This is a genomic window from Staphylococcus sp. HMSC34G04 (assembly GCF_001838765.1).
Classification (GTDB): domain Bacteria; phylum Bacillota; class Bacilli; order Staphylococcales; family Staphylococcaceae; genus Staphylococcus; species Staphylococcus epidermidis.
This window is the reverse complement of sequence record NZ_KV838739.1, coordinates 127,752-185,422: the sequence shown is the minus strand read 5'-3', so window position 1 is coordinate 185,422 and position 57,671 is coordinate 127,752. Positions and strand designations below refer to the sequence as shown.

Genomic DNA, 57,671 nt, shown 5'->3' with positions numbered 1-57,671 from the left:
CAACCGAAAAGTGTATCTTTTTTAAGTCTTCAATTTTTCGTTCAATAGATTCCTTTAATCTTTCTTTTGTTCTATCAGAAAATAAGTTACTTGCGATAATATATAATTCATCTTTATAATGATCAAAAACAAATACATCTTCCACTAGATAAAATTGGACATCATGAGTTTGATGATCTTATAATTTAATATCTTGTAATTTTTTAAATTCATGTCGTACTAAATCAAAGCTACAAGTCCCTATAAAGCCGGAAATAAAAGGCAAATCTTTTAAATATTTATCTTTTATTTCAAAATAATATTTATCTACTAATTCCTTAAGTCGTTGATACGGTTGATTCTTAATTATTTCACAATGGTTGTCTAGCTTAATTAAAAGTTGAGAATTATCTAATGTAATTTTGCCATAATGATCGAATATTACTATCGAGTACCTACCTTTAAGTTGCTGTTGATTGGTACTTTCAAAAATAATCTTTTTTTGTTTTAATTTTGCTAAAGCCTCTGGCGTAATTTGAGCATTCACTTTTTTGTATACAATATCCATTGATTTCCTCCTTTTCCAAAAAAAATCAGCCTCCTTCGTTATAAGGACGCTGACGCGTGGTACCACCTTTATTAGCAGAATATAATATATTCATAGCTCACTTGTTCAATTTATTTTAAGTTGTTCCACAAAACCCAATTTCACTAAAGACGGTGTTAGTTCTCATCTACCACTAACTTTCTGGTGCTACCTCAACTTTAGATACTTCATTTTGCTTCAAAAAAACCACAATAACGCTATCATTCTATAAGGACGCGTTACCGTGGTGCCACCTTAGTTAACAAATATGTTCACTTTAATGATTAAGTTAAAATTTGAAAGCCCATTTCATCTATTATCATGTGCTAATTTACATCTACCATTAGCTTTCTGCTTGCTACAAAATATAATGATTACTCTATCAATCAAATTATCTGATTTTTCTAATTATTTAATATAATACTCATCTTTCTCTAATTTGTCAACTGACTTTAAAATTAAATTGAAAAATTTGTTGAGTTTATCTTTATGTCCTATACAAAAACGTACTGAAATTAAACTATAAATTCTTCTTTATTTAATAACTTAAAATCATACATAAGTTATATTTGTTATTGAATACTTGAAATGACTCATATACAATATTGTTATTCTGAAAATTCTGAAACAAGGAGGCGCTCTATGCGAAATATTTTATTTGTAGGGTTAGGCCTTATTGGCGGTAGCTTGGCGAGTAATTTAAAATATCATTACAGTAATTTCAATATTCTTGCATACGATTCAGACTACACACAACTTGATAAAGCCCTTTCTATAGGTATTATTGATCAAAAAGTTAATGATTATGCTGCTGCTGTTGAGATAGCAGATATAATCATTTTTGCCACTCCTGTTGAGCAAACAATTAAGTATCTATCTGAACTTACAAATTACAATACAAAAACTCATTTGATTGTAACAGACACAGGTAGTACCAAACTTACTATACAATCATTTGAAAAAGAATTATTAAAACATGATATTCATTTAATTAGTGGTCATCCTATGGCAGGAAGTCATAAATCTGGTGTTTTAAACGCGAAAAAACATTTATTTGAAAATGCTTATTACATTCTTGTATTTAATGAAATGGAAAACAATGAATCCGCGACATATTTAAAAAAATTACTTAAACCTACTTTAGCAAAATTTATCGTTACCCATGCAAATGAACATGATTTCGTAACCGGTATAGTGAGTCATGTTCCACATATCATCGCTTCAATTTTAGTTCATCTAAGTGCTAATCATGTCAAAGACCATTCTTTAATCGAAAAATTAGCAGCCGGTGGCTTTAGAGATATAACTCGTATAGCAAGTAGTAATGCTCAGATGTGGAAGGACATCACTTTAAATAATCCAAATCATATTTTATCTTTACTTAACGAGATTAAGGAACAAATTACTGGTATTGAACATTTGATACAAGAACAAAATAGTAATAGTATTTACGATTTCTTCGTTAAAGCTAAAGATTATCGTGATCAACTTCCTGTTAAACAACACGGTGCAATATCTACTGCGTATGATCTTTATGTTGATATCCCTGATAAACCGGGTATGATAAGTCAAATTACAAACATCATAAGTTCACATAATATTTCTATTATAAACTTGAAGATTTTAGAAGTACGTGAAGATATTTATGGTGCTTTACAAATCAGTTTTAAAAATCCCGAAGATCGAGAGAATGCTATAAAAGCCCTCGCAAATTTTGATACTTATTATTAAATAAATCCTCCTTCCAGTCGTTATCTTTTCGCTTCTATATGTTGCACGACGAGGGGGAACTCTCTTTGTATATCTACATTTTATGACCAGCCATTAGTCCTAATCGACCATGCTTTGTACCAGCTTCGGTGTATGAAGTCGCTTTTGACACAATTCCTTTTCCATATTTTAAATGTAAGTGATCAATGGTTTTAGCAAGTTTTTCATCTTTCTTACGTTCATATTCATCAATGAATAAGTTAAGTTGTCGATCGCTTTCTTTAATAAACTGAGTTAACGATACACTTAACGTTCTATACAATGCTTTTTTGTCACACAGACGATTTGCAAAATAATTAATGACTTTGAATATATCTCTTTCTAAATTTGTAGGATCCTCCAAGGTGTATTGCTTATGTATGCCGCCACCTTCTGCATAACCAAAAGAAAAATGAATTGTTCGCGCAAGCTTCTTTTCTGCTCTTAAACGACTTGCTACATCTTCTATCAATTCTTGCATGACAACTTTGGATTCTTCAAATTGATAGTCTCGCATTAAAATCTGACTTTTACATATTGAAGGATTTGTTACTTTATATTTTTCTCTTACTTTACTTTGATCAATACCGTTTGCATGTAGATGCATATCTATACCTAAAACTCCAAAATCTCTTTTTAAATAATGATATGGATACTTTGCTAAATCTCCTATTGTAAATATTCCTCTTTTATTCAATTTCTTTTCTGTACGCTTATTAATCCCCCAAAAATCTCTAAGTGGTTGAATTGGCCATAATTTTTCAGGTACATCTTGATAACGCCATTCAGCTATACCGTTTTCCGTATGCTTAGCTTCAATATCCATTGCAACCTTGCTCAATAGCATATTCGAGCCTATTCCAATGGTACAGTGAATACCTGTTTCTTCTAATATTTCATTTTGAAATCTTTTACAAAAAGCAAAAACTGTTGAATTAAATCTATGGTAACTATCCGTTACATCCATGAAAAATTCATCAATACTATACTGATGTAAATCTTCAGGTGGAACGTACCGCAGTGCAATCTTTGAAATTGCAACAGATACATTTAAATACTTTCTCATACTTGGATTAATAATATAAATGTCATTACGATGCGGTATCTCAAAAAGTCTTGATCCCGTTTTAATACCTAATTCTTTTAACTTTGGAGTTGCTGCTAGAACAACCGAACCTTGCCTTTTCGTATCTGCTACAACTGCTAGCTTAGTTGTTAATGGGTCCAATCCTTTTTCCATACATGATACACTCGCAAAAAAACTTTTTTGGTCTATGCAGAGTACATCCCTATCTTCTAATAAATTGTAATCATACATAACTGATCCTCCCTTACAAAATCATTATATAGGAACACTTGTTCTATTTCAATGCTAATAAGAACATTTGTTCTTATTCATTCTTCTCATTTTCATGCTATACTAAAAGAACCAATGTTATATAGCAAAGGAGAATGTTGATTATGCCAATCATTAATGTGAAATTATTAGAAGGCCGTTCTGATGAACAACTTAAGGATTTGGTTACGGAAGTCACTCATGCTGTAGAAAAAACTACAGGTGCAAATAAAGAAGCGATTCACGTGGTCATTGAAGAAATGAGAAAAGATCATTATGCTGTCGGTGGCGTAAGAAAATCTGATCAGTAAACATAAAATCCCTGAAAGTAAAACAATTATTATTAATTGTCTTACTTTCAGGGATTCATTTTTTAATTATCTTCAAAGAAATTTTTAATTGCTTGCTTATTTTTCTCAGAGTCTATTTGAAGCGCACTACCGTCATTATTTGTATTAATATCTTGGTAGCTTCCTTTAATAGGAACTGTCAAAGATTGCACATCTTTATCTCCACGAATTCCAAAACTTATACCTGTTTGAAAAATCGCAGAGTTAGGCATGTTTGTGTTAACATAACCTCTTAAAATACCAGCAACTTTTGGTAGTTTCGCAACTGTATTGAAATTAACTAACTCTTGTTTTAATGTTTGCATCACTTGTTGCTGTCTTCTCACACGACCAAAATCTCCTTCCGGATCATGACGAAATCTAGCATAACCAAGTAATTCTTTACCATTTAACTTATGGTGTCCTTTTTTCAAAGACACACCTATATTTTCAGACATGTCTTTTTCCACATCAATTGGGACACCATTAGGCTGTAGTTCATCTATCATTTTTTCAAATCCCGTAAAATCTACTACAGCGTAATACTCAGGATTAATACCTAAATTTTTGTTAAGTGATTTTCTTAACAATTCCGGGCCTCCAAGTGAATATGCGGCATTAATTTTATATTTATCATAACCAGGAATATGAGCATAAATATCTCTCATGACAGACATCATTTTCATTTTTTTATGTACGTAATCATATTGAACAATCATAATCGAGTCAGTACGTGATTTGCCACCTTGAGCCTTATCTGCACCAAGGACAAGAACTGAAATCTTCCCATCATTTTTCATATTCCCATTAAATTTATGCACTTTCACATCCTTAGCATGTTCTTTAGCATACTTCATACCACTGTTATACTGATGAGTAATATACACAATGATAGAAATTAAAATAATAAGAATGATTAAAATGATAAAAGGTAACTTCCGCATTCTTTTTTTATTTCTTCGCCTAGAAGGTGTCGAAGTTGTTCCTTTCTGTCGTCGATACTCTGTTTCTTTAATATCCTTCTGTTCAGTCATATTTACCTACCTTATACCTTCAAAATTACATATCTATATACTATAATTAATATGTATTAACGTTATAGAAAAAGTATTCAAATTGCAAGAGTTTTTTAATAAATGGTACTAAGGTCCAATGAGAGGATGGCATAAATGAATATCAATACTGCATACTTTGCTGGTGGCTGTTTTTGGTGTATGACTAAACCTTTTGATACATTTGATGGTATCGAAAAAGTCACATCGGGATATATGGGAGGACACTTAGTTAATCCTTCTTATGAAGAAGTAAAAACTGGATCTACTGGGCATTATGAAGTGGTTAAAATTGAGTATGATGTTGCTCTATTTTCATATCATAAATTATTAGAAATTTTCTTTTCAGTTATCGATCCTTTGGATGATGGTGGTCAATTTCAAGATAGAGGTTCTCAATATAAGACCGCTATTTTCTATTCAAATGAACATCAAAGACAGTTAGCTGAACAATATATATGTGAACTCCAAGATAGTTTTAACGCTGATAAAGCAATTGCAACAAAAATTTTACCGGCATCAACTTTTTATGAAGCGGAAGCATACCATCAAGATTTTTACAAAAAGAACCCTGAACGTTATAAACAAGAACAACAAGACCGTGCTAATTATATCAAAGATAATCATATGTAAATAATAGATTGGACCGTGATTCATTTTGAATATATCACTCCATCTTGAGAATAAAAATATGAATGTAGATTTTTGATAAAAAGATTTTTTCAATTTAGTCAACAACTACCTTACATTAAAAATGCCTGGAACAACAATTGATGTTCCAGGCTATATTTAGAGATATTTAGAGATATTTAGAGATAAATGTTTAAAACACTCATTATTTATGGCGTATGACTCTCATCACTTTAAGCATACTCTCCCACAGAGAATAATGCTTTTGATAAACTAAAAATCTAGGTTCCCAATTGGGGCTATATTTTTCTTTATAACGTCTTAATCCTTGAAAACGGTATAAACCATTGAAATGTTCAAATACACGCCCCGCCATTCTCTCTCTTAAATAAGAATAATGCAATTGACCTACATTGGAGAGTGTCGCCATTCCCATATTAAATGCTTTATACCCCTTTTCTTTACTCCATAACAACATATGAAGATATAATCCATCCATTAAAGGTAAATCCAATTCAGGCAGCCATCTAATTAAATCAACAGATATTGCATTATTAGAATAAGTAGGCATCAAACTACAAAATGCAATCATCTTGCCAGAATGATCTCTCATTACTCCAATAGGTGCTTTCGATAAATAAGTTTGAGTAAATTGACCTACAGAAAAATGCATCTCACTTCTTCCATCCAACCATTTATCACTCACAAATTTAAGTTCATCAAAGAAATCTTGAGTGAATGGTGGTTCAATAATTTCAAAATTGATATTTAAATCATCAAACTTATTAAGCGTCGCTCTAAAACCACGTCGTTTTTTACCAGATGTTGTAAACGTTGTTAAATCAATAATAGCTTCTTCACCTAATTTAAAGAATTGATTACCAAAATTATGATATAAAGGCATATATTGATCACTTATTTGATAAAAAATAATTTCATAACCTTGATACTCAGCAAACTGATAAAATGCTTCTAATAATGACTCAAATGATTTAGTATTGCCAATTGGATCACCCAAAACGACAAGGGCATTGGACTTATATCGATACATAATAAAAGAATCTTTATTTTCATTAAAGAAACAATCTTTGTCACCACTATAAACCAGGTGACTTAAATAATTACCACCGTATTTTTGAATAATTTCATCGCAAAGTGTTAAATCAACACTATGATGAGAACGTTTATACTTATAATCAAAAAGCCAAGCAATAACGCCAACGAGTAGCATAATAATAATAATGGTCATCCAAAAGTAATATCGTAATAAAGACGTATCAATCTCAATATGATAAACATCTAATGCATATAAAGTTCCTGATATTAAAATATGATTTAAATAAAGAATAAAGATACTAAGAAGTAGCATAAACGCCAACTTTTTAAAGCGTAATGGTCGTTTAAGTACTTGAGCACGTTGATAAGCTAAAATCAGTAACACAAATATGATAATGAGCCATGACAATAATAAAAATGACGCATAAGTATATATAGTCACACTAGCAATTAAAATAATAGAAATAAAGGCATAAATTATTGCTCGACGACTGCCTTTATAAATACCTCTTACATTTAGAATAAGTAACAAACAAGCACCCGTTTGTATAGCTAAGGCAATATAATAGGCAAAATGATTTCCGTCATACAATCCATCGTAGACAATAGTTAAATTGTTAATAAAGAAAATAATACTAGTTAAAAATATTAAAATTGCTAACGAAAATGAAGGTATTTTAGCTAAAATATCTTTCTGATAAGATCTCAAAAATGAAGTGAAGTCTTTTACAGGTATAAAGTACTTCGAATTGTCGAGATATTTTTTAGCAGTATTTCCAAATTCAAATGAAGATAATATAAGTGCAATCATCACTGGCACAAAATAATAAGCAAATCGATATAAAACTAATGCTAGAAGTATCTTTTCTTCAGAAATACCAAGTGATTTCAGTCCTAGTAACACGACTAAATCAAACGCGCCAAAACCACCTGGAATAAAACTAACTAAACCAGATAAAGCTGCAATAACAAATATACCTACAAAAGTCATAAATGAGATATGTATATCGACAATCAGTGCAGCAAAATATAATACAGTAGCTGCTGCCATCCACTCAACACATGATACAACTGTACAATACACACCCATAAAACGATTATTTCTATCTACAGGTCGTGCCACGGTATAGAAAATAAAGATAGGTAAAAATAATGCAACAATATATAAAATCCAACGTACCCATGAAATTTCATCAATCATGTGAGAAGCGTTAAATATACGCAGAACAACTAAGATAGATAATAAACTTAATCCCGTAAGCATAGATACTAAAATAATAGAAATATATTGCACAAGCTTTTTCGTGTCATTAGTATAATTTTTATATACAAAAGCTCTTACACCTGCACCTATAAACCCTCCAAAACCAATTATAGAATTTAGGGCGTTGATAATATAACTCACTCTAAAGACTCTAATCATCGGCATTTTAAGTTTAAGAGATTTTACTAAAATAATATCGTACAGTGATAATAAAATGAGTGACAGTCCCCCACCAGCAAATAGTAGTACGAGCCATAATCTATTAATTTTGCCAAACTGTATGAATGTCTCTTTAAAATTGATATGTGATAATTCTCTATAGAGTGTAAAAATTACAAAGATAAATAAAGCAGTGGCGAAAATAAGTTTTAAAAAAGAAAGTAATTTACTTTTTAATTCTTGTGTCATGTTTTCACTTCGATTCTAATTCAATATGATATATATCAAAATATATCATAAAGCTATGTCATATAGAATATCAATAAGCAAGATGAACCTTACATTATTGTAATACAATTTTCACATCATCCGAGGGATTAATTTGAATAAAATCATTTAACATATGATTACTAAGCATATCATGATTGTAAATGTATGTGATTTAAAATAAAAAAGACTGGAACATTGTTTTTGTTGTTCCAGTCTAAATTAATATATTATTGTTTAATTCCTTTTTCTTCTTCAGTGATAGTGTACTCACCAGCATCATTTCCATAGTAGCGATTGTATCTTCGTTTAAATAACATAAATATGTGTGAAACCAATACCTTAAGTACAGCGTATAGAGGAATACCAATAATCACTCCAACAATGCCCATTAAATTTCCTGCACATAATAAAATGAAAATAATTGTTAAAGGATGAATTTTCAATGTTTTACCCATAACGTTAGGAGAGATAAAGTGGCCTTCAAAGAATTGGACAAGCGTCCATACAACAGCTAACTTTAATAACATCAAAGGTGAAGTAATAATCGCGATAACAATCGCAGGCGATATTGCTATTGTCGGTCCTAAATAAGGAACTACACTAGTGACTGCAGCAATACTTGCTAAAACCAAGGCGTACTTAAGACCAATAATTAAATAGCCAATAAATAGTAATAATCCAATACAAAATGACACAATAATTTGACCTTGAATGTACGAACCAACTTGTACACTCATCTTTTCTAACAAGTCATGAAAATCTTTTCTAAATTTAGGTGGCATAATTTTTGTAGTATAATCTTTAAATTTATGACCATCTTTTAACATAAAGAACAACACAAAAGGTGTAGTCCCAATAACAATACCGATATTCGCGACTGCTTCAGCAAAAGTTGCAAGTTTAGATCCAAATCCATCTGAGTAATCTGAAACCATAGATGGTATCTTTTTCTGAGCAGATTCTAACCATTCGTTCACTTGTCCCATATAACCAGATAAAATTGTATTATTATTAAGTTTATCAAGTGATCGCGTAATTTTATGTAAATAATTAGGTGTATTTTTGATAAAACTTTCTATCTGTGATCCAATAATTGGAATAAGTAAATTAACTATTAATGTAATAATACCAACAATTGCAACATAAATAATTGTTATACCTAATAGTCTTGGAATACGATACCTCTCCATCATATTTACAATAGGATTGAATAAATAAAATAGTACTAACGAAACAATAATAGGTGCTGCTATTGTATTAAATACAATAATAAATGGTTGAAAGACATATGAAATTTTATCAAAGATAAAAATGACAATACCTAAAAGAACCAATGCAATTAAAGCATAAATAAGGTCATTTCCGCCTAAAAACCTCATAAATCTAGACTCTGACAAACTAAAAAAATGGCTTTTCTTTCCATTTATTTCTTTTTCATTTTTCATTAAATTCACCACGCCTTAAAAATACATCTATTTACTTTTTAATTTTATTGTAAAAATAAGCTTAAAAACACAATATTTATCTTACCACAAATAACAATATTCTAATCATTAAGGTCACTTTTCTTATTAAAAGAATATTTTAAGATTTATTTACTACTAATTTGAACTTCAAAATGATTGATATGTAGTGTTAAATAAACTATTTCCGCTTCGTATACATACACACTAAATTCACGTTGAATCATTTTTAATATTTTATAAGCCGTATTAAAACTACGTGGATACATAGTTTTTATCATCGATATAAAATTCTCTTGTGCTTCTAAATACTCACCTTTAGTTAATCGATATATTAAAAATTGTATGTGCCTTATAAAACGCTGATATTGTATTGTTTGTTTATCAATTGAATGTTGTAAATCAGTTTCAATAATTGTAATACTCTTATTGATTAACTTGTTTATTACTGAAATATCGTGAATTGATAATTTTTCAGAGTTGGATGCAATATGTAATGCGATGAATCCAATTTCATCTTCTGGAAAATGTACGTCTAAGGTTTTATTTAATTTATCGATTACCTTTCGAGCAACATTGTACGCATTACTATAAAGATGTTTTGTTTCAATCACAAATGGATTTGTAATCATTTGATGTTGCTTAAGTCTTTTATAGGCATAAATGATGTGATCTGTAAGTGCAACAACCAAATTTTTATCATCTGTAATTAGACCAGATTCATTGATAATATTAACTGAGTCTATCACCGCTTGAACAACATGATCTTCTCCGAGCTCCAAAAGTGTTTTGTAGTGTTCTTGTTGCTCTTGTTGTTCTAATTTATAAATTTTTTCTATCGAAGCATTCTCTTGAACTGTCATACCAACCTTTTTATTAAAACCAATACCTTTACCAATTAAAACAACCTCTTGATGATTTTTTGTGCATATGATGACATTATTATTGAGTGTTTTCGTTATTACATACTTGCTCATCATAATCACCTTTCTAATATCATTATTAAAATTATAATGCTTAATACCTAAATTGAAAAGGAATCTATTTTGAAAGTTTTTACTGTTATATAGAGATTGAATCAATGACATCAATACTTTAAATCTTGCCAAAAATAAAGCGACTTGATACATCAAGGGATATGTATCAAGCCGTTATTTTATTAATTTATTCACTATTTTTTTGGCATTTTTGCATGTTGTCCCCAAGTCTCAATGCCAAATAAATTTATTTCTAAGTTTTCGGGTTTAAACACAGGTCTCTTACCTTCTTTACGCTGTCTTTGATAATCTTTCATCACTGCAAACGCAATATTCGACAAACCTATAATTGATATGATATTTACTATTGCCATAAGACCCATAAATAAATCGGCAGTACTCCATACTGTTTCTGTTTTAGCAACAGCACCTACAAATACTAAAAGTACTACAAAACATCTAAAAATAAATAATATCATCTTATTGTTAGATAAAAATTCGATATTGGATTGACCATAGTAATAGTTACCTACAACAGATGAAAATGCAAATAAGGTAACTGCTACAGTTAGGAAAATACCTCCTGCTGAACCTAAATGTTCGTTCAACGCTGATTGTGTAACTGCTACACCTTGAGGCGCGCTATCACCAAATTGTAAACCAGAATATAATAAAATCATAATTGCTGTAGCTGTACAAACAAGCATAGTGTCAAAGAATACACCTAATGATTGAATTAAACCTTGTTTAACGGGATGAGGCACAGCAGCTGTAGCAGCAGCATTAGGTGCAGATCCCATACCAGCTTCGTTTGAGAATAAACCACGTTTAATACCTTGAAGAATAGCTGCTCCTACAGCACCACCAGTAACCTGCTGAACTCCGAATGCACTTTTGATAATAGTGCCAATCATAGGTACAATTTGATCTATATTGAGTAATAAAATGATTAAAACCATACCTATATAAACAATAGCCATAATAGGCACAATAAGTGAAGATAGTGTAGCTATGCTACGAACACCACCAAAAATGATAATACCTGTAATAACTGCAAGTACTATTCCAGTAATTACTGGGCTAATATTGTATTGAGTATTTAATGATTCAGCAATTGTATTTGCTTGAACAGTATTAAATACAAAAGCAAATGTAACTGTAATTAAAACAGCAAATACAATTCCAAGCCATTTTTGGTTAAGTCCTTTTGTTATGTAATAGGCTGGTCCGCCACGGAACCCACCTTCTTTGTCATGTACCTTATAAACTTGCGCAAGTGTTGCTTCCATAAATGCACTAGCTGCACCAATAAAAGCAATAACCCACATCCAAAAGACTGCACCGGGACCACCAAGAACAATAGCAGTTGCAACACCGGCAATATTTCCAGTTCCTACTCTTGACCCAGCACTAATCGCAAAAGCTTGAAATGGTGAAATACCCTTCTCACCACTACTTAAAGTTTCTGGCTTTTCAGTTAATGCTCTAAACATCTCTGGTAACATTCTGAGTTGAATAAATTTAGAACTAATTGTAAAGAAAAAACCTGCTGTTAATAATAATCCAATAAGATATTGAGACCAAATTAAGTCATTCCCGACTTGAACAAATGTTTTAAACCAGCCAGGAATTAAGTTATCGAAATCTTGCAAAACGAATCCCTCTCATCCACTTAAATTTATCGTTTTAAATACACCAAGAGATTTATGCTTTAATTTCATTAACAAAGATTAAACATTCATATTAACAATAAATGTATATTATCACTTTGATAGTTCAAATTAGACATAAATCCCTTGGGCTCATTTTAGTTGCTATTATTAATTTTTATTTTATCATTTTATTTTGTGATTGCATATACTTTTACTCTAGAATCATACTTTCTACTTCTCCAAAATCATCAGTATCAATAATAAATGATCCATTCGTATATTGTTCAGATAAGTGTACATCATCGATTTTACCATATTCTTCATGATGTTGAGAGAATACAACATATTTCGTGTGATTTTCTTTAACTACTGCACCCGCCACAATCCGATGCGGTTTTTTCTTTAATTCTTTTAGTAAAGTGATTCCACGTTGTGCGCGTTTAGCTTCTTGAAGAACATTAAAATCAATACGCTTCATAGCACCACGTTGTGTAACCATTATTATGGAATCTGAATCGTTCACATCTTCTGTCATAACAACATAGTCTTCATCTTTAAGATTAATTGATTTAACACCAGCTGCTCTTAAGCCTGTATCCGATAATTCATTAGTTGAATAAGTTAATGACATGCCTTTATGCGTTAGAACAGTAATTAACTGATCAGTCTCTAATCGAACGACATTAATAAGTTTATCATTGTCTTTAACCTTCATATTTATGAGTGGTTTATTAAAACGAGTAGTTTTAAATTGTGAAGCGCTACTTTTCTTAATCATGCCGTTTTTAGTAGCCATAATATAAAAGGCTTCATTTTTAAAATCTTTTTCGTTGTATACATTTACCACTTCTTCATCTTCATCTATTGGCACAATTTGTGATATGTGTTGACCAAGCTCTTTCCAACGGATATCGGCTAATTTATGAACAGGTATAAACAAATATCTACCTTTATTTGTAAATACAAGAACAGTATCTTGAGTATTCACGGCTTCATGTTTTAATAAGCGGTCACCGTCCTTCAAACCGATTTCAGTCACACCGCTTGCGTTAAAACTACGTGTAGATGTACGTTTTATATAGCCATGTTGTGTCAAACTTAAAATCACTTCTTCACTAGGCACCATAACTTCTTTATCAATTTTGATTTCGGAAATTTCAGCTTCGATTGTAGATAGTCGATCCACTTTAAATTTCTTTTTAATTTCATTTAGTTCATCTTTAATTACTGCTAAAAGCGCCTCATGATTATCTAAGATATTTCTTAATTCTTTTATTAAAGCTTCTAACTCTTCATGTTCTTTTTTCAAAGCTTCAATGTCAGTATTTGTTAATCTATATAGCTGTAACATGACAATAGCTTCTGCTTGAGCTTCAGTAAAGCCATATTCTGCAACTAAATTATCTTTGGCATCTTTTTTATTTTTAGAATTACGTATCAATGCAATAACTTCATCAAGTATAGATAAAGCTTTCATTAATCCTTCCACAATATGCATACGTTTTTCAGCTTGCTCTAAGTCATAGCGCGTTCTATTTGTAACCACTTCAATTTGATGATTTAAATAACTTTCTATAATTTCACGTAATCCCATCAACTTAGGGCGGCCTTCACTAATAGCAACCATATTAAAATTATATGAAATTTGTAAATCCGAATTCTTATATAAATAGTTTTTGATTGATTCGCTATTAGCATCTTTTTTTAATTCGATTGCAATTCGTAATCCAGTTCTATCAGTCTCATCTCGAACTTCTACAATACCATCAACCTTTTTATCAGCACGTAATTCGTCGATTCTTTTAACTAAACTACTTTTATTCACTTCATAAGGAATTTCAGTCACAATTAATTGTTTACGTCCACTTCTTAAAGGTTCTTCATCTACTCGTGAACGCACGACAACCCTTCCTTTACCAGTCTCATATGCTTTTTTTATACCTTCTATTCCTTGAATGATACCACCTGTAGGAAAGTCAGGCCCTTTGATATATTTCATCAGCTGATTAATTGTAATATCAGGTTGATCGATATACTTCAATGTACCTTGTATCACTTCGGCAAGGTTATGTGGCGGGATATCAGTAGCATATCCTGAAGAAATCCCCGTAGATCCATTAATTAATAAATTAGGAAATCTCGCTGGTAATACCATTGGTTCCAAAGTTGTGTCATCATAGTTTGGAATAAATGATACTGTTTCCTTATTAATATCCCTTAATAGTTCTTCTGATAATTGACTAAGTTTAGCTTCTGTGTAACGCATAGCAGCTGGAGGATCGTTATCGATACTACCATTATTCCCATGCATTTCAATTAGAACATGACGTAACTTCCAATCTTGACTTAAGCGCACCATAGCATCATATACTGAAGAGTCTCCATGAGGATGATACTGACCTATTACATCACCGACAGTTTTCGCACTTTTACGGAAATTTTTATCATACGTATTCCCACTAGAATACATTGCGAATAGTATACGTCGTTGTACTGGTTTTAAACCATCACGTACATCAGGTAATGCACGTTCTTGAATGATATATTTACTATAACGTCCAAATCGGTCACCAATAACATCTTCAAGTGACAAATCTTGAATTATCTCACTCAATTCGTTTCCTCCTCAATATATTTTTCATTCTCTAGTATTTGGACTTCTTTATTATCCAAAATACTTTGATCTTCTTGCATACCAAATTCAACGTGTTTTTCAATCCACTCTCTTCGTGGCGCAACCTTATCCCCCATCAAAGTAGTGACACGTTTTGATGAACGAACTTCATCTTCAACTTGAACTCTAATTAATGTCCGAGTTTCTGGATTCATGGTAGTTTCCCATAATTGTTCTGGATTCATTTCACCAAGACCTTTATAACGCTGTAATGTGAAACCTTTTCCTAATTGCTTTTGTAAATTTTCTAATTCTTCATCAGTCCAAGCGTACTCAACTTTTTTATTCTTACCTTTACCTTTTTCTAATTTGTATAAAGGCGGTAACGCAATAAAGACACGTCCAGCTTGAACAAGTGGTTTCATATATTTAAAGAAAAATGTAAGCAATAATACTTGAATATGTGCACCATCCGTATCAGCATCTGTCATGATAATAATTCTGTTGTAATTACTATCTTCAATTTTAAAGTCAGTACCAACACCAGCACCAATAGTATGAATAATCGTATTAATTTCTTCATTTTTAAAAATATCCTCTAAACGTGCCTTTTCTGTATTAATCACCTTTCCACGAAGAGGTAAAATAGCTTGGAATTTACGGTCGCGTCCTAATTTTGCAGAACCTCCCGCTGAATCACCCTCAACTAGATATAACTCGTTTTTATCAGTATTTTTACTTTGCGCAGGGGTTAACTTACCTGATAACAATGTATCTTTACGTTTATTTTTCTTTCCTGAGCGTGCATCTTCTCTAGCTTTACGAGCAGCCTCTCGTGCTTGTTGAGCTTTAATTGCTTTTTTAACTAATGATTTAGATAATTGGCCCTTTTCTTCTAAGTAATATGGTAATTTCTCTGAAACAACAGAGTCTACAGCACTCCTAGCTTCTGAAGTGCCAAGTTTTGATTTCGTTTGCCCTTCAAATTGAAGAAGTTCTTCTGGTATACGTACTGAAATAATCGCTGTTAAACCTTCACGAATATCATTACCGTCTAAATTTTTATCTTTATCTTTCAGTTCGTTTATACGACGTGCATATTCATTAAAAACACGAGTCATCGCTGTTTTGAAACCAACTTCATGAGTACCTCCATCCTTTGTACGAACATTATTTACAAAACTTAATATGCTCTCAGAGTACTGATCATTATATTGGAATGCTACGTCTACCTCTATTCCATTGGAATGCCCTGCAAATGTAGTGACATCATGTAATACTTCTTTACCTTCATTGACATAACTAACAAATTCTTTAATTCCTTCTTCGTAATGGTAGATTTCTTCTCGTTCTTTTCCACTACGTAAATCAGTAAGTGTAATTTTTAAATCTTTAAGTAAAAATGCAGATTCTTGTAAACGCTCACTTAAAATATCAAAATTAAAAGTCGTCGTTGACTTAAATATTTCTGGGTCTGGTTTAAATGTAACTTTAGTACCTGTTTTTTTTGTTTTTCCAGTTTTTACTAAGCCTGTCGCTGGAATACCACCATTTTTGAAATTTTGGGTGTAGATATTACCATCTCTATGAATTTCAACTTCAAGCCATTCACTAAGGGCATTTACAACAGAAGCACCTACCCCATGGAGACCTCCAGATGTTTTATAACCCCCTTGTCCAAACTTACCTCCAGCATGTAAAACAGTAAATATAACTTCTGCAGTAGGTTTGCCAGACGCATGTATACCTGTTGGCATACCTCGACCATTATCTTCTATAGAAATACTACCATCCTGATTAATTGTTACTGTAATTGCATCACCATAACCATTTAATACTTCATCGACGGAGTTATCGACAACTTCATATACAAGATGATGTAATCCTCGTTTATCAGTTGATCCAATGTACATACCAGGTCTCTTTCTAACAGCTTCTAGTCCTTCAAGTACCTGAATTGAATCATCTGAATAATTATTTTGTTTATTCATTGCCAATGATTTCGCCCTCCTACAAACGTACGTTCGTTATTAAAACTATACAATAGTTATTCTTATATAAATTCACCTAAATTGCAAGTGTCATTTAAATTACTAAGTTGTTTGAGTAACTTTATTGAATTAAATTAAATTAACAATGTTCTAATTAATATTGAGTGTGGTAGAATGAAGCTAAGTTTCTAAAGGATGTGTAAGTTTTTATGATGATCATCGTCATGTTAATCTTGAGTTATCTGATTGGTGCATTCCCAAGTGGGTTAATTATTGGTAAATTATTTTTTAAAAAAGATATAAGACAATACGGTAGTGGAAATACTGGAGCAACTAACAGTTTTCGTGTTCTTGGAAGACCAGCCGGATTTATAGTTACGTTTTTAGATATTTTCAAGGGATTTATTACAGTCTTTTTTCCACTATGGTTCCCAGTTCATGCGGATGGTGTTATAAGCACCTTCTTTACAAATGGTTTAATAGTAGGATTGTTTGCAATACTCGGTCACGTGTATCCAATATATCTGAAATTTAATGGCGGAAAAGCAGTAGCTACCAGTGCAGGAGTTGTATTAGGTGTCAATCCTATTTTACTTCTTATCTTGGCAATTATCTTTTTTAGTGTATTAAAAATCTTTAAATATGTTTCTTTATCAAGTATCATTGCAGCAATTAGTTGTGTGATCGGTTCAATTATCATTCATGATTATATTTTACTTGCTGTTAGCGGAATTGTTTCAATCATATTAATCATTCGACACAAATCTAATATAGTTAGAATTTTTAAAGGTGAAGAACCTAAAATTAAATGGATGTAACTCAAATTTCTAATTGTTTAGAGCCTGGGACTTCAAATCAATGTTCCAGGCATTATTAATATATTAGCGATTAATAACTTAATGGCCAAAATAAAATAAAAACTTAAAATTTTGAAAAGATTCATTATTTTCTATGAATTTATATTTACTCGATTACAATAAAAGAGCATATCAAATGTATTATGCTATCATGCCTTTAAAATTTAGATAAATAAAAATTAAAAAAAGTAAGGTGATAACACTATGAATATAAAATTAACTCAAAAGGCAGTAGAATGGTTTAAAAACGAATTGGATTTACCTATAAGCAATAAAGTTCTTCAGTTTTATGTAAAATATGGAGGAGAATTCCAATTAAAACAAGGATTTAGTCCAGCGTTCACCGTAGAAAATAAAGATGCTATTGAAATAGGTTTTGAACAAACATTCTTCGAAATAAATGTCGTTATTGCGGAAAAAGATTTATGGTATTTTCAAGATGAAACACTAAAAGTAGATGCAATCGATCATGAAGATGAGATCATCTACAAACGAAATTAATATAATTATACATATAAAAAAAGAAGCGATAAACCACTTCGCTTCTTTTTATAAATGATCAGTGCCAAACGTAACCTCAGCATCTTTACCTTCTTTATTTAACTGGTTAACCTTACTATAAGTCTCATGCCACTCAGGAAAATATCTATCCAGGCGTATGGGTTTAAATGTATCTGCTTTAATACAGATAAGCTCTGTTGAACCAGTCGTAGCTAATTCTCCATTTTCATTATAAACCTCATAACAATACGTTGAACGTAATCTAGAATATTTTTCTACCCATGTTTTTACTGTAACCTTTTCAGGATAGTAAATTGATTTTTTATATTGCACTTTTAAATCTACAACTGGTGAAATAACACCTTGTTCTTCCATAGAGGCATAACTGAAGCCAAGTTTTCTTATATAGTCAGTTCTCGCAACTTCAAACCATGTTGCGTAGTTACCATGATAGATAACCCCCATTTTATCCGTTTCTTGATATCTTGCTTCAATTTCAGTCAAACTGTATATCATTGGAGTAATCCTTCTTTCAACTTTAACTTATTCTTTCAATTAAGGATAACATAAAGCAGTCATACCAACACAATAGTTAGCATGACTGCTTTGAATTAAAAATGAGTCAAAATTATATTAAATTACTGCGCGAGTTTATTTCTTAATACCATTTGTAAAATACCACCATGACGATAATAGTCTAATTCTACTAGTGAATCAAAACGTACAATAGCTTTGAAATTAATGATTTCACCATTTTCTTTTTTAGCAGTCACATTTACAAGATCATGTGGTTGTACATCTTCATTAATGTCTACAGATATTTCTTCTTTACCATCAAGACCTAGTGTTTCTGCAGATTCTCCTTGTTGGAATTGAAGCGGTAATACCCCCATCATAACTAAGTTAGAGCGATGAATACGTTCATAACTTTGTGCTATGACAGTTTTAACTCCTAATAAATTCGTACCTTTTGCAGCCCAGTCACGAGAAGATCCCATTCCATAGTCATTACCAGCTAAGACAACTAAGCCAGTTCCATCTTCTTTATATTTTATTGCTGCATCATATATAGGCATTATTTCTCCGGTAGGCCAATATGTTGTAAATCCACCTTCAGTACCTGGAGCAAGTTGGTTTTTGATACGAATATTGGCAAATGTACCACGTACCATTACTTCGTGGTTACCACGACGGGAACCATAAGAGTTAAAGTTGCGAATTGCAACATCATGATCTAATAAATATTTACCTGCTGGTGTATCTTTGCCGATAGCACCTGCTGGAGAAATATGGTCTGTTGTAACAGAATCACCAAATTTACCCATAACTCTCAAACTTTTAAGCGGTTCAATTTTACCCGGCTCTTTAGATAATCCTTGGAAAAATGTTGGATTTTGAATATATGTTGAATTAGGATCAAAATCATATAATGGTTCATCGGTTACATCTATTTCATTCCACATTTCATTGTTATGATATACATTTTTATATTCTTCTAAGAATAGTTCAGGTGTAACAACTTTATCTACAGTATCAGAAACTTCTTGTATTGAAGGCCAAATGTCTTGTAAGTATACATCTTTACCATCTTTGCCTTTACCAATTGGTTCATTTTGTAAATCAATATCTACTGTACCAGCAAGCGCATAAGCTACAACAAGTTGTGGTGATGCTAAATAGTTTGCTTTCACTAATGGGTGGATTCGACCTTCAAAATTACGATTACCTGATAAGACTGAAGTTACTAATAAATCTTCATCTGCAACTGCCTTTTCAATTTCAGGCAATAGTGGCCCTGAGTTACCAATACATGTAGTACAACCATAACCAACAAGGTTGAAACCTAAATCATCTAAATATTGTTGTAATCCAGAATCTCTTAAATACCCTGTAACAACTTTTGAACCTGGAGCAAGTGACGTCTTAACGAACTCTGGTACTTTCAATCCTTTTTCTACAGCTTTTTTAGCAACTAAACCAGCACCTAACATAACATATGGGTTAGAAGTGTTAGTACATGAGGTAATAGCAGCAATTGCGATATCTCCTGTTTTCATAGTTGCTTTAGACCCATCATTAAAATTAATTTCTGCTTTTTTATCAAATTCACTTTGATCAAGTCCATGACCTTGATTACCAGCAGGAGCAGTTACTGATTTTTCAAATTCTTTTTTCATATCACTTAAGAAAATTAAGTCTTGTGGACGCTTTGGACCTGAAAGTGATGCCTCTACTGTAGATAAGTCTAAATCAATAACATCTGTATATTCAGGATCCTCTTTTTCAACATCAAAGAACATATGATTTTGTTGTAAATATTCTTTAACCAATTCAATATGTTCTTCGTCACGGCCAGTAAGTTTCATATATTTCAATGATTCTTCATCTACTGGGAAGAAACCACACGTTGCGCCATATTCTGGGGCCATGTTAGCAATTGTAGCTCTGTCTGCTAATGGTAAATGTTGAACACCTGGACCAAAGAATTCAACAAATTTTCCAACCACACCTTTTTTACGTAATTCTTCAGTCACACGTAAAGCCAAATCGGTAGCTGTTGAACCTTGTGGTAAAGAGTGAGTTAAACGCACTCCGATAACTTCAGGAATTGGGAAATATGACGGTTGTCCTAACATACCTGCTTCGGCTTCGATACCACCAACGCCCCAACCTAGAACACCAATACCATTTATCATTGTAGTATGTGAATCTGTACCAACTAAAGTGTCAGGAAATGCTGTTTTTTCACCATCAACATCTCTTACATGTACAACATTTGCTAAATACTCTAAGTTTACTTGATGGACAATACCTGTAGCAGGAGGTACTGCATTATAGTTATCAAAAGCTTTTGTTGCCCAGTTTAAGAATTGATAACGTTCATAGTTACGTTCAAATTCTAATTTCATATTACGTTCTAATGCTTCTGGATTAGCGTAACTATCAACTTGAACAGAATGGTCGATAACTAAATCCACAGGTACTTCTGGGTTGATTTTATTAATATCCCCACCAACATCATTCATAGCTTTACGCAATGAAGCCAAATCTACTACTGCTGGCACACCTGTAAAGTCTTGTAAAATAACACGAGAAGGTTTGAATGGAACTTCACCTTCGTTACCTTCATTACCGAATTCACTTAATGCTTTGATATGATCATCAGTTATAACAAAATCATCCTCTTGTCGTAACACAGATTCTAACAATACGCGAATTGAATATGGTAATTTAGAAATTTTAGTTAGCCCTTTTTCTTCTAATGTTTGTAAGTCATAGTAAGTATATGATTGACCATTTAATTCGAATTGTTTCTTTGCTTGTTCTTTAATATTAGAAGCCATTTTATATCCCCCTTGATATTTATATATATTTATATGCCGTTAATTAAATTGTATTATTATATGTTTATCAAAACAACTATGTACCTTTAGAAAACGCTTTATTTTCATTTCGCTTTTGTAATCAGTTTATATAAGAAAAACTTATCGTAAGATATTAGCGCAATAAGTAAATGTTATTAATTGAGAATGGTTATCAATAATGAACATCATTTTAAATATCAAACTACTATTCGGTTTCTTCATACAAATTGAATGACCACAAACTTATAAGCGTATGCGCTCAAAAATGAAATGATATCAATTTGATACTGTATCTATCAGCAGATATAATAATAAAATTTTAGTAGTGAGATATTAGTGATTTTTATAAAAAAACCTGAGACAATTTTGTTTGTCTCAGGTTTATAAAGCAATTACACTTTATTCTTCTTTTTCTTTATTTCTTCTAACTTCTCTTTTTTCAAGAATATCTGTTTCATAATCTTCTTGTTGATATTTAACATATTCTTGTAAACGATGTTTATTTGGTGTAAGTGTCAATCCAAGGAATTTACGTTCCTTATTTGCATCTTTGTAGAAACTTATCATCATCATTATGACGACGAATGAGAATGGGAAAGCACTTATAATGGCAGCACTTTGAATAGCATTCAAGGCTTTAGAGCCATCTCCTCCACCAGCTAATAATAGTACAAAGGCAATAAGTGCTTGCGCAACTCCCCAAGTTACTTTAACTAGACTACTTGGATTTAATGATCCAAATGTAGTTTGCATACCTAATACGAATGTTGCTGAGTCAGCTGAAGTAACAAAGAAAGAAGCAATAAGCAATAATGCAATGATAGATAAAACAATACCTAACGGAATATGGTTGAATACACCAAACAACTGCGTTTCAGGTGACATTTTAAAAAGATCCGAATGTTTTTTACCAGTTTCAATTCCTAATACGCCGAAAACACTGAACCATATAAAACTAACAATTGCCGGTACTAATAAAACACCTGAAATAAATTCCCTTATAGAACGACCTTTAGATACACGTGCGATGAATACACCAACGAATGGACTCCAACTTAGCCACCAACCCCAATAGTATAATGTCCACGTTGACATCCATTCACGCTTTTGACCGTTTAACGCAGCGGTATCAAAACTGTTAAATAAGAATGAATTTAATAAACTACCTGTAGAACTTGTCATCATATTTAAGATTAAAACAGTTGGTCCAACAATTAATGTAACAATCATTAATACCGTACCAAGACCTATATTTAAATTACTTAAATATTGAATTCCCTTGCTTAAACCTGACCAAGCACTAGCAATAAATAAAATTGTTACAACAACAATAATAATACCTTGAACAAAAGTGTTGTTCGGCACGTCAAATAAATAATGTAAGCCACCATTAATTTGAAGCGCGCCCATACCTAGAGATACAGCTACACCAACTAATGTAGCAAAAACAGATAATACATCAATTAAAGTACCTATTGGTCCTTCAACTTTATCTCCCAATAATGGACGTAAAGTTCTAGAAATTAATCCAGGTTCTCCTTTACGGAATTGAGAATAAGCTAAGGCTAAAGCTACCACACCATAAATTGCCCATGCGTGGAATCCCCAATGGAAAAATGTAGATCTTAAAGACTCAGTGTATGCTTTTGTCGTTTCAGGATCAGCTGTTGGTGGAGCTGCAAAATGTGCCATAGGTTCAGCTGCACCATAGAATACTAAACCAATACCCATACCAGCACTGAATAGCATTGCGAACCAAGAAATTGTATTAAATTCTGGTTTGTCATTAGGTTTCCCTAATTTAAGTTTCCCAATTGGACTGAATATCAAGAAAATACAGAAGAATACAATTACTGTTGTTAAAATAAGGTAATACCAACCCAAATTATTAGTAATCCACATCTTAGCTGTATTAGTAACGCTATCGAATTTCTCAGGCCAAACAGCACCGATGATCACTACTATAGCTGCAATAATTGAACTATAGATGAAAACCGAAGAAAACTTTTTATTTTTCTTCTCTTGTGAAGAAGAATTCATAATTAATTACTCCCTTCATTCGAATATTTAATTTTTCAAGGCAGTAAAATCAAAAAATTAAATTTTATTTTAAAATTTTTAACTTTACCAATACACTTTAATAGATTAACAAAGGTCTTCAACATTATCAAATTTACATAATTATAGTATTTGCTAAAATATTTATATATTGTATAATCAGAAATATATTTTAAAAGAAGGGATATGCTTTATGTTAAAAGAATTTAAAGAGTTTGCACTCAAGGGCAATGTTTTAGACTTAGCTATTGCTGTAGTTATGGGGGCAGCGTTTAATAAAATAGTTACATCCCTAGTCCAATACATTATCATGCCATTAATTGGTAAATTATTTGGTTCAGTTGATTTTGCTGAAGATTGGTCTTTTTGGGGTATCAAGTATGGACTTTTCATACAATCAATAATTGACTTCATTATAATTGCTTTTGCTTTATTTATCTTTGTTAAGATAGCTAATACAGTTATGAAAAAAGAAGAGAAAGAAGAAGAAGTGGAAGAAAATACTGTTTTATTAACAGAAATTAGAGACTTGCTTAAAAAATAATCAAATCACTATATTCAATTATAGAGACTTAAAGAAATTATGCATGTTTTTATTAAAGTATTGAAAAATCAATAGCTTTAAATTAGAGCATGTCACAAAATCTTAAGTCTCTATTTTTTTAATTTTTTTTAAATTGTGTATGGCTTTCGTATTGATTGCTTGTCACTTCTAAAATCAAAGGAATACGTTGCTTAAGCTCGCTTACATGTGAGATTATACCAACCATGCGCCCAGATGATTTTAAATTAATTAATGTATCTATCGCAGTTTCAAGTGTTTCTTGATCTAAAGTGCCAAATCCTTCATCTATAAACATAGAATCTAAAGTGATTCCACCTGATTCTTGCTGTACGACTTCACTTAATCCTAAAGCTAAAGCCAGTGATGCTTGAAATGTTTCTCCTCCTGAAAGTGAACTTATGTGTCTCGATTTATTTGAATGAAAATCAAACACGTCAATTTCCAATCCACTTAATCCTAAGGAAATGGCCTCTCTTCTAATCAGTTGATATCTATTACCACTCATAAATGAAAGTCGTTGATTCGCTTGAAAAATTATTTTTTCCAAGTAATAAATTAAAACATAATTTTCTAGTGTTAATTTATAATCATTTTTACCTGCTAATATTTCTGATAGCAAGAAAATTTCTTTTTGCACTTTTAATTCATCATCGAGGATCTGAATTATATTTTTTATGTTATTAAATTTGTTAGAGTTATTATCTATTTTATAGCTAATCGTAGCTATCTGTGAATTCGTTTCATCTAGTTTCAAGTTTGTTTTTTCTATAGATTGTCGTAAATCTTCTAAATTTAATAATTTTTTTCCTTTAACTAATTCATTGAGTCTGTTAATCTCTATTTCAAAACTTTGATAGTTCTTATTATAAATACTAATTTCTCTTTCTATTTCATCTTTTTGGGCACTTAAATCTGCAGCGCTTTTGACTTGATCATAAGACTCAAAACCAAGTTGTTGCATTTCTTTTTCCATTTTTAATTCTAAATTATTTATTTCTTTACTTGTTTGAGTTAAATTCTCAGTTAAATGTTTTTGATCATTCATTTCTATCTTTAACTTATTATTTAACTCGTTCAATTTATTTTTAGTTTTTTCTTTATCATACTCATAGTTCTCAACTTGTTTTTTAGCATGAGAATAATAAGCTTCAAAATCCTTTACTGATGAAAATTGTGAATGTCGTTCAAAATCATTAATTTGAATTTCCAGTTTTTCTTTTTGCGTGTTCTTTCTACTCAAATCTAAATCAAACTGATGTATTTTATTAACTATTTCTTTTTCTTGTTTCTCAAAATTTTCTACTAACTTATTTATGCTTTGTTGTTCATCTTTTAGTTGTTTCAAATGATTAAGTTGTTTTTGAAGCTCACTAATATCCTTCTTTTCTTGTTTCTCAAAATTTAATTCTTTTTCTCTATGATTTAATTCCTCAATTCGAGTTTCTATTTTGATTATTTCATCACGAATTTTTACCTTCTTACTTTCAAACTGTTTTATTTTATTATTTTTTTGAGCAATTAATTCAAAATCGATATGTTCTCCCAATGAATGTATTTCATTACCACAAATTGGACAAGTATCCCCTACTGACAAAGCGGACTTTATTTCATTTACAAAATCCTTTTTGTCATTCAAATCAATTAAAGTCGCATCTATATTAATTATTGATGATTCAATTTCATTTAACTGTTCTTTCTTCTCATTTAATTTACTAAGATAAGATGATTTATTTTGTTGTAATTTATCAAATAATTTCTCATCCTTTTTTTGTCTTTCATATTCATCTATAATCTTTTTCAGGTTATAAATCTCTTCAGTGTAATGATCAATAATTGCAAAATCTTTGTTTTTATCGTTCAATTCTTTCGTCAATTTTTCTTTTTTGGTTATTAAATCATTATATTCACTGTATAATCTTTTTATTTCTTCTTCAATTACCGGTTTTTGTTGATAACTACTAATAATCATATCTAATTGATTAAAGAAAACTTGGTTTTTTTCTAGATACTGATTAAATTGAGTTATTTCATTTTCTCGTGTTGATAAATGGTCGAGTTGTTTTTGAAAATCTTTAATTTCATTGCAATAGTTTGTTTCATTTAATTTTGATTGCTCATGAAGTGACTCTAATTCATCTTTACCTTTTTTTAAACTTTGCAGCCTAGTAAAATAAGTGATTAATACTTTAGATTCCTGAATCATTTTTAATTCTTGATTCAATTTATCAATATAGTTTTGTTCTTTTTTTAATTCGTCAAATTTGATTGTTTCCGCTTTTAATTTTTTAGTATTCTCACTTAATTCAACATTCACTTTATATTTATGATTTAAATCATCTAATTCTTTAGTTATTTTAATCTTAGCATCTTCAAATGACTTGAGAATTTTGTATCCATAATCATTAAATTGTGGGAATTTTTCAATCATTTTATCTGTCTGAGAACTCTCTAATTCTTTATATAAGGCCAATTCATCATTATTAAATGTATCTATATCATTCCATAAATTTTCAATTTGAGTGTATCTATTTTCAATTTGTACTTTTTCTTGCTTTACATTTTCTACAAGTAGATGTCTAATCTCATCAAATCGCTCACTATTAAAAAGTGTTCTAAGAATCGATTGTTTATCTTTACTATTTGACTGAAGAAACTTTTTAAATTCTCCTTGAGGCAAAATAAATAATTGACGAAATTGTTCAGCATTAACGCCTAATAATTGTACAATAAATTGATTACCTTGATTCACTTTACTTTCTCTTAATTCAAATTGATTATCAACTAATTCATATATATTTAACTTGGCTTGTGTTTTAGTTATATTCCCCTCTTTAATAAAAGGTGCTTCTCTATGAATTTTAAAGGTTTGATTATTAACTTTAAATTGATAAATTACTGACATTGGCGATTTACCATCTGCAAAATGACTTCTCAAATCTCCTTCTTTTCTAGTTTTGGTCGAAGCCATACCGTATAAAGCGTATACTATAGCATCAAATATCATTGTTTTACCAGATCCAGTTTTACCACTAATTAGAAAGAGTTGATCAGTTTCAACTTGCTCAAAATCAATAGTTTCTTTAATAAAAGGGCCAAAGTTCTCCATAACTATATGTAAAGGCTTCAAATCTTATCCCTCCCTATCCAATATAAAACTTAACAAGTGCTTTATTTTGTCTGATTGAACTTGACTCAGATGTTGATCCGTCATATTTTCATAAAAATTTTCTATAATTGTCTGATCATCTTGCTTTTTGATTTCGGCATGGCTAAAATTCTCACTATGCTCAAATGCTACATTCGATAGCGCTAATATATTGGGATAAATCTGTTTCAGTTTCGTCATTGGATCAGTAACATGAGAAACATTCGTTAACTTAAAATGAAAATAATTATTTTTATTTTTTACTTTTATTCTTTCTTGAATAATATCTTCATAATCACCTTCAATAACTTCTAATTCTCTTAGAGGTTTTAAAGGAACAAAAGTTTCATTTAATATTTGATTATTTTCAATATCAAGAACTCTATATCCTTTAGATTGAGTTACTTCAGAGAAAGAGTATTGCAATATCGAACCGCTATATTTGATAAAAGAGTTATTTATACTAAATGGATGATGTAGGTGCCCAAGCATTACATAATCAAACAACCGAAAAGAATGCATATCAACTGATTCTACTGTTCCAATAGTTAATGGTCTTTCCGAATCTGAAGTTTTACCGCCCTCTATAGTTAAATGACCAATTAGTATATTTACCTTATTATTATCTATGGAACTAGACATTTGCTCTAAGCATTCGTTTAATGCTTGTTGATATGTTTCTATTTGCTTATCCTTAAAATAATTTTGCATTTCACTCACAGTTGCGAAAGGTAAAGTGAAAAATTGAACACCACTCAATTCTATTGGATCATCAATATTTTCTAGTTGAGTTCTTATGTAAAGTTGATTATTCTCAAACCACTTAGCGCCATAATTCAATCTTTCCCTACCATCATGGTTACCGCTTATCATGATTATTGGAATTTCAAGTTCTATATTTAAGTATTCAATAGTCTCTTCTAGTAAACCTATCGCTTCTTTACTTGGATATGAGGTGTCATACAAATCACCTGCAATGACTATTAAATCTGGTTGTTCCTTCTCCATATGTTGTTTAAATTGAGTTAAAATATATTTTTGGTCTTCAAGCAATTGCTTTCCATTTAAAATTTTACCCAGATGCCAATCAGCGGTATGTACAATTTTCATAATTACCCTCCTGATAAGAACGTTTGTTCGTTTCAATTCTATATGCTTTTTTTACCTTTTTCAAGTAAAAAACCACCTATCAAAATAATGATAAGTGGTTAAACATATTACTTAATAAGATTCTTTTGCAATTTTTTATATTTATAAAGCATTGCACATCTCCAAGGTACTATCATACAAAATGCGAGTAAAAAAAACATACCAGCAATTTCACCTGGATCAATTTCGCTACTTATAAATATTTTAATAACTGTTCTTATTATTAATAATGATATTAAAATAATTGGAAATGCTTTAGACCGTTTCATATAAATATTATCATCTTTAACTTCAAATCTAGAAGTCCAGATTAAAACAGTAGAAAACAAAACACCTAATATCAAAGATTCTAACATTTCCATACCAGTTAATCTAAAATATGGTACCACATACATCAATGCACCGGTAGCCATGAAAAATGGTGGTAAGATAATTTTCTTTTCATTGACTGGAAACTGTTGTGCTTTCATTCTTATCACTATAACGACAGCACCCATTAGAAATGCAAACACAATGGAAAAGACTAAATAAGCCAAATTGACACCCTCTTTTGACATAAACTTATTCGCTTAAATAATCATCTGATAGTATATCACTATCACTATAAAATTGACACTTTAAATGTTCAAGTTTTAACATTTTAATACATATATAGTATTTAATTCATTACTAGAACATAAAATTAATATATTAATAATAAGTAAAAAAAGAGCGCTACAGTTATTTTGATAAGTTTCTGTAACACTCATTAATATAATGTCTATGAACCTTACATTTTTTGATTCATATTTTTATTCATCATTGTCATCATTTGATTGATTTTCTTTTGAGATGGTTTTTGTCCCATTTGCATCATCATCATACGTAGCATTTCCTCATTGATAGGTGGATTTTTCTTTAAGTAATCTTTCATATATTTTCTAGCTAATAAGAAACCACCAATTAAACCTGCAATAAGTGCTATAACGATCAGAATAATTGCTACCCAAATTGCCATTGTTTCACCCGCTTTCTGTATCCTTATGAATTTTACTAAATTCGTTCTGTTATTTCAAGACATTCTTGAATAATAACGATTAGTACTCCATTTATTATCATAACAAAGCCAAAGATATTATTAAATTCTATTTTAATATCTAAAAGGTTACTAACCAATTTTGATGGTTAGTAACCTAAAAAGTTCAACTAAATCATTGTCTAAATTTATAATGAACGGACTTGTTTTAAAATATTTTCTTTAGTGAATCCATACTTTTCAACTACTAAATCTCCAGGAGCACTAGCACCAAAACTATCTATACCAATAACTTTACCTTCAATACCAACATATTTATGCCAACCGAGTGGTGATGCCATTTCGATAGCTATACGTTTAGTAACATCAGAAGGTAAAATTGATTCTTTATATTCAGAAGATTGTTGTTCAAATGCGTACCAGTTTGGCATAGAAATAACTCGTACACCTTTACCTTGTTGCTCTAATTCTTTTGCAGCTTCTACAGCTAAATTAACTTCTGATCCTGATGCCAATAATAAATATTCAAGTTGTTGTTCTGTTTCAAAAACAATATACGCACCTTTTCTCACACCATTTTCAACTGTTTGTTTATCAACATCCAAAGTTGGTAAATTTTGACGAGTTAACACTAATGATGTTGGCGTTTGTTCTGATTCAAGTGCAACTTCCCAAGCTACACGTGTTTCATTACCATCAGCTGGACGAATAACATTCATATTAGGAATGGCACGAAGACCTGCTAATTGTTCTATAGGTTCGTGTGTGGGTCCATCTTCACCTACAGCAATTGAATCATGAGTAAAGATGAATGTTGAATTGAGCCCCATGATTGATGATAATCGTAAAGCTGGTTTTAGATAATCACTGAATACAAAGAATGTTGCTGCATACGGATGAAGTCCACCATGTGCTGCCATACCGTTTACTGCTGCTCCCATTGCAAATTCACGTACACCAAACCATACGTTTTTACCTTCTGGAGTATCTTTATTATAATCTTTAGCTTCTTTAACGTTAGATTTATTTGAACCTGCTAAGTCTGCTGATCCACCAAAGAATGAAGGAACAAATTCACTTAATTTTTGAATTATTTCTCCTGAATCAGCTCTAGAAGCACCACTGTGATTTAAATCATATTCTGGTAAGGCATTAGCGTAATGATTTGGTAACTTACCACTCATTGCTAATTTAAATTCCTCAGCTAATTCTGGATAGGCTTCACTATAATTTTTAAGCATATTATTCCAAGCCTCTTCATTTTCATTTGCACGTTTTAACATTGTTGATTTAAATATTTCGTATACATCTTCAGGAACATTAAAACGTTTTTCAGGATCTAATCCATATTCTTTAAATGTAAGTGCACGTTCTTCTTCACCAAGTGGGGCACCATGAACTCCATTTGAACCAGCTTTATTAGGAGAACCAAAACCAATAATAGTTTTAACTTCGATAATAGTAGGTCCTTGTTGTGATTTAGCTTGAGTGATTGCATTATCAATCTCATCTAAATCGTTACCATTTTCAACTAGAATATAGTTCCAACCATAGGCTTCAAAACGCTGTTTTGTGTCTTCAGAAAATGATTTATCTAAATCTCCATCTAAAGATATATCATTTGAATCATAAAGGACAATTAATTTATCTAACTGATTATGACCTGCAAAAGATGCAGCTTCATGTGAGATACCTTCCATTAAGTCACCATCTGACGCTAGTACATAAGTGTAATGATCAACTATATTAAATTGGTCCCTATTAAATTTACCTGCTAAATGACTTTCTGCTAACGCCATCCCTACAGACATGGCAAAACCTTGACCTAATGGACCAGTAGTAACTTCTACGCCATCAGTATGTCTATATTCTGGATGTCCAGGCGTCTTCGAACCCCATTGTCTAAATTGTTTAAGTTCTTCAAGTTCTAAACTACCAGAGACATGTAATAAGCTATACAATAAAGCCGAACCATGACCTGCTGATAGAATAAATCTATCTCTATTAAAAAAATCTTTAGATTGAGGGTTAAAATTAAGGTGGCGCGTCCATAAAGTATACGCCATAGGTGCCGCTCCCATAGGTAATCCAGGGTGTCCTGAATTTGCTTTTTCGATTGCATCAATGCTTAAAGCACGTATCGTATCTATAGCTAATTGATCTTTTTCATTAAACATCGTTGTGTCTTCCCTTCTACAATTAATATCTATTTTTAATTATAACTTATTTTATTTTAAAATGATAAAGAAAAATCAGATAAATTAGATCTAAGGATATAACTGGATTCAAACTATATACCTAGTTTAACTCCCTAAAAGTTAATTAAAAATAAATTATTTCTAAGTAAATCATCAATGACTACGAAAATTTTCAACTTATATATCAATGATGAGTCGAACTCTATTGTTTTATTTATTGTGATTCTCTTCTTGTATCTTTTTTAACTTTTCAGGTGTCACATCATTTCCTTCAGGATCAATGACCTTAGTATTTTCTATCTGTTGTTTAAAACCTTTTCTAAATTCTTCTAAATACTGTTTTCTTAATTTAGTCTGTTCTTTAGCCTCTTCATTGGTTAAGCCCTGTTCTTTCTTTTTTCTGGCTAATTCATTTATTCTATCAATATTTAAATTTTCTTTACTCATTTGAAACCTCTTTCTTAATGCATAAAATTTTATTGTTATGATAATAATTAACAAATATTCTGTTAGTTTTAATGATACTTATTACTTGAGTAGAATATATCAAAAAAATAAGCATAACCAAATTGTTACGCTCATTTTACAGTAGATAATATGAAAATTAATTGACTAATGCGAACACAGACTGATCATTCTGTTCGCTATTTTGTTTGTCTTTATAGTTTTGAGTAGTTCCTTTTTGATTATGTTGATGAATCTTGTGGTCAGTCATTTCGTACGTTTGTTCTGATTGAGCACCTTGGTTAACGCTTAAAAAGAAAGTTAAAAAAACAATACAAGACACTATTACTATTGCCATATATGTTAAAAATTTATATTTGTATTTTAAAATCATCCAATATCACTCCTAGAACATTTGTTTGTATAAGTAATTTATCAGAACATAAGTTCTGTGTCAACAACATTGCGAACAAATGTTTGTTAGAAAAGGTAATTAATGATATAATTATCTCAAACAATAATAAGGAGTGCCTATTTATGAGAGAACTCACTAAGCGACAAAGTGAAATATATGATTATATTAAGAAAATTGTTCAAACAAAAGGTTATCCACCAAGTGTTCGAGAAATTGGCGAAGCTGTCGGTTTAGCTTCAAGTTCTACAGTACATGGACATTTATCTAGATTAGAAGAAAAAGGATATATAAGAAGAGATCCTACTAAACCTAGAGCTATCGAGATAGTTAGCGAACAATTAGATGAGGTAAATGTAGAGGAAACAATTCATGTTCCGGTTATCGGTAAAGTTACGGCCGGCGTTCCAATTACCGCTGTAGAAAATATAGAAGAATATTTTCCACTACCAGAGCACTTAACTTCAACACATAACAGCGATATATTTATTTTAAATGTAGTTGGGGAAAGTATGATTGAAGCTGGAATATTAGATGGCGACAAAGTAATTGTACGAAGTCAAACTATTGCTGAAAATGGTGATATTATAGTAGCTATGACTGAAGATGAAGAAGCTACTGTTAAACGCTTCTATAAAGAAAAAAATCGTTATAGACTACAACCTGAAAATAGTACTATGGAGCCTATTTACTTAGATAATGTCATTGTAATAGGTAAAGTAATAGGATTATATAGAGAAATGTAATAAATTTATAATCAATTTCTTATTTTTAAGTGTAGGCCTCCTTATATTTTTTATATGGTTTAAAAACAATACCCTAGGACAGCCACTAATGTCCTAGGGTATTTAATATATTAATCTCGATGCCAGTGTTAGTGTTAAGATAACGGCTTTTATCAAATTTTTTACTCTGAACTACACCTGTTGTGAGAGAAAAATTCAATACAACTTCTGACCAACCGATTTTGTTTTTTTGTTCTTATCTAATATTTCTTTCACTTTTTCAAGTATATCAGTTTGCTTTTTACTTTTTTGCTTCATATTTATCTACATCCTTACGGACTATTTATACCCATAAGTCATATATATAAACATTTAACTTGTATAATTTTCAGTCCAAAAGGGTTGTCTTCGATCATTGAAATATACACCTACGCCTAAATAATCAAAATGAGTGTTTAAAATATTCTTTCTATGCCCCAATGAATTCATCAAACCTTCATGTGCATAGATACTATTCAATTGTCCATATGCTAAATTTTCTCCAGCAGCTTTAAATTCGATTCCATCTTTTTTTAATCTATCAAAAGGAGAAAGTTTCTTTTCATTTACATGGTCAAAGTAATTATGCTTAACCATGTCAATACTATGCTTACGCGCAGTATGAGAAACATCCTTGGAATAATCTAATGTTTTTAAGCCATGTTGTTTTCTTTCAGCATTAACAATGTCAAAATTTTGCAACTCAAAACTCTTTGCAAGTAATTTAGATGGTCTACCATATTGATATCTTAAACGATTTTCCATTTTCTCACTCACTTGTAATAATGACTTCACACCATTATCTCTGTGTTTATCATAAAATACTGTGGTATAAATATGGTCTTTATGGAAAACATCATACTCATTACTTTTTACATCAAAACCAACTTTTCCTTTTTTTATAACTTGAATCGGGGACCCATATCTTTCCCTAACAACATCTTTAGGAGTATCATACTTAATTTGAGATTTAGATGAAATAAGATTTTGATTTGTATACAATGCATTAACATGATTGTTAATATAACTCACCATCAAAAATTGATTATAATCATTTGAATAATATGTGTACCAATTTGTGCCATACACACTCGAAGTCATACGCTTATGCCGTCCCAACTGTGCTTCAACATCTTTTCTAGTCATATTCATCTGTATATTGTTGATTGCAAATTCTTGTTTTTTAGGAATCGCTAATTGAGTATTATCGTCATTTGAATCAGAATCAATCCATCGATTAATTTGATGACGTATATCATTTTGAGCTTTTATCATAAAAGTAGTTTCTTTGACTGGCGTAAAAATAACGATGCAAAGTAAAACTGTAATCAATAAAAGAAATCTTTTAATTGTATTCACCTACTACTTTTTACTAATCTCTATCACCATTAAAAATTGAATTTCTAACTATGACGTAATCAACTGTTCTTAATGACTTCAAGTCCTTTCCTCCTGCATATGAAATTGAACTCTGTAAATCTTGTTCCATTTCAGTAAGCGTATCTTTAAGAGATCCTTTGTGTTCTACAAACATTTTTTTACCTTCAACGTTCTTATGTTCACCTTTTTGATATTCTGAGGCACTACCAAAATATTCTTTATATTTTTTGCCATCTAGCTCGACGGTTTCACCCGGTGATTCCTCGTGGGCAGCAAACAAAGACCCAATCATCACCATAGAGGCACCAAAACGAATTGATTTGGCTATATCACCGTGGGTTCTTAACCCTCCATCTGCAATAATAGGTTTTCTAGCTGCCTTATTACAAAGGTTTAACGCAGAAAGTTGCCAACCTCCTGTACCAAATCCAGTTTTAATTTTAGTAATACATACTCTTCCTGGACCAATACCTACTTTTGTAGCATCTGCACCAGCATTCTCAAGTTCTCTTACTCCTTCAGGAGTCCCAACATTTCCAGCTATCACAAAACTATTTGGTAAATGTTTTTTTATATGCTTAATCATATTTATAACTGAATTTGAGTGACCATGAGCAATATCAATTGTTATATATTCTGGTATGAGCGATGAAGAAGCTAATTTTTCAATAAAATTAAATTCGTTTTCTTTAACACCAACAGAAATAGAAGCAAATAACCCTTCATGATGCATTTTTTTTATAAATGGAATTCTATTTTCTTCATTAAATCTATGCATGATATAAAAATAATCGTTTTCTGCAAACCATTGCGCAAGTTCTTCATTCATGACTGTTTGCATGTTTGCTGGAACAACTGGCAATTTAAAAGTACGAGGCCCAAATTTAACCGAAGTATTACACTCAGATCTACTTCCAACAATACATTTATTGGGAATTAATTGTATATCTTCATAATCAAAAATTTTCATCTTTTTTAACCCCTTACAATAGAATTAATCTTCAAAATATTTATTCAATATACGAATAATACCTTTAATTTTGTAAAAATCATTCATATTATTCATCCTTTTTAAATGTACATTGTTTTTCTTCTATTGTAAATGGACCTAAGTAGTAAATTTTTACCAACTAGATTTTTTTACACCTGGAATTTGACCTTTATGCGCATGTTCTCTAAATGCAATTCTAGACATTTCAAACTTACGTAACACACCTCTAGGTCTACCAGTTACTTTACATCTTCTAGTTAGTCTAGTTGGAGATGAATCTCTTGGTAACTTTCTTAATGCTTCGTAGTCTCCTTTTGCTTTTAATTCTTTACGTAACTCGTAATATTGATTTACTAATTCTTGTCTTTTTTGCTCTTTTGCTATTTTAGATTTTTTCGCCATATATTATAACCTCTTTCTATAAATCGTAATTATTACGTTTTATAGAATAACATATATTTCAAAATATACAAGTGAAAATCCTTCTATCTATGTATAAACTAAAAAAACTCCCCTATGAGTTAAGGAGAGTTTTCGTTTCAAATTGTCGTATTTGAAAGATAAGTAATTATTTTGTTTCACGATGTAACGTATATTTATTTAATCTTGGGCAATATTTTTTCATTTCAATGCGTTCAGGATTATTACGTTTATTTTTAGTAGTAATATAGTTACGATCGCCACACTCTGTGCAGGCTAATGTAATATTTACGCGCACGTTAAACACCCTTTCTAATGTTGTTAGGAATTCTTACGATTTAAGATTGTATCATAAAATTCAGTGGTAAGCAATCTATGAATTTTAGATTATTTAAAGTTTTCATATGTTTCGTCTTGGTTTGTCTCTAAATCAATTTGATTGATATCAAAATCTAAAGCTTTTGCTACACCTTTCCCATATTCTGGATCAGCTTTATAGCAGTGGCGAATGTGGCGAACTTTGACATCTTTAGAGACCCCATCCATTGCATTAGCTGTATTTGTGAAGATACGCTCTTTTGCATCTTCGGACTGTAATCTGAATAATTTACCTGGCTGTTCAAAGTAATTGTCATCATCCTGGCGATAATTATATTCATAACCATCACCATCTGTCGGGAATGGTGGCTTCTTGTGTTCAGGCTGTGACTCATATATACCTTGATTATTAGGATAATAATGTGGGCCTCCACCTTGGTTATTATCTAAGAAACGCATTTGTCCATCACGACTAAATGGACACAAGTTCTCAACTCCAACTCCCTTAGGTTGATTGACAGGAATCTGCCAATGATTAACTCCTAAACGATAACGTTGGGCATCTCCATATGAGAATAAACGTCCTTGTAGCATTTTATCTGGTGAATAATCTAACCCAGGAACAATATTTGTAGGCGCAAACGCTGCCTGCTCTACATCAAGAAAATAATTCTCAGGATTACGATTCAACTCAAATTCTCCCACTTCAATCAGTGGATAGTCTTTTTTATACCATACCTTTGTTAAATCAAAAGGATTGTCTGGATGATTTTTAGCTTGTTTCTCTGTCATAACTTGAATGTACATTTTCCATTTTGGATAATCTCCATTTTCGATAGCATTATATAAATCCCTCTGTGAAGAATCTCTATCCATACCTACAATTTTAGCTGCTTCCTCGTCAGTATAGTTTTCAATTCCTTGTTGTGTACGGAAATGATATTTAACCCATACACGTTCACCTTTATCATTATACATAGAATACGTATGAGATCCGAATCCATGCATATTTCGGAATCCTTTTGGCATACCTCTGTCTGACATTAATATTGTCACTTGATGCAATGCTTCAGGGAGACCTGTCCAAAAGTCCCAGTTATTTTGTGCACTTCTCATATTTGTACGTGGATCTCGTTTTACAGCACGATTCAAACTAATAAATAGTTTAGGATCTCTAAAGAAGAAAACTGGCGTATTGTTACCTACTAAATCCCAGTTTCCATCTTCAGTGTAGAATTTCAAAGCAAACCCACGTATATCACGTTCTAAATCTGCTGCTCCACGTTCTCCTGATACGGTAGAAAAACGTGCAAACATCTCTGTTTGTTTTCCGACTTCTGAGAATATTTTCGCATTTGTATATTGTGTGATGTCATTTGTAACTGTGAACGTTCCAAATGCACCTGAACCTTTCGCATGCATACGACGTTCAGGAATCACTTCTCTATCGAAGTGAGACATTTGTTCTAAATAATAAACGTCCTGCATTAATAATGGTCCACGTTGTCCTGCTGTCATACTATTTTCTCTATCCGAAACTGGAGCACCAAAAAGTCCAGTTAATTTTCCATCCTGTTTTGACATAGCAAGCTCCCCCTCACCTTTATATTTAATATTGATTACTATGTAGTACCCATTTTAATTAAACCCTTTTCCGATAGCAAATAAACTTATTTTAAAGTTATTGTTAGAAAAATATAAGAAATATCAGAAAAATTTAACAATTACGCTTTAAAGTACTAAAAAGTTATTGAATAGTATCTTTAAAAAGATTAAAATGAAGGATATATTTTAAGATAGATGGGAGACGGCATATGGAAGATAATAATATGAAACGTGGTCTCAATTCGAGACATATATCCATGATAGCTATAGGTGGCGCTATAGGTACTGGACTTTTTGTGGCAACTGGAAGTGTCATTTCTCAAGCTGGTCCGGGAGGAGCTATATTAGCTTATATACTAATTGGTATCATGCTTTATTTTTTAATGTCATCAATAGGAGAATTAGCAACTTTCTATCCGGTTTCTGGTTCTTTTAGTTCATACTCTACCAGATTTGTTGATTCGTCACTTGGTTTTACAATGGGTTGGTTGTATTGGGGTATGTGGTCACTTGTAACAAGTGTAGATATCATTGTTGCTTCCAATGTATTACAATATTGGGATGTATTTAAAGTTTTAAATCCACTTACATGGAGCTTAATTTTTTTAACTCTGTTGTTTTTAATTAATATTTTTTCTGTTAAAGCTTTTGGAGAAACTGAGTTTTGGTTATCACTTATCAAAGTCATTACTATAATAGTATTTATTATTTTTGGAATTATGATGATTTTCGGTATTCTTGGTGGTCATACATATGGCTTTGAGAATTATACAAAAGGTCAAGCACCTTTTGTCGGTGGAATATCAGGCATATTAAGCGTTCTTTTAGTTGCTGGATTTTCAGTTGGTGGTACTGAAGTAGTTGCAGTAACAGCTGGTGAATCAAATAATCCTGAAAAATCAATGCCTAAAGCTATCAAACAGGTATTTTGGAGAATATTACTCTTTTACGTATTGTCTATAGCTGTGATAGCTGCCATCATTCCATATACGGACCCACTTTTACTTAATGAAAGTGAGTCTGTATCACAAAGTCCGTTTACAATTGTTTTCGATAGAATAGGAATCGCTTTTGCTGCATCAGTCATCAATGCTGTTATCTTAACATCATTATTATCAGCAGCTAACTCTGGTATTTATACAACAAGTAGAATGCTATTTTCTTTAAGTGCTGATAAACAAGCACCTAAATTCTTTGGAAAACTCAATGATAAGACTAAATTACCTATGCGTGCATTAATTACAACATATATTATTATTGTATTAGTCATTGTTTATGCTAATTTTAATGCTAATGCTGTATTTAACTTATTAAATATCATAGGATCTATGGTTATTGTCGTTTGGGGATCTAGTATTTGGTCACAAATTAGATTAAGACAAGCAATTAAAAAACAGGGTAAAAATCCAGATAAACTGTTGCCATATAAAGCACCTTTTTACCCAGTAGGACCTATTATTGTCCTTTTCACATTATTATTCTTATTATTAGGTAGTTCCTTTGGTAGTATCGCATCTGGTGATATTTTAGGTGTCATTCGAAACTTTACACCATTATTTATTCTAGCAATCATCTATATTGCTCATAAATTAATCAAACGGACACATTTTGTCAAACTGGAAGAAATAGATTTAACTCCGCATAATTACAAGAATTAATTATTAAGAAGGCCTGTGACGTGTGTATTTGTCACAGGCCTTCTTAATATTAGTAATTGATAGTTGACCCCAAAATGCTTACATCACTTTCAATATCAATATCCTCGATGCTAAAGAGTACTTCATACTTAATTTTTACTGAAAATATACATCGTGACTATAGACTGTGTTGGAGCTTCGAATTCGATAGGAATTTTGTTCACCTTCTTATTTATGATTTAATACCGTACATAAATTTTCGTTATTTTATGATTAAAACTTATAATGTATAATAAAGATAATAAAATGGTATAGAGGTGGATAACATGGTTGGACAAACAAATTTATTCGATGATGTTATAAAGAAAGAGGAACGCTTTGTTATAGTTGTTCAAGCACTTGAAGAAAAAAATGGTAAGCTCTTAAAACGGACTTTGAGAGAATATCCAAGCTTAGAGCACACGCAAATGAATGACCTTTTCTCTCATCTTAAAGAAGTATTTCTTGAAGAACCTTTTGGTGTCAATCAATCAGCATATAGTATTACAGTTTATACAAATCTAGATTATGCTGCAGATCAAGTCTATGCACATGTTAAACGCTTTAAAGGGAAACATGACTGGACACATACTGCGAAATAGCAAATCAATTAAAAATGTCGATTTTTAATTGATTTGAAAGAAAAGGAAAAGTAAACAAAAATTTAAATATATTCATTGGCATGGATGAAGATTAATTATCTAACTTATATAATGAATAAAGAAGCCCGTAAATAAATTTTGAAAATTCATTTACGGGCTATTTTTCTAGGAATTATGTCACAGACTCATATAATATATTAACATGAAAAGTTCTTACTTATATTTATATCGACGTTGTTTTATGACTTACCACTCATAGGCAGAGAAGTCAGTTTCAATTAACCTTAAAATTATTAATTTTCACACTAATTCATTGAAATAATGCTTTAAACCAAAATTTCTTTTAATGCATAAGGAATACCATTAGAATTATTATCTAAAGTTACTTCGTCAGCAATTTTCTTGAGTTCATCGCTAGCATTTCCCATTGCTACAGAATATCCAGCAACTTCAAACATTGACTTATCATTCAAACTATCCCCGAATACTATGACTTCTTCTAGAGGAATTTGTAATCTTTTACAAAGTGCTTTTATTGCGTTTCCCTTCGAAACATTCTTTGCCATAAACTCTAGGAAAAAAGGCTTACTCGTTGTCACATCAATGTCTTTATTGAAGTTACCATCCAATTCAATACGTGCCTCAGTAATATGACTTACATAATCCACACCCATAACTTTAGGCACACTATGATTAATATATTCCTTCAAATCAGCAACACGATTCATAGTTAATCCGGTAAGTTGTGATTCTATGTTCATGTATTCATGACTACTATCGTGAATGATATATCCATTATCATAAGTAAGTACTAAAAAGTTCTTATCTCTACAATAATCTACAATATTATCGAAATTTTCTTTTGAAACAGGCTGATCGACCTCTACATTCTCATTAGCCATATTTATAGTTTTACCTCCATTATAACTAATAATGAAGCTATTGTATTTATTTAACTCTAAATCTCTCGCAGTAGGTAACATACCTTCTGTTGGACGACCAGAGGCCAATACCACATAATAACCACGCTTTTGAATATCTAATAAGTAAGATTTTGTCTCAATGGACAATTTATTATCACTGTTCATTAAAGTATCATCCATATCTAAAACTACCATTTTATACTGAGTCATATAGTATAGAACTCCTTTCAAGAGTTATTAAAAGTTTATTCTTAACTATATTTTAGAATAATTTAGGACTTTAGGTACACTACTTCCTCTTTAACACCCATTTCATTAATTGTTACTAGTTCTGAAGCACAATTATTAATTTTCTCACGTAGTGTTCTAACTAATTTACCACTTTTTTCTTTTGGACAAAGAGTGAGTATCGTAGGTCCAGCTCCACTTATAACGGTTGCATATGCATCATGTTGACGTGATAGTTGACGTACTTGATTGAATTCTGGAATAAGATGTTGTCTATATGGTTCATGAAAACCATCTTGTTCCATCATCTTTCCAGCAAGTTTATATTTGTGCTGAATGAGAGCACAAATCATAGTGTTACTAATGGCACTATTTTGCACAGCACCTTTATGTGAAAATGTATCGGGTAATACCCTTCTAGAGTCTTCAGTGCGAAGCTCATATGGAGGTATAGTTAAAATTATATCTACGTGCGGAATTTCTATTCTAGCAACATCTGTTATTTTAGTTATTGGATTATAAAAACCTGCAATCAAACCTCCATATATTGTAGGTGCTACATTATCAGGGTGTCCCTCAATTTCAGTCGCTAGCTGTAACAATTCGTATTTAGATAATTGAATATTACCAAAGTAATTAGCAATAAAAAGAGCCCCGACTAATGCAGAGGCAGATGAACCTAATCCTCTAGCTAATGGAATATCACTTCTCATTTCGATTTGCAAGTTTGGGAGTGTAACATTGTATTTACGCGCAACATTTACAGCAGTTTGATAAATATAATTATTGTCATCTTTAGGTAAACCTTCTAGTTCTGAACTATAATATTGAAAATCCCAATTAGATTTTTCAATCTTACGTATAGACATATGCAAATATTTATCCAATGCCATACCAATTGAGTCAAATCCTACGCCTAGATTCGCGGTTGATGCAGGGATTTTGAGTTTTAAAACTTCCTCCATACTAGATTGCCCCTTTGATATATCTGATTATACTTTCTTTATTATTGGGTAAAGGTTGGATAGGATTATCTAAAAGAGAAATAGCTGTGTCAGGATCTTTAAGTCCATTCCCAGTTAATATTGCTACTATCTTTTTACCTTTAGGTAACTTACCAGAGCGATGAAGTTTGATTAGACCTGCAATTGAAGCATTACTCGCTGGTTCACTAAAAACACCTTCCTTTGTTGTCATTAATTGATAAGCTTCTAAAATTTCTTCATCTGTCACACTATCAATTAAACCGTTTGATTCATCGAGTGCATTAACAGCTTTTTGCCAACTAGCAGGATTCCCTATTCGAATAGCTGTAGCTATTGTTTCTGGATTTTTGATTATTTTATTTTGAACAATTGGAGATGCTCCTTCTGCTTGGAAGCCAAACATTTGTGGTAATTGAGTATTCTTTTTATTATGATACTCAACAAATCCTTGCCAATAAGCAGTTATATTACCTGCATTTCCCACTGGTATTGCTAAAATGTCAGGGGCTTGACCATCTAACTGTTCAACAATTTCAAAGGCACCTGTCTTTTGTCCTTCAATTCTAAATGGATTAACAGAATTAACTAATTCAATTTCATCATTTTCTTCAGCAATCTCTTTGACAATTTCAAGTGCTTCATCGAAGTTTCCTTCTATAGACACAATTTCTGCACCATACATAACTGCTTGTGATAATTTACCCAATGCTATTTTACCTTCAGGGATTACAACAATTGCTTTTAAACCAGCTCTTGCAGCATAAGCAGCTGCTGATGCTGAAGTATTACCAGTAGAAGCACAAATAACAACTTTTTTCCCTTGTTCTTTTGCCTTTGTTACAGCCATAACCATACCACGATCTTTAAATGAGCCAGTCGGGTTTGCTCCTTCATATTTAACATATAATTGAATATCTAATTTTTGAGAAAGATTTTCACAATAAATAAGTGGTGTATGTCCTTCATTTAGTGTTAGTGCCGGTGTAGATTGATTGACTGGTAAATATTCTTTAAATTCTTTAACTAATCCTTGCCATCTTTTCATAATTATTAAACTCCCTCTACAGGATAAACTTTCTTGACATTAAATCCTGATTGATTTAAAACTTTTTCTGGAGATGTTTCTATTCCAGTAACAATAATTGCATAGGTATCTTGATCCCTCTCAACGAGTTGCAACGATTTATGAAATGGTAATTTCTTTTTTATGTCATATTCAACTTTCTCCAAAGATTTATGACTGTGACTAATTACTATATAGTAATTAGATTTCTCTTGAATAACCACTGGTTCTGCACCATCCATCATTTCTTTCGTTTCCTCTGTCTTTAATTCAAAATGAGGTGGTAAAGTGTGTAAGTTTGATTCAAAGAAAAGTGCCACATTTAATAAGTCACTTACAACTGCACTTCCTGTTGCTAAACTACCTGCACCTTTACCATAAAACATTGTATCGCCAACAGCATCACCTATAACATATATTGCATTGTATTCGTTCTCTACAGCTGCAAGTTGGTGATTCTTATGTATCAGTGTCGGTTCCACTGAAGCATTCACATATCCATTTTCATATGTACCTTTACCTATTAATTTAATTTTATAATTTAATGCGCTTGCTGCATTGATGTCTGCTAATGTTATGTCACTAATTCCTACCAATTTAACATCATTAAGTTTAATGACTTGGTTAAAAGATAAATAAGATGTAATAACTACCTTTCTTGCAGCATCTACACCTTCTACATCATCTGTTGGATCAGCTTCAGCAAATCCTAATCTTTGTGCTTCTTCTAACGCATCTTTAAAAGTTGTTTGTTCATGAGTCATTTTTGAGAGAATAAAGTTAGAAGTTCCATTAAATATTCCCATAAATTTAGAAATATTATTTGCATTCAGTCCATTATTAATAGCATTGACAATAGGGATACCACCTGCCACACTTGCTTCAAATTTAAGAGCGACGCCATTTTCTTCAGCTAAGTCTTCTAACAATTTTAAATGGATAGCTAGTAAATCCTTATTTGCTGTAATCACATGTTTTTTATTTTTAAGGGCTGTTCTTAACCAATCAACAGTAGGTTCAATACCACCCATAACTTCAACGACTATATCAATAGAATTGTCATTTAAGATGTCATTAATATCTTCTGTAAGATGATATTGACTAATATTTAACGGACGTTTCTTAGATTTATCTCGGACTAGAATATGTTTAATGACAATATCCTTATTGATGGTGTCTTTAATCTGTTGTCTATTCTCTTCAATAATCTTTACAACACCTGATCCGACAGTTCCCAAACCAAGTAATGCGATATTTAACTCTTTCATGTAAATTACCTCCGTTTGTGCTTTTGAGAAAAACAATTGTACTGTTGAAAAATACTAGATAATGGTTTAGTATAAAATCATTCTAAATTTTTGTAAAGTTCTTAATATTGAAAATATAAATCTATATTACCATGCTTAATCAGAAAACTAAATAAAATTTTCTGATTTTTTAGAAAGGTAGGAAAATTATGAAAGTTGCTAAGTTTGGTGGAAGTTCTGTGTCAACTGCAGAACAAATTAAAAAAGTATTAACTATTGTGAATGAAGATCCTGAACGTAAAATCATTATCGTTTCAGCTCCAGGAAAAAGGCATAATGACGACATTAAAACTACTGATTTATTAATTCGTCTCTATGAAAAAGTACTTAATAAATTAAATTATGAAAGTAAAAAACAAGAAATTATTCAAAGATATGCTGATATAGTAGAAGAATTAGGTATAGGAAATGACATTCTAATAACAATTAATGATACTTTAGAGGAATATATTAAAGATCTTTCTGACAAACCTAACCGTTTATATGATGCTTTATTGTCTTGTGGCGAAAATTTTAATGCTCAATTAATAGCCCAATATAATAATAGTCAAGGTATTCCTACTCGTTATATTTCTCCTAAAGAAGCTGGATTAACCGTAACTGATCTACCACAACAGGCTCAAATTTTAGATTCCGCATATAATGATATATACAAATTGCGTGATTATGATGAAAAACTAATTATTCCTGGTTTTTTCGGAGTCTCAAAACAAAATTATATCGTTACGTTTCCACGTGGTGGTTCTGACATAACTGGCGCTATCATAGCACGTGGCGTTCGAGCCTCACTTTATGAAAACTTCACTGATGTATCAGGAATATATAAAGCTAATCCAAATATCATAAATAATCCTGAACTCATTGAGGAAATAACTTATAGGGAAATGCGAGAGCTATCTTATGCAGGATTTGGAGTTTTTCACGATGAAGCCCTACAACCTTTATACAAAGATCGAATTCCGGTAGTTATCAAAAATACTAATCGTCCGAATGATAAAGGGACATACATTTTACATGACCGTGAAATTGATTCTAAAAATGTCATTAGTGGAATTAGTTGTGATAAAGGCTTTACTGTAATTAATATTAAAAAATATTTAATGAATAGATTAGTTGGATTTACACGAAAGATTCTTGGCGTTTTAGAAGAATTTAATATATCATTTGACCACATGCCTTCCGGTATTGATAACATAAGTATTATCATGCGTACAAATCAAATTCAAGGTAAAGAAAGTCAAGTTCTTAATGCCATACGCAAACGTTGTGAAGTTGATGAATTAAGTATCGACCATGATTTAGCAGTACTAATGATTGTTGGTGAAGGTATGAGTCAAGTTGTTGGTACAGCTAGTAAAATTACTCACGCCCTTTCAGAATCAAACATTAATTTAATAATGATAAACCAAGGTGCTTCTGAAATTTCAATGATGTTTGGAATTCATGAAGCAGATGCTGAGAAAGCAGTATTATCTACGTACGAATTTTGTTACAACGGCGTTTGTTTAAAAAATTTGTGTAAATAAAATAAAAAAGATTTCTACATCACTTTCAATACATAAAGTAAATTTATTAACTCTGTATCAATGATGTAGAAATCTTTTTAAGATATCTTTTTAGCCGAACTATTTACTATAGCCTTTTTAATACGCTGTTCACCTACTACTAATTTTAAAATATAGAATTGATAATAACTAAGAGAATCAATAACAGCTTTATAATTACTAAACTGATGATATTTTTGTTCACTCATTAAATCATACATAAGAACTATTTCTGGCTTGATATAATCTACGTTCCAACTTAAAGAATGAAAATATATATTATTTTTAGGTAAACGTATATGATGATCTAGCCTAAATAGCCATTCATCATTTACAACATCATAAACAAATATTGTCATGACTTCTGTATCGTTTTTAAATATTTTAACATGTTCAACATCTGATAAAGATAAAGATTCTCTTAATCTTTCATTTAGCTGTTCATCATAATAATGAATCGTAAATTCTTCAGGAATCACTCTGATAATTTCCAATAACTTTTTGCGCTCAACACAAATATCTACTTTCGATGGTAATATAAAATCATCATTTAGAAATAGATGCATCGCTACCTCGCCGTGAAATTTGAATAAATGAGATGATGTTTTCCTTAAAATTTCGACTATTTTATTCACTGGTTTTTCTTCTTTAACGTACATGTTACCACCCCTAGAGCAAGCGCTTTCATAGTTAATTATACATTCTTTTTTTCACTTATCAAACAAATAAATGTGAACATTTAGTAAAATTTATTTTATTTTCAATAAAATTATTTTCATAAAAAGTTACTGTATCACTATTTGCTTCGCATATGATAGGGCTCTCATAAAAATTCACGAAAAATTAATTGATATGTAAATATTTCGTCACTACTATTTGATAAAACACATTTCCCCTCTCCTTTTCATTGAACTCAAAATTTAAGAAGTTTATAATTTATCTTGCAAATAGAATTTATTATATTAAAAGATTTGGGTGAGTAGTAATGTCTTTAACAATTATCTTATCTATAATAATTATTATTTTGATTATGGCTATGGTTCTTAATCAAAAATTTATGAAAGATAGGATTGAAACAGAAGAATATGCTAGAAATCAATTAATCTCTAAAAATTCAACTTTAAGTGAAGAAAATTTATCGTTGAAAAACCAAATGTTAAGTACAAACAATGACGTCGGTCAGCACGCTTTTAAAAACGCCAAGCGTGAATTAAGAAAAATATTAAATCGATTTAAAGAAGAGGGTCGTTTACGATCATTTACAATTGTTCCTACGAGTAATTTGGCTGTTAAACATCCCCTTTTCGAATATGCACGTTCATTCGATTTTATTATCATTACTGATGTTGGTTTGATAAATGTGGATGTTAAAAATTGGAACCAAAAAACGTTCTATCATTTTGATGTGCCAGATCAACATCTTGAAGAAGGACAACCACAATATAATACCGAAAAGGTTGTCGGACATTATATTAGCAATCGATATCATAGTCAGTTTAAAACTACACGTTCTGGTGTCTATACTTTTATTGAGATTTTACAGGATAATCGTGTAATATATGAATTTTATGACCACGATCCATACGATAAAGCTGCAAACAATGCAAAAGCATTAAAAGATAAAATTGAAAATGATTATAATTTTAAAATTCAAAGTATTGGCGTCATCTACTTTAGTGATGGTAGCGTTAATATTATTGAAGGATCCGACGAGAGTGATAAATATGTTGACACCGTATCTACTCCGATATCACTTGAAAAAGTAATTGAGGATGCTATCGATTTATCTAAGCACCCCCTTACTGATAAACAAATCGAAGAAATTTCTGAAAGCTTTAAACAACATATGAATAATTAAAATTCAAAAAAGAGGCTGGGACATAAAGTTCCAAGATAAATAAAAAAAGACAATTTCTATTGAAATAATATAGAAATTGTCTTTTTTATAATTTTTTTGATTATTTTCAGCTCGTTGAGCTGTTACTTTTCTTATATTAAGTGCCATTAGCACAAATCCTAGTTCTCTTTTGACTTTAGTTACGTTTCGAACCGACATACAAATAAAACTCAAAATAACTTTCGTAAATCCATCAACAAGTTTCGCATCAAATTTCTTTAACTGCAAACGTTTCTTCTAATAAGAAATCTCATCCCAATTTGAATTTTAAGATAGCTTAAATTGTAATTTTACATTTCAACTTATTAAATTATCTATTATCAACAATGTTGTCATATATATTTTTAATTTTAACGTTTTAATACGATTCAGTAGTCATAGCACACATTTATATGACAACACTTATAGCAATTATTTCATGAATAAATAAACTTAATTATAAACCGTATCAGTTTACATTAGAAATCTTTTTAAAACATAATGTTTTTCACTAGACTAAGAAGTAGATATCCTAATTTCTACTTTATTGAAACACTAATCAGAAACGTAGTTGAAATCTACTAATTATCACTCTTTTTTTATTCTAATCTCTTTAGCTAGAATAAGAAAACGTTGCAAAACAAAATGGTTCAACTGAGTTTCTACTTATTGATATAACAAATGAATTTTTATATTTTCACTCAATATCAGACTCTAAATTATCGCTACTAGCTCCAAATATTTAAATTTCTCTTTTTTGCCTCTTCTTGAGCGTTTACGAAGGTATCCCTATATTTTCCGTTTGGAGAAAAATACTTTTCTCTGGCTAGACCTTTTTTCACCAATGATTCGTTAAACATATCTCCATTTTTTAACCATACGTACGCCAAAGTACGACCATACCTATCAGTTTTTTCTTTATCATATTCTAAATAAACATTTTGATGCGTGAGATACTTCTTCGTATAATTAGATGCTTGTTTACCATAGGGTTGAACTGGCGTATTAGGCTTAACAGTCTCTGGCGTATCTACACCAATTAATCTGACTTTAATTTCCTCTCCATTTTTTTGAGCAACAAATGTATCACCATCTACAACTCGTTTCACATATACTTTGTCTTTACCATTTAAATTAGATTTTTCTGATTGATGTTGAGATTCTGAACCACTAAACGGTCCAGAATGGTTTACAAACTGAAAAATAATAACAAGTATTCCTATCATCGCTACTACAAAAAGCGATGACATTTTCTTAGATTTCAATAATGTCACCTTATTTCACTTAATATCCCGATTAATACTAAAGAAAATTTGATCCAACGTCAAATGATTTCATACTATTACAAGTAATCAAATTTATATAATTACAATCTCGCTTTCCAAATTATAAGAGCATGATATAATACATGATGTTAGGAGTGAAAGAAATGGATACGTCTAATGAAAATAAAATAACAATCATTGCCGTCATAGTAGCAATAATTGTTGGTGTCGTACTACAAATTGTCTTTAAACTACCCTTAATCGTGAGTTTAGTGGGGTCAGTATTTTTAGGTATGTTCGTTGGTTTTATCGTCTACCTAATTCAATCATTTCGTCGTAAAAAAAAGAATTAAAATAGGATAATATTTAGTATATATAGTTTAAAATTAAACATCATGCACTCAGTAACTTTGTCTCACTACAAAGTTTTATTTATCAAAACTTTATAGTAATGATAATTGTTAGATTGATTTAATTTTATAGAGTCTGCCTCAATTATGAATGGTGGACTCTTATTAATTAAATCCAACCCTTTTCATTTGCTTTTTTCCATGCCTCGAAACGATGATCTGAATTCATTTTGTCTATAATAGTACTAGTATAGTTACGCACGGTCCCGTTTGATAAATACAATTTGTTAGCAATCTCTTTGCTACTTAATCCATTGCCTATTTCTCTTAAAACAACTTGTTCTTTATGAGTTAATGGATTCGATTCAGTAAACAATGACGTCATGAGCGAAGGGCTATATTCCTTCTCACCCTTTGTCACTTTATAAATAGTTTTAATTAAATCATCAATTGAACGCTCTTTTAGTACATAAGCATCAACATCATTTGCTACGGCTTTTTCAAAATAACCTGGACGTTTAAATGTAGTCACTATGATTATTCTTGTATTGAGTTGTTTTTTTCTTACATAAGATAAGATTTCCAAGCCTGTTATACCCGGAATTTCAATATCTAAAATGGCTACATTGGGTTCATTATTTTCAATAAACTCGAGTGCTTCTACACCATTTTCAAAATCTTTTAGTACATTCATTTCTTCATGCATTTCTATCAGTTGTACCATAGCTTTTCTTAACATCAATTGATCCTCAGTTATGACAAGCGATATCATAATAAATCACCTCTAGGTATTTCAACAATAATAAGTGTTCCATTATTTGATTGTACAATTAATTTACCATTTAAATAATCTACACGTTTTTTAATACTTTTCAAATTTGAAGCATTCTCATTTTCTATTCCCACACCATTATCTTTAATTTTTAAAATGATTTGATGCTCATGTACCTCCAATTCACCTTTTACTTCAGTCGCATGTGCATGTTTAATAACATTATTAATTGCTTCTCTAAAAATCATAGATAATATTGATTGTTTCGCTGGGTTTAATGATTTAGCCGCACTTTTATTGTTAAATTTAAAATCTAGATTAGCATTTTGCAATAAGTTTTCCAATGATGAAATTTCATCTTCAAAAGATTGTATCTTCAAATCATCAATAATGAGTCTAACTTTATTTAAGGTTTCTGTTGAAAGTTGATTTATTGCCTGCATTTCATTTTTTGCTTTTTCTGGATAAGTATCTATGAGTTTAACAGCTAATTCAGACTTCAAAGTAAGACTAGCAAATACATGTCCTAATGTATCATGAAGATCTTGACTTATTCTATTACGCTCTTGTTGAGCTATTAATACATTAATATACTTATTCTTTTCATCAAGTTTAGCTTTCATAATTCGTTCGTCTCTATTTTTAAAATTACCTACAGCAACAATTAATATAACCAAATAAAATGCACTTAATGGAACCACAAATGTTGGATTAAATATATAAGTTAGTATTAAGCAACTTATCATAGCTATTAAAAAGGTTATAAATTCTTTTGATACAACACGAACATTAAAAATAAAAGGTAAGGCGAATGCACTATAGAAGAAAAACAAACTATTCATAGGATTGACACTATAGACAAAATAAAAGATTCCTAAATAATGAATAACCAGTAATGAATATAAAATACTATCACTAAGGTGTTTATAAAATAAAATCATCGTCACATAGCTGATTATAAAAATAGTACAAACAATTAAATAAGTGAATAAGTTACCACGTTTGTCAACAAATATAGCTAAAATCGGAAATATTAAATATATTAAAGTACTTAATTCCCCTATTCTCGCTCCCCAACTTCTTGATTCCATTAGGATACATCTCCTTTCTTATTCATGAATAAAGCAATACTCAAAAAGATTATACTATAGACTATGAGATAGCCAATCGCTTCTATATTCACCACTTTATCTTGCGCTAAATCTATAGCAAGTAGCTTTAAATTATATGTTGGCATGTGTTTAGAAATCGACTGAAGCCAATCAGGAAACGTGTTTACTGGAAACCATAAACCTCCTAATATAGCTAGTGTAATATTAAGTAAATTGGCAAAACTACTTGCTTTTTGAATATCATTGAGTTGAGCGATAATCAATCCTAAAGTCAAAAATAAACTAACACCAATCCATAAAGTTAATGCAGAGAATATCCATTGAAAAACAGTCATGTGAACATCTTTGTAAAAATGAGCTACTGAAAAAATAATAATAATTGCTATTAAAAACTGACACATTGTCTTACTAATTTTAACTAAATAATATTGAAATGATGATAATGGGGTCACCATTAACCGTTTATACCAACCTTGATTTCGCTCTTCAATCAAATCTAATGGAAATGACAATAGACAAAAGTTCATTAAACTAAATACTGTCATACTATACATATACTCTTTATAAAACTTAAGTTTTGCTTCTTCTGGCATGTCCAATATAGAAGTAAATAATAAATAAAACACGACAGGTAGGAATATGGACACAACTAAATACAATTTCTTTCTAAATATAATCTTTAATTCTATTTTAAAAAATGTTGATATCACTGTTATTTCCCTCCTTTAGACTTATCATTAGAAAACATGACTTCTAATAAAGACGTTTTAAGAATTTCAATAAGATTGAAATTGACATGATGTTGTTTCAATAATTGTAAAACATCACTCACATCAGTTGTTTTTATTTCATATTTATTTTTTATTAATTCAATTTCGTATTTATGTTTCAGTTGATTGATAAGTTCTTGATATTTGCATGGAATTCGAATTACAGAATAACTTTGATTCCTTTTTATATTATCTGGTGCATCATCTAATTGAATTTTACCTTTATCTAACATCATTACTTGATCAGCCATTCTTTCAACTTCTTCAATGTAATGAGAAGTATATAGTATCGTAGTGTTATTCATTTTTAATTTTTCTATAACATTCCAAAAATGTTGACGCATTTCTACATCCATACCTGACGTAGGCTCATCTAAAATTAACAGTTCAGGTTTACCCACCAATGCTAAAGCAAAATCTAAAATCCTCTGCTGTCCGCCTGATAAATTACATGCAAACTGATCCATTTGACGGTCACTAAATTGTGTGATTTCTTTAAACTGATGAAAAGAAATAAACGTTTGATAAAAGGATTGATATAAATGTAATAATTCGCAAATCTTTATGTATTTAGGAAACTCTGTTTTTTGAAAAAGAATACCCATCTTATGTCTATTTAACAAATTTGATTTATCAGCGATTTGACCACTATCATAGTGATTATTTCCAACGATAATATCAATTAACGTTGACTTACCTGCTCCATTTTTACCTATTAATGCCGTACAACAATTATTTTTTATATTAATACTTATATCTTCTAAAACTTTATGTTTCTTGAAAGATTTAGAAATATGTCGTAGTTCAATCACTATCGTCACACCCCTTGATTAATGTTACTTATAATTTAGCAAGTTTAAGTGAGTGATATTAGTACCGAATGTCATTAATTAACAATGACATTTGTCATATCGTGCATAAAAGTTTACATAATATATTTATTGTTTTTAAAAAATACCCTCGTTCATTTAAACGAGGGTATTTTGAAATTTTATAAAATTGGAGATATTAATTTTGCTAGTCCTTCTTTAAATTTAATTGATAATGGGCGCTTGTTGTATTCTTCTTTTGTAAGTAATTTAGATTGCTCAATATCTTTTTCAAATGCTTGACGTAACTGTTTAGCAATATCTTCATCATATATAAATGCGTTCACTTCGAAATTCAGCTCAAAACTTCTAAAGTCCATGTTTGCACTACCAATTGAAGAAATTTCATCATCAATCATTAATATTTTAGAGTGAATAAATCCATTTTGATAAGTGTAAATATTAACTCCGCTATCTAGTAAATCAGCTGCATTTGAAAATGTAGCCCAATAAACGAATGGATGGTCAGGTTTACACGGAATCATAAGGTTTACTTCAACACCACTATTAGCAGCCATTTTTAATGCATTAATGTATGATTGGTCTGGAATAAAATAAGGGCTTTGTAGATAAATAGACTTTTTAGCGCTCATTATCATTTTTGTATAACCATATTCTATTTGATGTAAATCAAATGCAGGTCCACTAGAAGCGATTTGAATAGCTGTGTTCCCTTTGTCTCCATTTTTTTTAGGGAAGTACTTTTGATCAAATTTAAATTGTGGACGATGCGACTGTGAATTCCAGTCTAAAATAAATCTTAATTGTAGTGCATCGATGCCTTCACCTTGAACACGTGTATGTGTGTCTCTCCAGTAACCTAACTTACCTAATCCTAAATAATCATCGCCAACATTGAAACCGCCAATGTAACCAATTTGTCCATCTATAATGATAATCTTTCTATGATTTCGATTATTCATTCTAAAATTGATTAAAGGTACTTTCGAAGGGAAAAATGCTTCAACTTCTCCACCTAATGCTCTGAAATGTTTAAATTTTGATAATCTAACCTTCTTAGAACCAACATCGTCATACAACAGTTTAACTTCTAAACCTTCTCTAAGTTTTGTTTCAAGTGCATCTAAGATTCTTTTACCTAATCCATCAAGTTCAAAGGTATAGTACTCTAGATGTATATAGTCTTGAGCATTGTAAATATCCTCAAGTACTTTTTCATAAAGCTTATGACCATCTGTAAATAAATCAATTTTATTATTTTCTGTTAAAAAGGCATCTTGTTTCATTAACAACATACGAATTAAATCACGGTGTTTTATGACTTGATCATTGATATAACCATAATTGTGTTTATCAAAACTGTCGATTTGGTCTTGAACTAAATCTTCAAATGCATGTAATTCATCACCGTTATTTTTTTCCATCTTTTTCTTGGAAACCGTTCGTCCTAAAAATAAATACAAAATAAATCCAATGACAGGAAGAACGAATAATACGAATAACCACGCCCATGTTGAACTGGCAGTACGTCGATCACGTTCAAGGAAAATGATGACAAATGCCAGTACTATATTAGTTATAAACCCAAGTACTAACAATATAGTTAAAATGGTGCCCAAAAATCCAAAATTCATTACTAAATACTCCTATTCAGTCTTTCACCAAGAAAATTTAGTTGCCGATTTACCGAACTATACTTCAGTTACCAATGTTAAAATAGCATTAAAGTCCTCGTCATTATGCGGAAATGCACGTTCTTCGATTTGTTTAATGGTAATGTTTAATAATTTATAACCATTACCCTCTTGAGACTTCAAAAACGAATTAACACTTTTCTCTAAGCTCTCCAGTGTTTCCTCAGTTAAAGTTTTAAATTTTATTTGTTGCATAAATCCCATACCCCTTTCATTATATTGATTAAATCATAGAACTTTTCATACAAAATTTCAATTAATTTAGAGGAATTATCTTTTATAAATCAAACGTTCATTATCTTGAACAGAATATATTTTAATTTAAATGGTATTGATGTATAATAAATTACATTCGATTGAATATTCAGAAATTTTATTAGTCTAGATTCACATCAATGTCTTTATTGCTCCTCTTTTAATTGATTGAAATCTTTTCTAATTGAGAGCTAATCAACACTTTTCATCGAATAAATTAATAAATATCGATTTAACATTGGAGGGAACGCTTGTGATTTCATTTGAAAATGATTATTTAGAAGGTGCACATGAAAAAGTTTTAAATCGATTAGTAGAGACAAATCGAATACAAGCTGCTGGATATGGCTTCGATGACTTTTCGGCACAAGCTGCAGATAAAATTAGACAACGTATTGACTGTCCAGATGCTACCATTCGATTTTTAGTAGGTGGTACGCAAACCAATCAAGTAGTTATTAACTCAATGCTTGATAGTTATGAAGGAGTTATATCCGCTGATACAGGACATGTGGCAGTCCATGAAGGTGGTGCTATAGAATTCAGTGGACATAAAGTTCTAACCATACCCTCCCAAGAAGGTAAAATTACTGCTCAAGATGTTGAGAATTATATAGAAACTTTTGAAAGTGATTTTAAAAAAGAACACATGGTGTATCCAGGGATGGTCTATATTTCACATCCAACCGAATACGGAACTTTATACACTAAAGAGGAATTACAATCTTTATCTAGAGTTTGCCGTAGACATCAGATTCCACTATTTATGGATGGTGCACGTTTAGGTTATGGCCTTATGAGCAATCACACTAATGTAACTATCGAAGATGTTGCAAAATACTGTGATGTGTTTTACATAGGCGGTACTAAGATTGGAGCACTTTGTGGTGAAGCAATCGTATTCACTAAACAAAATGAACCTAAAAACTTCACTACAATTATAAAACATCATGGTGCTTTATTAGCAAAAGGCCGTCTAACTGGTGTTCAATTTCTAGAATTATTCACTGATGATTTATATTTTGATATAAGTCGACATGCTATTGAAATGGCTGAAAAGGTAAAAAAAGGATTTATAGATAAAGGGTATCAAGTCTATTTTGATTCACCAACCAACCAACAATTTTTTATTTTAAGTAACGATAAAATTGAAGAACTAAAACAAAAGGTAAAATTCGCAGTTTGGGAGAAATATGATAATCAACATCGTGTAGTACGCTTCGCGACAAGTTGGGCCACTACTGAAGAAAATGTTAATCAATTACTTAAACTAATATAAAGTACAAAATGAAGTTATAAAAACTGTATCACTACAGGCAGCTAAGAATATAGTCAGGAGGACTATGCTATGCAACAAGAACGACAATCGTGGTACCAAAAATCTTGGTTTATTATTCTCACATTGCTATTTATTTTTCCATTAGGTCTCTTTCTAATGTGGAGGTATGCGCATTGGAAAATTTGGTTGAAATTGGTTGTTTCATCAGTCTATACTATTGGTTTAGTTTTAACAGTTTTATTTCAAGTTAGTCTATTAAATGAAAACAAACCAAATCAAACAGAACATGCATCAACTATGAAAGAAAAGTCTGATATAAATAATGTAAAAACAACTAGAAATAAAAATATTGAAAAATCAATACACAAAGACAAACAAAACTCTGTGAACTTAAAGCAAAACACAAAAGATCAAAACAATAACGCAAATGATGAAGTAGCTTCTCCAACTAGCGAACAAAATGCAGCTATAGCACAAGCAAAATCATATGCAAATTCATTACCTATCTCTAAGAAAAGTTTATACAAACAATTAACTTCGGAATACGGAGAGAAATATCCGGCAGACGTAGCACAGTATGCTGTTGACCATATCAGTGTAGATTATAAAAAGAATGCATTGAGATTAGCAAAAAGTTACGTAAAAAATATAAACATTTCTAATCAAGCGTTATATGATCAACTCGTTTCAGAAAATGGAGAAGGATTTACTCCTGAAGAAGCACAATATGCAATGAATCATTTAGATAGGTAATCATTAAGAAAGAGTTTTAACATTAAAGAGTCCGGGGCATAAAGTTTTAGTATAAGTAACAAAAGACAATTTCTATTAAAATAATATAGAAA

49 protein-coding genes and 2 pseudogenes (1 of these 51 only partly in view) are annotated in these 57,671 nt (G+C 30.9%); 14 read left to right on the top strand and 37 right to left on the bottom strand.

Annotation, left to right across the window (positions count from 1 at the left end):
* Positions 1–547 (bottom strand): annotated as a pseudogene (locus HMPREF3241_RS07655) (anthranilate synthase component I) (it extends 860 nt beyond the left edge of the window).
* Positions 548–1,207: 660 nt separating this feature from the next.
* Here HMPREF3241_RS07655 and HMPREF3241_RS07650 point away from each other — a divergent pair.
* Entirely contained in the window at positions 1,208–2,296 is a 1,089-nt protein-coding gene (locus tag HMPREF3241_RS07650) for a prephenate dehydrogenase (protein ID WP_002446379.1), read from the top strand.
* Positions 2,297–2,369: 73 nt separating this feature from the next.
* Here the strand turns inward: HMPREF3241_RS07650 and HMPREF3241_RS07645 are convergent, their stop codons facing one another.
* Complete coding sequence (locus HMPREF3241_RS07645; RefSeq protein WP_002446378.1) at positions 2,370–3,632, bottom strand: Y-family DNA polymerase; 1,263 nt, start codon at positions 3,630–3,632, stop codon at positions 2,370–2,372.
* A gap of 143 nt (positions 3,633–3,775) precedes the next feature.
* On the opposite strand from HMPREF3241_RS07645, the gene HMPREF3241_RS07640 reads away from it, so the two are divergent.
* Positions 3,776–3,961, top strand: a complete 186-nt coding sequence (locus HMPREF3241_RS07640; protein ID WP_001831035.1) for a 2-hydroxymuconate tautomerase — start codon at positions 3,776–3,778, stop codon at positions 3,959–3,961.
* 62 nt (positions 3,962–4,023) lie between these two features.
* On the opposite strand, the gene HMPREF3241_RS07635 is transcribed toward HMPREF3241_RS07640, so the two are convergent.
* Complete coding sequence (locus HMPREF3241_RS07635) at positions 4,024–5,013, bottom strand: LCP family protein (RefSeq protein ID WP_002446377.1); 990 nt, start codon at positions 5,011–5,013, stop codon at positions 4,024–4,026.
* Positions 5,014–5,148: 135 nt separating this feature from the next.
* On the opposite strand from HMPREF3241_RS07635, the gene msrA reads away from it, so the two are divergent.
* Complete coding sequence (gene msrA / locus HMPREF3241_RS07630) at positions 5,149–5,664, top strand: peptide-methionine (S)-S-oxide reductase MsrA (protein WP_002446376.1); 516 nt, start codon at positions 5,149–5,151, stop codon at positions 5,662–5,664.
* A gap of 202 nt (positions 5,665–5,866) precedes the next feature.
* Here msrA and mprF read toward each other — a convergent pair whose 3' ends face one another.
* The 6 genes from mprF to parE all read right to left on the bottom strand — a co-directional run bounded on the left by mprF (position 5,867) and on the right by parE (position 17,107).
* The gene (gene mprF / locus HMPREF3241_RS07625; protein WP_002446375.1) at positions 5,867–8,389 is read right to left on the bottom strand and encodes a bifunctional lysylphosphatidylglycerol flippase/synthetase MprF; all 2,523 of its coding nucleotides are present in this window, start codon (positions 8,387–8,389) and stop codon (positions 5,867–5,869) included.
* A 248-nt stretch (positions 8,390–8,637) separates the two neighbouring features.
* Positions 8,638–9,855, bottom strand: a complete 1,218-nt coding sequence (locus tag HMPREF3241_RS07620; RefSeq protein ID WP_070853581.1) for an AI-2E family transporter — start codon at positions 9,853–9,855, stop codon at positions 8,638–8,640.
* Positions 9,856–10,001: 146 nt separating this feature from the next.
* A complete protein-coding gene (gene glcT / locus HMPREF3241_RS07615) occupies positions 10,002–10,850 on the bottom strand; it encodes a glucose PTS transporter transcription antiterminator GlcT (RefSeq protein WP_002457493.1) in 849 nt (282 codons plus the stop codon).
* A gap of 194 nt (positions 10,851–11,044) precedes the next feature.
* Positions 11,045–12,502, bottom strand: coding sequence for a glutamine transporter AlsT (locus tag HMPREF3241_RS07610; RefSeq protein ID WP_002446372.1), 1,458 nt, complete (start codon positions 12,500–12,502; stop codon positions 11,045–11,047).
* Positions 12,503–12,713: 211 nt separating this feature from the next.
* A complete protein-coding gene (gene parC / locus HMPREF3241_RS07605; protein WP_002490499.1) occupies positions 12,714–15,116 on the bottom strand; it encodes a DNA topoisomerase IV subunit A in 2,403 nt (800 codons plus the stop codon).
* Positions 15,113–17,107 (bottom strand): DNA topoisomerase IV subunit B, encoded by a 1,995-nt coding sequence (gene parE, locus HMPREF3241_RS07600; protein ID WP_162153071.1) that lies wholly within the window; start codon positions 17,105–17,107, stop codon positions 15,113–15,115. Before parE ends, parC begins: the two co-directional genes overlap by 4 nt.
* A 209-nt stretch (positions 17,108–17,316) precedes the next feature.
* Here parE and plsY point away from each other — a divergent pair, with 209 nt between their 5' ends.
* Together plsY and HMPREF3241_RS07590 are read left to right on the top strand one after the other, a co-directional pair.
* Positions 17,317–17,925, top strand: coding sequence for a glycerol-3-phosphate 1-O-acyltransferase PlsY (plsY, locus tag HMPREF3241_RS07595; protein WP_002439653.1), 609 nt, complete (start codon positions 17,317–17,319; stop codon positions 17,923–17,925).
* 243 nt (positions 17,926–18,168) lie between these two features.
* Positions 18,169–18,465, top strand: a complete 297-nt coding sequence (locus tag HMPREF3241_RS07590; RefSeq protein WP_070853579.1) for a HesB/YadR/YfhF family protein — start codon at positions 18,169–18,171, stop codon at positions 18,463–18,465.
* Positions 18,466–18,513: 48 nt separating this feature from the next.
* On the opposite strand, the gene menI is transcribed toward HMPREF3241_RS07590, so the two are convergent.
* From menI to HMPREF3241_RS07575, 3 genes are all read right to left on the bottom strand, one after another.
* Entirely contained in the window at positions 18,514–18,981 is a 468-nt protein-coding gene (gene menI, locus HMPREF3241_RS07585; RefSeq protein WP_002446368.1) for a 1,4-dihydroxy-2-naphthoyl-CoA hydrolase MenI, read from the bottom strand.
* A gap of 122 nt (positions 18,982–19,103) precedes the next feature.
* Positions 19,104–21,809, bottom strand: coding sequence for an aconitate hydratase AcnA (gene acnA, locus HMPREF3241_RS07580; protein ID WP_070853578.1), 2,706 nt, complete (start codon positions 21,807–21,809; stop codon positions 19,104–19,106).
* 420 nt (positions 21,810–22,229) lie between these two features.
* Positions 22,230–23,870 carry a BCCT family transporter gene (locus HMPREF3241_RS07575; protein WP_002475189.1) on the bottom strand — a complete coding sequence of 547 codons (1,641 nt, stop codon included), beginning with the start codon at positions 23,868–23,870 and terminating at the stop codon, positions 22,230–22,232.
* 211 nt (positions 23,871–24,081) lie between these two features.
* Between HMPREF3241_RS07575 and mscL the strand changes: the two genes are divergently transcribed.
* The gene (gene mscL, locus HMPREF3241_RS07570; protein ID WP_002446365.1) at positions 24,082–24,432 is read left to right on the top strand and encodes a large conductance mechanosensitive channel protein MscL; all 351 of its coding nucleotides are present in this window, start codon (positions 24,082–24,084) and stop codon (positions 24,430–24,432) included.
* Between the two features lie 118 nt (positions 24,433–24,550).
* Here the strand turns inward: mscL and sbcC are convergent, their stop codons facing one another.
* The 7 genes from sbcC to sosA form a co-directional block, all read right to left on the bottom strand.
* Positions 24,551–27,580: an exonuclease subunit SbcC gene (gene sbcC, locus HMPREF3241_RS07565; protein ID WP_070853577.1), complete on the bottom strand. Its 3,030-nt coding sequence runs from the start codon at positions 27,578–27,580 to the stop codon at positions 24,551–24,553.
* 3 nt (positions 27,581–27,583) lie between these two features.
* Complete coding sequence (gene sbcD / locus HMPREF3241_RS07560) at positions 27,584–28,708, bottom strand: exonuclease subunit SbcD (protein WP_002446363.1); 1,125 nt, start codon at positions 28,706–28,708, stop codon at positions 27,584–27,586.
* 107 nt (positions 28,709–28,815) lie between these two features.
* The gene (locus HMPREF3241_RS07555) at positions 28,816–29,283 is read right to left on the bottom strand and encodes a CcdC family protein (RefSeq protein ID WP_002457502.1); all 468 of its coding nucleotides are present in this window, start codon (positions 29,281–29,283) and stop codon (positions 28,816–28,818) included.
* Positions 29,284–29,516: 233 nt separating this feature from the next.
* Positions 29,517–29,744, bottom strand: coding sequence for a YneF family protein (locus HMPREF3241_RS07550; RefSeq protein ID WP_001831215.1), 228 nt, complete (start codon positions 29,742–29,744; stop codon positions 29,517–29,519).
* 206 nt (positions 29,745–29,950) lie between these two features.
* Positions 29,951–31,939: a transketolase gene (gene tkt, locus HMPREF3241_RS07545; RefSeq protein WP_002446360.1), complete on the bottom strand. Its 1,989-nt coding sequence runs from the start codon at positions 31,937–31,939 to the stop codon at positions 29,951–29,953.
* 231 nt (positions 31,940–32,170) lie between these two features.
* Complete coding sequence (locus HMPREF3241_RS07540; RefSeq protein WP_002446359.1) at positions 32,171–32,407, bottom strand: DUF896 domain-containing protein; 237 nt, start codon at positions 32,405–32,407, stop codon at positions 32,171–32,173.
* Between the two features lie 157 nt (positions 32,408–32,564).
* A complete protein-coding gene (sosA, locus tag HMPREF3241_RS07535; protein WP_002446358.1) occupies positions 32,565–32,798 on the bottom strand; it encodes a DNA damage-induced cell division inhibitor SosA in 234 nt (77 codons plus the stop codon).
* 143 nt (positions 32,799–32,941) lie between these two features.
* Here sosA and lexA point away from each other — a divergent pair, with 143 nt between their 5' ends.
* Positions 32,942–33,562 (top strand): transcriptional repressor LexA, encoded by a 621-nt coding sequence (gene lexA / locus HMPREF3241_RS07530; protein WP_002446357.1) that lies wholly within the window; start codon positions 32,942–32,944, stop codon positions 33,560–33,562.
* Between the two features lie 351 nt (positions 33,563–33,913).
* Here the strand turns inward: lexA and HMPREF3241_RS07525 are convergent, their stop codons facing one another.
* From HMPREF3241_RS07525 to HMPREF3241_RS07505, 5 genes are all read right to left on the bottom strand, one after another.
* On the bottom strand, positions 33,914–34,939 hold the full coding sequence (locus HMPREF3241_RS07525; RefSeq protein WP_002446356.1) for a CAP domain-containing protein: 1,026 nt from the start codon (positions 34,937–34,939) through the stop codon (positions 33,914–33,916).
* A 13-nt stretch (positions 34,940–34,952) separates the two neighbouring features.
* Entirely contained in the window at positions 34,953–35,930 is a 978-nt protein-coding gene (gene guaC / locus HMPREF3241_RS07520; RefSeq protein WP_070592663.1) for a GMP reductase, read from the bottom strand.
* 153 nt (positions 35,931–36,083) lie between these two features.
* Positions 36,084–36,353, bottom strand: a complete 270-nt coding sequence (gene rpsN / locus HMPREF3241_RS07515) for a 30S ribosomal protein S14 (protein WP_070853576.1) — start codon at positions 36,351–36,353, stop codon at positions 36,084–36,086.
* Between the two features lie 166 nt (positions 36,354–36,519).
* Positions 36,520–36,669: a 50S ribosomal protein L33 gene (gene rpmG / locus HMPREF3241_RS07510; protein ID WP_001831295.1), complete on the bottom strand. Its 150-nt coding sequence runs from the start codon at positions 36,667–36,669 to the stop codon at positions 36,520–36,522.
* Positions 36,670–36,758: 89 nt separating this feature from the next.
* Entirely contained in the window at positions 36,759–38,273 is a 1,515-nt protein-coding gene (locus tag HMPREF3241_RS07505; RefSeq protein WP_002446354.1) for a catalase, read from the bottom strand.
* Between the two features lie 230 nt (positions 38,274–38,503).
* Here HMPREF3241_RS07505 and HMPREF3241_RS07500 point away from each other — a divergent pair, with 230 nt between their 5' ends.
* Both HMPREF3241_RS07500 and HMPREF3241_RS07495 read left to right on the top strand, forming a co-directional pair.
* Entirely contained in the window at positions 38,504–39,952 is a 1,449-nt protein-coding gene (locus HMPREF3241_RS07500; protein WP_002446353.1) for an amino acid permease, read from the top strand.
* A gap of 305 nt (positions 39,953–40,257) precedes the next feature.
* Positions 40,258–40,572 (top strand): hypothetical protein, encoded by a 315-nt coding sequence (locus HMPREF3241_RS07495; protein ID WP_002446352.1) that lies wholly within the window; start codon positions 40,258–40,260, stop codon positions 40,570–40,572.
* Positions 40,573–40,898: 326 nt separating this feature from the next.
* Here the strand turns inward: HMPREF3241_RS07495 and HMPREF3241_RS07490 are convergent, their stop codons facing one another.
* The 4 genes from HMPREF3241_RS07490 to HMPREF3241_RS07475 form a co-directional block, all read right to left on the bottom strand.
* Positions 40,899–41,705 carry a Cof-type HAD-IIB family hydrolase gene (locus HMPREF3241_RS07490; protein WP_002446351.1) on the bottom strand — a complete coding sequence of 269 codons (807 nt, stop codon included), beginning with the start codon at positions 41,703–41,705 and terminating at the stop codon, positions 40,899–40,901.
* 62 nt (positions 41,706–41,767) lie between these two features.
* Complete coding sequence (gene thrB / locus HMPREF3241_RS07485) at positions 41,768–42,688, bottom strand: homoserine kinase (RefSeq protein ID WP_002446350.1); 921 nt, start codon at positions 42,686–42,688, stop codon at positions 41,768–41,770.
* Position 42,689: 1 nt separating this feature from the next.
* Positions 42,690–43,754, bottom strand: a complete 1,065-nt coding sequence (gene thrC, locus HMPREF3241_RS07480) for a threonine synthase (RefSeq protein ID WP_002446349.1) — start codon at positions 43,752–43,754, stop codon at positions 42,690–42,692.
* A 5-nt stretch (positions 43,755–43,759) separates the two neighbouring features.
* Entirely contained in the window at positions 43,760–45,040 is a 1,281-nt protein-coding gene (locus tag HMPREF3241_RS07475) for a homoserine dehydrogenase (protein WP_002446348.1), read from the bottom strand.
* 188 nt (positions 45,041–45,228) lie between these two features.
* On the opposite strand from HMPREF3241_RS07475, the gene HMPREF3241_RS07470 reads away from it, so the two are divergent.
* Positions 45,229–46,605 (top strand): aspartate kinase, encoded by a 1,377-nt coding sequence (locus tag HMPREF3241_RS07470; RefSeq protein WP_002446347.1) that lies wholly within the window; start codon positions 45,229–45,231, stop codon positions 46,603–46,605.
* A gap of 77 nt (positions 46,606–46,682) precedes the next feature.
* On the opposite strand, the gene HMPREF3241_RS07465 is transcribed toward HMPREF3241_RS07470, so the two are convergent.
* On the bottom strand, positions 46,683–47,282 hold the full coding sequence (locus HMPREF3241_RS07465) for a hypothetical protein (protein WP_002446346.1): 600 nt from the start codon (positions 47,280–47,282) through the stop codon (positions 46,683–46,685).
* 326 nt (positions 47,283–47,608) lie between these two features.
* Here HMPREF3241_RS07465 and HMPREF3241_RS07460 point away from each other — a divergent pair, with 326 nt between their 5' ends.
* Positions 47,609–48,481 (top strand): hypothetical protein, encoded by an 873-nt coding sequence (locus tag HMPREF3241_RS07460; RefSeq protein WP_002446345.1) that lies wholly within the window; start codon positions 47,609–47,611, stop codon positions 48,479–48,481.
* 3 nt (positions 48,482–48,484) lie between these two features.
* Here HMPREF3241_RS07460 and HMPREF3241_RS07455 read toward each other — a convergent pair.
* Positions 48,485–48,810 (bottom strand): annotated as a pseudogene (locus HMPREF3241_RS07455) (IS5/IS1182 family transposase); the annotation flags it as partial.
* Between the two features lie 417 nt (positions 48,811–49,227).
* Complete coding sequence (locus HMPREF3241_RS07450; RefSeq protein ID WP_002474894.1) at positions 49,228–49,764, bottom strand: thermonuclease NucI; 537 nt, start codon at positions 49,762–49,764, stop codon at positions 49,228–49,230.
* A 164-nt stretch (positions 49,765–49,928) separates the two neighbouring features.
* Between HMPREF3241_RS07450 and HMPREF3241_RS07445 the strand changes: the two genes are divergently transcribed.
* Positions 49,929–50,117 carry a membrane protein gene (locus tag HMPREF3241_RS07445; protein ID WP_001829458.1) on the top strand — a complete coding sequence of 63 codons (189 nt, stop codon included), beginning with the start codon at positions 49,929–49,931 and terminating at the stop codon, positions 50,115–50,117.
* Positions 50,118–50,283: 166 nt separating this feature from the next.
* Here HMPREF3241_RS07445 and HMPREF3241_RS07440 read toward each other — a convergent pair whose 3' ends face one another.
* The 6 genes from HMPREF3241_RS07440 to HMPREF3241_RS07415 form a co-directional block, all read right to left on the bottom strand.
* The gene (locus tag HMPREF3241_RS07440) at positions 50,284–50,886 is read right to left on the bottom strand and encodes a response regulator transcription factor (RefSeq protein ID WP_002474890.1); all 603 of its coding nucleotides are present in this window, start codon (positions 50,884–50,886) and stop codon (positions 50,284–50,286) included.
* Positions 50,883–51,977, bottom strand: coding sequence for a sensor histidine kinase (locus HMPREF3241_RS07435; protein WP_002446341.1), 1,095 nt, complete (start codon positions 51,975–51,977; stop codon positions 50,883–50,885). The genes HMPREF3241_RS07440 and HMPREF3241_RS07435 overlap by 4 nt, the downstream gene beginning before the upstream one ends.
* A complete protein-coding gene (locus HMPREF3241_RS07430) occupies positions 51,977–52,708 on the bottom strand; it encodes an ABC transporter permease (protein WP_070853574.1) in 732 nt (243 codons plus the stop codon). The genes HMPREF3241_RS07435 and HMPREF3241_RS07430 overlap by 1 nt, the downstream gene beginning before the upstream one ends.
* Before the next feature lie 2 nt (positions 52,709–52,710).
* Positions 52,711–53,580 (bottom strand): ABC transporter ATP-binding protein, encoded by an 870-nt coding sequence (locus HMPREF3241_RS07425; protein WP_070853573.1) that lies wholly within the window; start codon positions 53,578–53,580, stop codon positions 52,711–52,713.
* A gap of 179 nt (positions 53,581–53,759) precedes the next feature.
* Entirely contained in the window at positions 53,760–55,232 is a 1,473-nt protein-coding gene (cls, locus tag HMPREF3241_RS07420; protein WP_002446338.1) for a cardiolipin synthase, read from the bottom strand.
* Between the two features lie 57 nt (positions 55,233–55,289).
* Entirely contained in the window at positions 55,290–55,487 is a 198-nt protein-coding gene (locus tag HMPREF3241_RS07415; RefSeq protein ID WP_002458409.1) for a hypothetical protein, read from the bottom strand.
* A gap of 313 nt (positions 55,488–55,800) precedes the next feature.
* On the opposite strand from HMPREF3241_RS07415, the gene HMPREF3241_RS07410 reads away from it, so the two are divergent.
* Complete coding sequence (locus tag HMPREF3241_RS07410) at positions 55,801–56,826, top strand: threonine aldolase family protein (RefSeq protein ID WP_002458408.1); 1,026 nt, start codon at positions 55,801–55,803, stop codon at positions 56,824–56,826.
* Between the two features lie 69 nt (positions 56,827–56,895).
* Entirely contained in the window at positions 56,896–57,579 is a 684-nt protein-coding gene (locus HMPREF3241_RS07405; RefSeq protein ID WP_002446335.1) for an Ltp family lipoprotein, read from the top strand.
* The last annotated feature ends 92 nt before the right edge of the window (positions 57,580–57,671 follow it).

Bases quoted from the DNA above. Each gene is read 5' to 3' on its own strand.
- HMPREF3241_RS07590 (WP_070853579.1), top strand. From the start codon at position 18,169: ATGAATATAAAATTAACTCAAAAGGCAGTAGAATGGTTTAAAAACGAA.
- HMPREF3241_RS07435 (WP_002446341.1), bottom strand. From the start codon at position 51,977: ATGGAATCAAGAAGTTGGGGAGCGAGAATAGGGGAATTAAGTACTTTA.
- HMPREF3241_RS07490 (WP_002446351.1), bottom strand. From the start codon at position 41,705: ATGACTCAGTATAAAATGGTAGTTTTAGATATGGATGATACTTTAATG.
- HMPREF3241_RS07445 (WP_001829458.1), top strand. From the start codon at position 49,929: ATGGATACGTCTAATGAAAATAAAATAACAATCATTGCCGTCATAGTA.
- HMPREF3241_RS07635 (WP_002446377.1), bottom strand. From the start codon at position 5,013: ATGACTGAACAGAAGGATATTAAAGAAACAGAGTATCGACGACAGAAA.
- glcT (WP_002457493.1), bottom strand. From the start codon at position 10,850: ATGAGCAAGTATGTAATAACGAAAACACTCAATAATAATGTCATCATA.
- msrA (WP_002446376.1), top strand. From the start codon at position 5,149: ATGAATATCAATACTGCATACTTTGCTGGTGGCTGTTTTTGGTGTATG.
- HMPREF3241_RS07640 (WP_001831035.1), top strand. From the start codon at position 3,776: ATGCCAATCATTAATGTGAAATTATTAGAAGGCCGTTCTGATGAACAA.
- HMPREF3241_RS07550 (WP_001831215.1), bottom strand. From the start codon at position 29,744: ATGGCAATTTGGGTAGCAATTATTCTGATCGTTATAGCACTTATTGCA.
- parE (WP_162153071.1), bottom strand. From the start codon at position 17,107: ATGAATAAACAAAATAATTATTCAGATGATTCAATTCAGGTACTTGAA.
- HMPREF3241_RS07475 (WP_002446348.1), bottom strand. From the start codon at position 45,040: ATGAAAGAGTTAAATATCGCATTACTTGGTTTGGGAACTGTCGGATCA.
- sbcD (WP_002446363.1), bottom strand. From the start codon at position 28,708: ATGAAAATTGTACATACCGCTGATTGGCATCTGGGTAAAATTTTAAAT.
- HMPREF3241_RS07575 (WP_002475189.1), bottom strand. From the start codon at position 23,870: ATGAATTCTTCTTCACAAGAGAAGAAAAATAAAAAGTTTTCTTCGGTT.
- HMPREF3241_RS07470 (WP_002446347.1), top strand. From the start codon at position 45,229: ATGAAAGTTGCTAAGTTTGGTGGAAGTTCTGTGTCAACTGCAGAACAA.
- HMPREF3241_RS07465 (WP_002446346.1), bottom strand. From the start codon at position 47,282: ATGTACGTTAAAGAAGAAAAACCAGTGAATAAAATAGTCGAAATTTTA.
- mscL (WP_002446365.1), top strand. From the start codon at position 24,082: ATGTTAAAAGAATTTAAAGAGTTTGCACTCAAGGGCAATGTTTTAGAC.
- HMPREF3241_RS07495 (WP_002446352.1), top strand. From the start codon at position 40,258: ATGGTTGGACAAACAAATTTATTCGATGATGTTATAAAGAAAGAGGAA.
- mprF (WP_002446375.1), bottom strand. From the start codon at position 8,389: ATGACACAAGAATTAAAAAGTAAATTACTTTCTTTTTTAAAACTTATT.
- menI (WP_002446368.1), bottom strand. From the start codon at position 18,981: ATGATATACAGTTTGACTGAAATTGAAGCAAGATATCAAGAAACGGAT.
- HMPREF3241_RS07405 (WP_002446335.1), top strand. From the start codon at position 56,896: ATGCAACAAGAACGACAATCGTGGTACCAAAAATCTTGGTTTATTATT.
- HMPREF3241_RS07440 (WP_002474890.1), bottom strand. From the start codon at position 50,886: ATGATATCGCTTGTCATAACTGAGGATCAATTGATGTTAAGAAAAGCT.
- sosA (WP_002446358.1), bottom strand. From the start codon at position 32,798: ATGATTTTAAAATACAAATATAAATTTTTAACATATATGGCAATAGTA.
- thrC (WP_002446349.1), bottom strand. From the start codon at position 43,754: ATGAAAAGATGGCAAGGATTAGTTAAAGAATTTAAAGAATATTTACCA.
- acnA (WP_070853578.1), bottom strand. From the start codon at position 21,809: ATGGCTTCTAATATTAAAGAACAAGCAAAGAAACAATTCGAATTAAAT.
- thrB (WP_002446350.1), bottom strand. From the start codon at position 42,688: ATGGAGGAAGTTTTAAAACTCAAAATCCCTGCATCAACCGCGAATCTA.
- HMPREF3241_RS07645 (WP_002446378.1), bottom strand. From the start codon at position 3,632: ATGTATGATTACAATTTATTAGAAGATAGGGATGTACTCTGCATAGAC.
- HMPREF3241_RS07650 (WP_002446379.1), top strand. From the start codon at position 1,208: ATGCGAAATATTTTATTTGTAGGGTTAGGCCTTATTGGCGGTAGCTTG.
- guaC (WP_070592663.1), bottom strand. From the start codon at position 35,930: ATGAAAATTTTTGATTATGAAGATATACAATTAATTCCCAATAAATGT.
- HMPREF3241_RS07505 (WP_002446354.1), bottom strand. From the start codon at position 38,273: ATGTCAAAACAGGATGGAAAATTAACTGGACTTTTTGGTGCTCCAGTT.
- lexA (WP_002446357.1), top strand. From the start codon at position 32,942: ATGAGAGAACTCACTAAGCGACAAAGTGAAATATATGATTATATTAAG.
- HMPREF3241_RS07500 (WP_002446353.1), top strand. From the start codon at position 38,504: ATGGAAGATAATAATATGAAACGTGGTCTCAATTCGAGACATATATCC.
- cls (WP_002446338.1), bottom strand. From the start codon at position 55,232: ATGAATTTTGGATTTTTGGGCACCATTTTAACTATATTGTTAGTACTT.
- HMPREF3241_RS07620 (WP_070853581.1), bottom strand. From the start codon at position 9,855: ATGAAAAATGAAAAAGAAATAAATGGAAAGAAAAGCCATTTTTTTAGT.
- HMPREF3241_RS07460 (WP_002446345.1), top strand. From the start codon at position 47,609: ATGTCTTTAACAATTATCTTATCTATAATAATTATTATTTTGATTATG.
- HMPREF3241_RS07415 (WP_002458409.1), bottom strand. From the start codon at position 55,487: ATGCAACAAATAAAATTTAAAACTTTAACTGAGGAAACACTGGAGAGC.
- tkt (WP_002446360.1), bottom strand. From the start codon at position 31,939: ATGTTTAATGAAAAAGATCAATTAGCTATAGATACGATACGTGCTTTA.
- rpsN (WP_070853576.1), bottom strand. From the start codon at position 36,353: ATGGCGAAAAAATCTAAAATAGCAAAAGAGCAAAAAAGACAAGAATTA.
- HMPREF3241_RS07540 (WP_002446359.1), bottom strand. From the start codon at position 32,407: ATGAGTAAAGAAAATTTAAATATTGATAGAATAAATGAATTAGCCAGA.
- plsY (WP_002439653.1), top strand. From the start codon at position 17,317: ATGATGATCATCGTCATGTTAATCTTGAGTTATCTGATTGGTGCATTC.